The 56,137-nt window shown below is 62.2% G+C and carries 58 protein-coding genes (1 of these 58 cut by a window edge); 27 read left to right on the forward strand and 31 right to left on the reverse strand.

Translation table 11 applies throughout. The features are described 5' to 3' along the window. The 4 genes from FQV27_RS16345 to FQV27_RS16360 all read right to left on the reverse strand — a co-directional run. A partial coding sequence (locus FQV27_RS16345; protein WP_147100630.1) for a TIM barrel protein occupies positions 1–257 on the reverse strand: 257 nt, incomplete at its 3' end. A 68-nt stretch (positions 258–325) separates the two neighbouring features. Next, positions 326–1,144: an ATP-binding cassette domain-containing protein gene (locus FQV27_RS16350; protein WP_147100632.1), complete on the reverse strand. Its 819-nt coding sequence runs from the start codon at positions 1,142–1,144 to the stop codon at positions 326–328. 1 nt (position 1,145) lies between these two features. Further along, the gene (locus FQV27_RS16355) at positions 1,146–2,153 is read right to left on the reverse strand and encodes an ABC transporter permease (RefSeq protein WP_147100634.1); all 1,008 of its coding nucleotides are present in this window, start codon (positions 2,151–2,153) and stop codon (positions 1,146–1,148) included. A 113-nt stretch (positions 2,154–2,266) separates the two neighbouring features. Then, complete coding sequence (locus FQV27_RS16360) at positions 2,267–3,241, reverse strand: substrate-binding domain-containing protein (protein ID WP_147100637.1); 975 nt, start codon at positions 3,239–3,241, stop codon at positions 2,267–2,269. A gap of 275 nt (positions 3,242–3,516) precedes the next feature. Here FQV27_RS16360 and FQV27_RS16365 point away from each other — a divergent pair, with 275 nt between their 5' ends. The 5 genes from FQV27_RS16365 to FQV27_RS16385 all read left to right on the forward strand — a co-directional run bounded on the left by FQV27_RS16365 (position 3,517) and on the right by FQV27_RS16385 (position 7,832). Further along, entirely contained in the window at positions 3,517–4,569 is a 1,053-nt protein-coding gene (locus FQV27_RS16365) for a LacI family DNA-binding transcriptional regulator (RefSeq protein ID WP_465263283.1), read from the forward strand. Between the two features lie 90 nt (positions 4,570–4,659). Beyond that, on the forward strand, positions 4,660–5,682 hold the full coding sequence (locus tag FQV27_RS16370; RefSeq protein WP_147100641.1) for a Gfo/Idh/MocA family protein: 1,023 nt from the start codon (positions 4,660–4,662) through the stop codon (positions 5,680–5,682). 146 nt (positions 5,683–5,828) lie between these two features. Then, entirely contained in the window at positions 5,829–6,593 is a 765-nt protein-coding gene (locus FQV27_RS16375) for a DeoR/GlpR family DNA-binding transcription regulator (protein ID WP_147100643.1), read from the forward strand. Positions 6,594–6,597: 4 nt separating this feature from the next. Beyond that, a complete protein-coding gene (locus FQV27_RS16380) occupies positions 6,598–7,359 on the forward strand; it encodes a triose-phosphate isomerase (protein ID WP_147100645.1) in 762 nt (253 codons plus the stop codon). Between the two features lie 11 nt (positions 7,360–7,370). Further along, positions 7,371–7,832 (forward strand): RpiB/LacA/LacB family sugar-phosphate isomerase, encoded by a 462-nt coding sequence (locus FQV27_RS16385; RefSeq protein ID WP_147100647.1) that lies wholly within the window; start codon positions 7,371–7,373, stop codon positions 7,830–7,832. Between the two features lie 112 nt (positions 7,833–7,944). On the opposite strand, the gene FQV27_RS16390 is transcribed toward FQV27_RS16385, so the two are convergent. The 4 genes from FQV27_RS16390 to FQV27_RS16405 are packed head-to-tail and all read right to left on the reverse strand — an operon-like array spanning position 7,945 to position 12,970. Then, positions 7,945–8,901 carry a sugar-binding transcriptional regulator gene (locus FQV27_RS16390; protein WP_147100649.1) on the reverse strand — a complete coding sequence of 319 codons (957 nt, stop codon included), beginning with the start codon at positions 8,899–8,901 and terminating at the stop codon, positions 7,945–7,947. 24 nt (positions 8,902–8,925) lie between these two features. After that, positions 8,926–9,858, reverse strand: a complete 933-nt coding sequence (locus FQV27_RS16395; RefSeq protein WP_147100651.1) for a sugar phosphate isomerase/epimerase family protein — start codon at positions 9,856–9,858, stop codon at positions 8,926–8,928. A 9-nt stretch (positions 9,859–9,867) separates the two neighbouring features. Next, a complete protein-coding gene (locus FQV27_RS16400) occupies positions 9,868–11,397 on the reverse strand; it encodes a glycerol-3-phosphate dehydrogenase (protein WP_147100654.1) in 1,530 nt (509 codons plus the stop codon). A gap of 1 nt (position 11,398) precedes the next feature. Beyond that, positions 11,399–12,970, reverse strand: coding sequence for an FGGY-family carbohydrate kinase (locus FQV27_RS16405; RefSeq protein ID WP_147100656.1), 1,572 nt, complete (start codon positions 12,968–12,970; stop codon positions 11,399–11,401). Positions 12,971–13,451: 481 nt separating this feature from the next. Here FQV27_RS16405 and FQV27_RS16410 point away from each other — a divergent pair, with 481 nt between their 5' ends. From FQV27_RS16410 to FQV27_RS19190, 5 genes are all read left to right on the forward strand, one after another. After that, complete coding sequence (locus tag FQV27_RS16410; protein ID WP_147100658.1) at positions 13,452–14,117, forward strand: DUF2291 family protein; 666 nt, start codon at positions 13,452–13,454, stop codon at positions 14,115–14,117. Beyond that, positions 14,114–15,658 carry a sugar ABC transporter ATP-binding protein gene (locus FQV27_RS16415; RefSeq protein WP_147100660.1) on the forward strand — a complete coding sequence of 515 codons (1,545 nt, stop codon included), beginning with the start codon at positions 14,114–14,116 and terminating at the stop codon, positions 15,656–15,658. The genes FQV27_RS16410 and FQV27_RS16415 overlap by 4 nt, the downstream gene beginning before the upstream one ends. Positions 15,659–15,684: 26 nt before the next feature. Next, on the forward strand, positions 15,685–16,722 hold the full coding sequence (locus FQV27_RS16420) for an ABC transporter permease (RefSeq protein ID WP_147100662.1): 1,038 nt from the start codon (positions 15,685–15,687) through the stop codon (positions 16,720–16,722). Positions 16,723–16,827: 105 nt separating this feature from the next. Continuing rightward, positions 16,828–17,766: a D-ribose ABC transporter substrate-binding protein gene (locus tag FQV27_RS16425; RefSeq protein ID WP_246133143.1), complete on the forward strand. Its 939-nt coding sequence runs from the start codon at positions 16,828–16,830 to the stop codon at positions 17,764–17,766. A 344-nt stretch (positions 17,767–18,110) separates the two neighbouring features. Further along, the gene (locus tag FQV27_RS19190; protein WP_377769018.1) at positions 18,111–18,239 is read left to right on the forward strand and encodes a hypothetical protein; all 129 of its coding nucleotides are present in this window, start codon (positions 18,111–18,113) and stop codon (positions 18,237–18,239) included. Here FQV27_RS19190 and FQV27_RS16430 read toward each other — a convergent pair. From FQV27_RS16430 to FQV27_RS16490, 13 genes are all read right to left on the reverse strand, one after another. Beyond that, on the reverse strand, positions 18,226–19,215 hold the full coding sequence (locus FQV27_RS16430) for a carbohydrate kinase family protein (protein ID WP_147100666.1): 990 nt from the start codon (positions 19,213–19,215) through the stop codon (positions 18,226–18,228). The two genes, FQV27_RS19190 and FQV27_RS16430, sit on opposite strands and share 14 nt — an antisense overlap. Then, positions 19,212–19,883, reverse strand: coding sequence for a D-lyxose/D-mannose family sugar isomerase (locus FQV27_RS16435; RefSeq protein WP_147100668.1), 672 nt, complete (start codon positions 19,881–19,883; stop codon positions 19,212–19,214). The genes FQV27_RS16430 and FQV27_RS16435 overlap by 4 nt, the downstream gene beginning before the upstream one ends. Continuing rightward, complete coding sequence (locus tag FQV27_RS16440; RefSeq protein WP_222611720.1) at positions 19,880–21,025, reverse strand: Gfo/Idh/MocA family protein; 1,146 nt, start codon at positions 21,023–21,025, stop codon at positions 19,880–19,882. The genes FQV27_RS16435 and FQV27_RS16440 overlap by 4 nt, the downstream gene beginning before the upstream one ends. Beyond that, the gene (locus FQV27_RS16445; RefSeq protein WP_147100672.1) at positions 21,025–21,849 is read right to left on the reverse strand and encodes a class I fructose-bisphosphate aldolase; all 825 of its coding nucleotides are present in this window, start codon (positions 21,847–21,849) and stop codon (positions 21,025–21,027) included. The genes FQV27_RS16440 and FQV27_RS16445 overlap by 1 nt, the downstream gene beginning before the upstream one ends. 15 nt (positions 21,850–21,864) lie before the next feature. Continuing rightward, on the reverse strand, positions 21,865–22,593 hold the full coding sequence (locus FQV27_RS16450) for an SDR family oxidoreductase (RefSeq protein WP_147100674.1): 729 nt from the start codon (positions 22,591–22,593) through the stop codon (positions 21,865–21,867). Between the two features lie 36 nt (positions 22,594–22,629). Further along, the gene (locus FQV27_RS16455; protein ID WP_147100677.1) at positions 22,630–23,187 is read right to left on the reverse strand and encodes an AAA family ATPase; all 558 of its coding nucleotides are present in this window, start codon (positions 23,185–23,187) and stop codon (positions 22,630–22,632) included. Then, positions 23,184–24,083 (reverse strand): ROK family protein, encoded by a 900-nt coding sequence (locus FQV27_RS16460; protein WP_186827339.1) that lies wholly within the window; start codon positions 24,081–24,083, stop codon positions 23,184–23,186. Before FQV27_RS16460 ends, FQV27_RS16455 begins: the two co-directional genes overlap by 4 nt. Continuing rightward, a complete protein-coding gene (locus FQV27_RS16465; RefSeq protein ID WP_246133144.1) occupies positions 24,067–24,960 on the reverse strand; it encodes a tagatose-bisphosphate aldolase in 894 nt (297 codons plus the stop codon). Before FQV27_RS16465 ends, FQV27_RS16460 begins: the two co-directional genes overlap by 17 nt. Positions 24,961–25,087: 127 nt before the next feature. Further along, positions 25,088–26,032 carry a sugar-binding transcriptional regulator gene (locus FQV27_RS16470; RefSeq protein ID WP_147100682.1) on the reverse strand — a complete coding sequence of 315 codons (945 nt, stop codon included), beginning with the start codon at positions 26,030–26,032 and terminating at the stop codon, positions 25,088–25,090. Positions 26,033–26,109: 77 nt separating this feature from the next. Further along, complete coding sequence (locus FQV27_RS16475) at positions 26,110–27,150, reverse strand: LacI family DNA-binding transcriptional regulator (RefSeq protein WP_186827340.1); 1,041 nt, start codon at positions 27,148–27,150, stop codon at positions 26,110–26,112. Between the two features lie 10 nt (positions 27,151–27,160). After that, positions 27,161–28,438: an FGGY family carbohydrate kinase gene (locus FQV27_RS16480; RefSeq protein ID WP_147100685.1), complete on the reverse strand. Its 1,278-nt coding sequence runs from the start codon at positions 28,436–28,438 to the stop codon at positions 27,161–27,163. Beyond that, on the reverse strand, positions 28,425–29,486 hold the full coding sequence (locus tag FQV27_RS16485; RefSeq protein WP_147100687.1) for a class II aldolase/adducin family protein: 1,062 nt from the start codon (positions 29,484–29,486) through the stop codon (positions 28,425–28,427). The genes FQV27_RS16480 and FQV27_RS16485 overlap by 14 nt, the downstream gene beginning before the upstream one ends. A gap of 5 nt (positions 29,487–29,491) precedes the next feature. Continuing rightward, complete coding sequence (locus FQV27_RS16490) at positions 29,492–30,265, reverse strand: SDR family NAD(P)-dependent oxidoreductase (protein WP_147100689.1); 774 nt, start codon at positions 30,263–30,265, stop codon at positions 29,492–29,494. 266 nt (positions 30,266–30,531) lie between these two features. Between FQV27_RS16490 and FQV27_RS16495 the strand changes: the two genes are divergently transcribed. The 5 genes from FQV27_RS16495 (at position 30,532) to dhaL (ending at position 36,067) form a co-directional block, all read left to right on the forward strand. Further along, positions 30,532–31,257 carry an SDR family oxidoreductase gene (locus FQV27_RS16495; RefSeq protein ID WP_147100691.1) on the forward strand — a complete coding sequence of 242 codons (726 nt, stop codon included), beginning with the start codon at positions 30,532–30,534 and terminating at the stop codon, positions 31,255–31,257. Between the two features lie 100 nt (positions 31,258–31,357). Continuing rightward, the gene (locus FQV27_RS16500) at positions 31,358–32,332 is read left to right on the forward strand and encodes an ABC transporter substrate-binding protein (protein WP_147100693.1); all 975 of its coding nucleotides are present in this window, start codon (positions 31,358–31,360) and stop codon (positions 32,330–32,332) included. Positions 32,333–32,334: 2 nt separating this feature from the next. Further along, entirely contained in the window at positions 32,335–33,342 is a 1,008-nt protein-coding gene (locus FQV27_RS16505; protein ID WP_246133145.1) for an ABC transporter permease, read from the forward strand. Next, complete coding sequence (locus FQV27_RS16510; RefSeq protein ID WP_147100695.1) at positions 33,339–34,079, forward strand: ATP-binding cassette domain-containing protein; 741 nt, start codon at positions 33,339–33,341, stop codon at positions 34,077–34,079. Before FQV27_RS16505 ends, FQV27_RS16510 begins: the two co-directional genes overlap by 4 nt. A 227-nt stretch (positions 34,080–34,306) precedes the next feature. After that, positions 34,307–36,067 carry a dihydroxyacetone kinase subunit DhaL gene (gene dhaL, locus FQV27_RS16515; protein ID WP_147100697.1) on the forward strand — a complete coding sequence of 587 codons (1,761 nt, stop codon included), beginning with the start codon at positions 34,307–34,309 and terminating at the stop codon, positions 36,065–36,067. A gap of 99 nt (positions 36,068–36,166) precedes the next feature. Here dhaL and FQV27_RS16520 read toward each other — a convergent pair whose 3' ends face one another. After that, a complete protein-coding gene (locus FQV27_RS16520; RefSeq protein WP_147100699.1) occupies positions 36,167–37,162 on the reverse strand; it encodes an aldo/keto reductase in 996 nt (331 codons plus the stop codon). A gap of 112 nt (positions 37,163–37,274) precedes the next feature. On the opposite strand from FQV27_RS16520, the gene FQV27_RS16525 reads away from it, so the two are divergent. Next, positions 37,275–38,168 carry a LysR family transcriptional regulator gene (locus tag FQV27_RS16525; protein WP_147100701.1) on the forward strand — a complete coding sequence of 298 codons (894 nt, stop codon included), beginning with the start codon at positions 37,275–37,277 and terminating at the stop codon, positions 38,166–38,168. Between the two features lie 30 nt (positions 38,169–38,198). On the opposite strand, the gene FQV27_RS16530 is transcribed toward FQV27_RS16525, so the two are convergent. Both FQV27_RS16530 and FQV27_RS16535 read right to left on the reverse strand, forming a co-directional pair. Further along, positions 38,199–39,359 carry an aldo/keto reductase gene (locus tag FQV27_RS16530; protein ID WP_147100703.1) on the reverse strand — a complete coding sequence of 387 codons (1,161 nt, stop codon included), beginning with the start codon at positions 39,357–39,359 and terminating at the stop codon, positions 38,199–38,201. A 16-nt stretch (positions 39,360–39,375) separates the two neighbouring features. Continuing rightward, entirely contained in the window at positions 39,376–40,428 is a 1,053-nt protein-coding gene (locus FQV27_RS16535) for an alpha/beta hydrolase (RefSeq protein WP_147100705.1), read from the reverse strand. 231 nt (positions 40,429–40,659) lie between these two features. On the opposite strand from FQV27_RS16535, the gene FQV27_RS16540 reads away from it, so the two are divergent. The 11 genes from FQV27_RS16540 to FQV27_RS16590 all read left to right on the forward strand — a co-directional run bounded on the left by FQV27_RS16540 (position 40,660) and on the right by FQV27_RS16590 (position 49,322). Next, positions 40,660–41,229 carry a flavodoxin gene (locus FQV27_RS16540; protein WP_147100707.1) on the forward strand — a complete coding sequence of 190 codons (570 nt, stop codon included), beginning with the start codon at positions 40,660–40,662 and terminating at the stop codon, positions 41,227–41,229. Positions 41,230–41,243: 14 nt separating this feature from the next. Beyond that, a complete protein-coding gene (locus FQV27_RS16545) occupies positions 41,244–41,993 on the forward strand; it encodes an SDR family oxidoreductase (RefSeq protein ID WP_147100709.1) in 750 nt (249 codons plus the stop codon). 106 nt (positions 41,994–42,099) lie between these two features. Continuing rightward, positions 42,100–42,555, forward strand: coding sequence for a cytochrome P460 family protein (locus tag FQV27_RS16550; RefSeq protein WP_147100712.1), 456 nt, complete (start codon positions 42,100–42,102; stop codon positions 42,553–42,555). Beyond that, complete coding sequence (locus FQV27_RS16555; RefSeq protein ID WP_147100714.1) at positions 42,552–43,256, forward strand: DUF4405 domain-containing protein; 705 nt, start codon at positions 42,552–42,554, stop codon at positions 43,254–43,256. Before FQV27_RS16550 ends, FQV27_RS16555 begins: the two co-directional genes overlap by 4 nt. Before the next feature lie 148 nt (positions 43,257–43,404). Next, entirely contained in the window at positions 43,405–44,313 is a 909-nt protein-coding gene (locus FQV27_RS16560) for an alpha/beta hydrolase (protein ID WP_186827342.1), read from the forward strand. Between the two features lie 195 nt (positions 44,314–44,508). Continuing rightward, a complete protein-coding gene (locus FQV27_RS16565; protein WP_147100718.1) occupies positions 44,509–45,120 on the forward strand; it encodes a hypothetical protein in 612 nt (203 codons plus the stop codon). Further along, on the forward strand, positions 45,110–45,763 hold the full coding sequence (alkB, locus tag FQV27_RS16570; protein WP_147100720.1) for a DNA oxidative demethylase AlkB: 654 nt from the start codon (positions 45,110–45,112) through the stop codon (positions 45,761–45,763). Before FQV27_RS16565 ends, alkB begins: the two co-directional genes overlap by 11 nt. 122 nt (positions 45,764–45,885) lie before the next feature. Beyond that, positions 45,886–46,635 carry an SDR family oxidoreductase gene (locus FQV27_RS16575; protein ID WP_147100723.1) on the forward strand — a complete coding sequence of 250 codons (750 nt, stop codon included), beginning with the start codon at positions 45,886–45,888 and terminating at the stop codon, positions 46,633–46,635. Positions 46,636–46,830: 195 nt separating this feature from the next. Next, positions 46,831–47,895, forward strand: coding sequence for a bifunctional DNA-binding transcriptional regulator/O6-methylguanine-DNA methyltransferase Ada (ada, locus tag FQV27_RS16580; protein ID WP_147100726.1), 1,065 nt, complete (start codon positions 46,831–46,833; stop codon positions 47,893–47,895). After that, entirely contained in the window at positions 47,892–48,641 is a 750-nt protein-coding gene (locus tag FQV27_RS16585; protein WP_147100728.1) for a 2OG-Fe(II) oxygenase, read from the forward strand. Before ada ends, FQV27_RS16585 begins: the two co-directional genes overlap by 4 nt. A gap of 162 nt (positions 48,642–48,803) precedes the next feature. Beyond that, complete coding sequence (locus FQV27_RS16590; RefSeq protein ID WP_147100730.1) at positions 48,804–49,322, forward strand: methylated-DNA--[protein]-cysteine S-methyltransferase; 519 nt, start codon at positions 48,804–48,806, stop codon at positions 49,320–49,322. Positions 49,323–49,555: 233 nt separating this feature from the next. Here FQV27_RS16590 and FQV27_RS16595 read toward each other — a convergent pair whose 3' ends face one another. From FQV27_RS16595 to FQV27_RS16625, 7 genes are all read right to left on the reverse strand, one after another. Then, complete coding sequence (locus FQV27_RS16595; protein ID WP_147100732.1) at positions 49,556–51,115, reverse strand: tannase/feruloyl esterase family alpha/beta hydrolase; 1,560 nt, start codon at positions 51,113–51,115, stop codon at positions 49,556–49,558. A 24-nt stretch (positions 51,116–51,139) separates the two neighbouring features. Beyond that, complete coding sequence (locus FQV27_RS16600; RefSeq protein ID WP_147100734.1) at positions 51,140–52,432, reverse strand: TRAP transporter large permease; 1,293 nt, start codon at positions 52,430–52,432, stop codon at positions 51,140–51,142. Next, positions 52,425–52,943 carry a TRAP transporter small permease gene (locus FQV27_RS16605; protein ID WP_246133146.1) on the reverse strand — a complete coding sequence of 173 codons (519 nt, stop codon included), beginning with the start codon at positions 52,941–52,943 and terminating at the stop codon, positions 52,425–52,427. The genes FQV27_RS16600 and FQV27_RS16605 overlap by 8 nt, the downstream gene beginning before the upstream one ends. Positions 52,944–53,007: 64 nt before the next feature. Next, a complete protein-coding gene (locus FQV27_RS16610; protein WP_147100737.1) occupies positions 53,008–54,024 on the reverse strand; it encodes a TRAP transporter substrate-binding protein in 1,017 nt (338 codons plus the stop codon). A gap of 24 nt (positions 54,025–54,048) precedes the next feature. Further along, positions 54,049–54,948: an SDR family NAD(P)-dependent oxidoreductase gene (locus FQV27_RS16615; protein ID WP_246133147.1), complete on the reverse strand. Its 900-nt coding sequence runs from the start codon at positions 54,946–54,948 to the stop codon at positions 54,049–54,051. Positions 54,949–54,953: 5 nt separating this feature from the next. Continuing rightward, on the reverse strand, positions 54,954–55,772 hold the full coding sequence (locus tag FQV27_RS16620) for an enoyl-CoA hydratase/isomerase family protein (RefSeq protein ID WP_147100739.1): 819 nt from the start codon (positions 55,770–55,772) through the stop codon (positions 54,954–54,956). Beyond that, positions 55,769–56,137: the 3' end of an AMP-binding protein gene (locus FQV27_RS16625; protein ID WP_147100742.1), read on the reverse strand. Its footprint extends 1,320 nt past the window's final position; the window shows 369 of its 1,689 coding nt (coding positions 1,321–1,689); its start codon lies off the right edge, out of view — the gene reads right to left on this strand; it ends in the stop codon at positions 55,769–55,771. The genes FQV27_RS16620 and FQV27_RS16625 overlap by 4 nt, the downstream gene beginning before the upstream one ends.

Here is a 56,137-nt window from a genome sequence, read left to right on the forward strand (position 1 = left end):
GCCGCTTGCCGTTCCGCCTCGTCATTGCTGGCCCAGCGATACATGGGCAGCAGCGTGGCGATGCCGACATTGGCGTCGGACAGCGCCTTTTTGAAGCTTTTCACCCGGTCGGGGAACACGCGCGGCGCCTTGAACCATTCCAGAAAGTCGGCGCGGGGGGAAAGTTCGATCCACTCATAGCCCAGTTCCGCGACCTTGGACGGCAGCTGTTCCAGCGCCAGATGGCGGTGCATGAAGGGGTCGAGCGCGATTTTCATGGGATCACCTTGAGATAAAGATTGGTTGGTCCGGTTGGGGCGCAGCGCGGGCCGCGCCCCGGCTTGGATCAGTGCTTGGCCGGCGGGGCATGGCCGTCATGGCTGGCCATATATTCCTCGACCTCTTCGCCCAGATCGGCCAGCGCCTCGCCACCGGCCATCAGATCGGTGATCTCCTCGCGGGACTTTTCGCCCTTGCGGAAATCCGCGGCCAGAGCGCCCTTGATAAGCACCCCGAAATGGTCGCCCACGGTCATTGCGTGCATGACCTGGTGGGTGATGAAAATCACGGCCAAACCGCGCTTGCGGGCTTCCAGAACGATCCGCAGCACGTGGGACGCCTGTTTGACGCCAAGCGCGGCGGTCGGCTCGTCCAGGATCAGCACGCGGGCGCCGAAATGGACGGCGCGGGCGATGGCCAGCGACTGACGCTCGCCCCCAGACAGACCCCCGATCAGGCGGTCGCCGTCGTCGATGCGGGTGATGCCGAAATCCTGCACGGCCTTGACCGCGATCTCATTGGCTTTCTTGCGGTCATAGCGCTTGAACGGACCCCAGCCCTTTGTCGGCTCGACCCCCACGAAGAAGGAGCGGCCGATCGACATCAGGGGAAAGGTGCCGCCGAACTGGTGCACCGTGGCGATGCCCATTTCCTGCGCCTCTTTCGGGCTGGAGAACTCGACCGGCTTGCCGTCGAATTTCACCGTGCCGGAGGTCGGCTTGTGAACACCTGCCAGCGTCTTGATCAGCGTGGACTTCCCGGCGCCGTTATCGCCCAGAAGGCACAGGACCTCGCCGGCATGGACGCGCAGATTGATGTTGTGCAGCACGTCAATGGGGCCAAAGGATTTATCGACATTTTCAAGTTCGATGATGGGGGTAGCCATGTCACTCTGCTCCCTTCTTTTTCTTCGGGCTGTAGTTCAGCGCCATTTTCCGGAAGGTGTTGTTCATCAGAACCGCCAGCAGCAGCATGATGCCGATGATCAGCGACGACCAGTTGCGGTCGAAATCGGTAAAGTAGATGCCCTGATTGACGATGGCGAAGGTGATCGTCCCGAAGAAGATCCCGATGATCGACCCGAACCCGCCGGTCAGCAGCACACCACCCACAACGACCGAGATGATGCAGTTGAAGATGAAGATCATCCCGCCCGAAACCTGGGCCGAGTTGAACAGGATCGCCTGACACATCCCCACGAAGGATGCGCTGGTGGCCGACAGAACGAACAGGATGATCGTCAGCCGGTCGGTCGGAATGCCCGCGTTGCGCGCACTGACCTTGTCGCCGCCCATCGCAAAGATCCAGTTGCCGAAGGGCGAGTAGTGGATAAAGAACACATAAATCGCCGTGATCGCCAGCCACCACAGGATGATAACCTGGAAGGAATTGGCGATGAACTGACCGAACAGGAACTTGGCCCAATCCGGCGCACTGAGCGCGACCGAGGTCGTCCCCGTCAGCAGCACCGAAAAGCCCAGCGTCAGGCCCTGCACCGCAAACAGCATCCCCAGCGTCACGATCAGCGAGGGCACGGCGGTTCGCACCACCAGAAGCCCGTTGATGATGCCGACGCAGATGCCCACCGCGATAGAGCCAAGCATTCCGATCCAGATCGGCAGTTCGTAATGGCCCGACAGGATTGCGACGGTCATCGACCCTGCCGGGATCATCGCGCCGATGGAAATGTCCAGCTCGCCCGCGATCATCAGCAACCCGATGGGCAGCGCGACGATACCAAGGTTCGCGGCGACGTTCAGCCAGCTTGCGGTGCCGGCCGGTTTCAGGAAATCGATACCACCAAAGACGACAAAGAAGATCAGAACGGCCAGAAGGCCAAGCAGCGCGCCCGCCTCGGGCCGGCGCAGAATATTGCCGAAATCAAGATTATTCATGTCAGGGTCCTCGTTTCGTGCCATGCGGTTCCGGTCGCCGCGCAACAGGCGCGCGGCGGCGATGAGCCGATCCGCGGAACACAGCCCGCGAACCGGTCAGAACATCCCTGTTGTCAGCGTGCGCCCTTCTCGACGCCTGCAAGCGTGGATTCGATGTTCGAGGCATCGACGATGCTTGGCCCGGTCAAAACCGGAGCGGTCGGAAGATCGGTTCCGAAATCGACATGCGCGGCTAGAAGCTGCACCGCCAGAAGCGATTGCAGATAGGGCTGCTGGTCAATGGCAAAGGTCTGGGTGCCATCCTGAATGCGCTGCAGACCGGCGGCATTGATGTCGAAGCTGCCATGCATGACGGTGCCCTGCTTGCCCGACTGCATGATGCCGCTGGCGGCCGCATCGGCATCGGTGGCGCTGATATTGATGACCCCGTTGATGTCGGGGTTCTGCAGCAGCGTCGCCTTGACCGCTTCGGCAATGGCGGTCTGATCGCCAAACGAGGATGCGGGCAGCGGAAGCTGTTCCGCAGTGCCGCCGCCCTTGGTCACGCCTTCGATGACGCCGCCGCAGCGGGCCTCCAGGTTTGCGGCACCCGGTACGGTGTTCACGCAGATCACATTGGTCGCGCCATTCTCGACGAAATATTCGCCGCCTGCGACACCCGCCACAAATTCGTCCGAGCCGACATAGTTGATCGCACCCAGTTCTTCAGCCTTCTCGGCATTGCCGGCATTCATCAGGATCACCGCGATGCCCTGATCTATGGCAGACTTGATCGCGTCATCCTCGGCCTCGGGCACCCAGTTCGGCACGACGATTCCATCGGCGCCCTGGCTGATGGCGGTGCGGACCAACTGCGCCGCGTCCGGGCCCAGATTGTCATAGCTTTGCAATTGCAGATAGTTGACGGTGCCGCCATTGGCCTCGATCACGTGGCGGGCATCGTCGATGCCCTTCTTGACGCGGTTCCAGAATTCCTCATCGGCGCGACCACCAACTACGGCGATATCGGCTGCCATGGTGGCGGTGGTCGCGGCAGCGATGGCGGCGGTCGCCAGCAATGCGCGCATGCGCAATCCGTTCAGTTTCATCGGTATCCTCCCATTGGGCCGTCCGGCTCGGCCCCTGTCCATGTGCCGGAACACCCTGCCTGACCGGCCGGCGCCTTTCATCTGCATCCCCGTCCGGGCGGCTCCTCGCCCGGCCCGGCTATGGTGGCGCATCGGGTCTTGAACATGGCTGGACTGGTGAAAAACAATCGGAGCCCGATGCGTCCCTGCCCGATCAGTCATAGCAAACTGACGCTGCGAAAGAAACAATTCTTGCGCTTTAATGATATTTATGTATCTTTTAATTTCATTCTAGATTGAGACTCATCATGCCCGACAAACGCCCGACAATCGCCGATCTTGCCGATGCCGCCGGTGTCAGCGTGGCCACGGTCAACCGGATCATCGGCGGCAATGCGTCGGTCCGGCCCGCCACGATCAACCGCGTCCATGATGCGGCGGAACAGATCGGTTTCTACGGCCTTGGCGTGATCGAGGCCCGCAAGGCGGACGCCAAGCCCCAGTATCGCTTCGGCTTTCTGCTTCAGCAGTCCACGCGAGAGCTGTATCGGATGTTCGGCGATCAGATCGTCGAGGCGACCACGCGGCGTCGCGATGAAAGGGTCGAGCCGGTGGTCGATTTCGTTGACCGGCTCGACCCGATGAACATCGCCGAGCGTCTGGATGCGCTTGGCCGCGACTGCGATGCCGTGGCGATCATCGCGGGCGACCACCCGCTTATCAGCCAGCAGATCACCACACTTCGCGAACGGAATGTGCCGGTCGTCACCTATATCACCGATCTCTCCGCCCCGAATCGCGCCGGATATGTCGGTCTCGATAACTGGAAGCTTGGCCGCACCGCTGCATGGTTCATCGCCCAGACCACCCACGCGCCGGGACGGGTGGCGCTGTTCATCGGCAATCACCGCTATCAGTGTCAGGATGTGTCGGATGCCAGCTTCCGGTCATATATGCGCGAACACGCCACGCATCTGCAGGTCGAGGACAGTCGCCCGACGCATGAAGAACCCGATCAGGCCTATCAGATGGTGCACGAATTGCTGGAAACCGGCGACGATCTGCGCGGCATCTATATTGCGGGCGGTGGCATCTCTGGCGTGTTGCGGGCGCTGCGCGAGGCATCCCCCGAACGGCGCGGACAGGTGCGCATCGTCTGCCGCGACATCGGCCCCGAGACCCGCAAGGGTCTGACCGAGGGACTTATCACCGCTGCCCTGTGCCACCCTCTGCGCCAGACCTCGGACGAGTTGATCGACACGATGATCGCGGCGCTGAATACGCGCGGCGCGGTTTCGGTCCGTCAACGGATCGTGCCGTTGGAGATTATCACGCCGGAAAGCGTGTGACCCGCTTCCCCCGGCTCGCGGCGATATGACAAGCGCCGGGCCCACAGTTGAAACCATTCGCGCGAGAACGCGCCAGAAGGAGGAAATCTTATGAAAATCGGAGTTGTCGGATACGGGACCGGCGGGCGTCATTTCCACGCGCCCTTCATCAAGGCGGCCGACGGCGTGGAACTGGCGGGCATCGTCGCCCGCGCGCCCGCGACCATCGCACGGGTGCAGGCGGACTATCCCGGCCTGCCGATCTACGCCAGCCTTGGTGACATGCTTGCATCGGGCGTCGATGCCGTGACCATCACCACCCCGCCCCAGACACGCCGCGATCTGGTGCTGGAGGCCATCGCCGCCGGCGTCCATGTCATCGCGGACAAGCCCTTTGCGCCCTCGGCCGAAGTCGGGCGCGAGATGGAGCAGGCCGCCCGCGACAAGGGCGTGACGCTTGGGGTGTTCCATAACCGGCGCTTCGACACCGATGTGCAGACGCTGAAGAAAGTGCTGGACAGTGGGCGGTTAGGCAAGCTGTGGCGCATTCATGCGCGGATGGAACAGGACGATCCCGCGACGCTGGAGGCCGGGCCGCAGGGCGGTCTGCTGCGCGATCTGGGCAGCCATATGGTCGATCAGATCCTGTGGCTGCTTGGCCCCGCCGTTTCCGTTCACGCCCATCTGGACATGATCGACCTGCCCGAAGGTCCGACAGATGCGGGTTTCGTGATCTCGATCCGGCATCAGGGCGGCACGTTTTCGCAGCTTGTTTCCAGCAAGATCAACCATATCGACGCCAAGGAATTCGTCGTCTATGGCGATCAGGGCAGCTATCGCTCGGCCCAGACCGATGTTCAGGCGCAGGCGATCTTTGCCGACAAGCGCCCGGTCGATGATCCGGACGGCTGGGGCTACGAGGCCGAAGAACGCTGGGGCATTCTGGCCACCGCATCAGGCGCGGAGCGCGTGCCATCCGAACAGGGCCGCTATCACGACTACTACACCGGTTTCGCCCGGGCGGTCCAGGGCGGCACCCTGCCGCCGGTCACGCCAGCCGATGCCATCGCCGTGCTGCAGGTGCTGGACGCCGCACGCCAAAGCGCCGCAGAGGGTCGCGAGATAGCGTTGTAAGTGAATGGGTCGGCGGCTGGTATCGCGGCTGACTCAAACCCGAATATAACAACATTAAATCACAAAATCACATAAATTATGTTGATATAAATACCTGTTGCGTTACAAAACCGCATTATGAGCGCTGATTCTGATCGGAGGGGCGAATGAAACGCGAGGAACGCAGGCAGTCGATCATGGATCTGCTGGTCGCGTCGCGTGCCGCCGATCTGGATGATCTGGCCGAGCGCTTCGCCGTCTCGAAAATGACCATCCATCGCGATCTGGACGATCTTGAACAGGCCGGCCTGTTGCGGAAGGTGCGCGGCGGCGCGACGATCGAGGCAGGAACGCAGTTTGAAAGCGATTTCCGCTTTCGCGAATTGCAGGACGGTGACGCCAAGTCGCGCATGGCCCGCGCCGCGCTGAACCTGGTCGAGCCGGGAATGACCGTAATGGTCAATGATGGCTCGATGGCGGCGCTTCTGGGCGCGAACCTTGCGGAAAAGGCGCCGCTGACTGTCATCACCAACAATGCGGCAGTCATCGACCGGCTGAAGGATGCCCCGCGCGTGACGCTGATCGCGCTTGGCGGCGTGTATAATGCCAAATTCAGCGGATTTTTCGGCGTCGTGACCGAACAGACGCTGGCACGTCTGCGGGCCGATCTGGCCTTTATTTCGACACCCGCGATTGCCGGGGTGCAGGCCTTTCACATGGATGACGCAGTTGTCGGCTCTAAACGCGCGATGATGGCGTCGTCGGGGCGGAATGTGCTGCTGGTCAATCACAGCCGGTTTGGCCGCACGGCGCTGCACGTGCTGGCGGATCTGGCAGAGTTTGATGCGATCATCACCGATGCAACGCCCGCCGCGGAAACATGCGCCGAACTCGACCGTGCACAGATCACGCTGACCATAGCCGAGGAGTAGAAGGATGCCCGATATCTGGATCGGCACAAGCTGGAAGATGAACAAGACGCTGGCGCAGGCCCGCAGCTTCGCCGAGACGCTGGCCGCTTCGGACGCTACCCGCGATCCGCGCATACAGCGTTTTGTGATCCCCCCCTTTACGGCCACACGCGAGGTCAAGGACATCCTGTCCGACACCAGCGTAAAGGTTGGCGCGCAGAACATGCATTGGGCGGATCAAGGTGCATGGACGGGCGAAATCAGCCCGGTCATGCTGGCCGATTGCGGGCTGGACATCGTGGAGCTGGGTCACAGCGAACGGCGCGAGAATTTCGGCGAGACCGATGAAACCGTTGGCCTGAAAACCGAAGCTGCAGTGCGGCACGGGTTGATCCCGCTGATCTGCATTGGCGAGACACTGACCGAACGCGAAGCAGGTCGTGCACAGGAGGTGCTGAAGACGCAGGTCTGCGGCGCGCTTGCCAAGCTGTCGGGCGACCAGAAGGACGCGCAGATCCTGCTGGCCTATGAACCGGTCTGGGCAATCGGGGAAAACGGCATTCCGGCAACGTCGGATTACGCCGACGCGCGCCACGCCGAAATCATCGCCGTGGCGCAGGATGTGCTGGGGCGACCAGTCCCCTGCCTTTATGGCGGCTCGGTCAATCCTGACAACTGCGAAGAACTGATCGCCTGCCCGCATATCGACGGGCTGTTTATCGGCCGCTCTGCCTGGAAGGTCGAGGGTTATCTGGACATTCTGGCGCGCTGCGCCGCAACCATCTGAAGGAGGAAGACATGAAACTGGCAATCGCAGGTGACAGCGCGGGTGAAGGTCTTGCCAAGGTGCTGGCCGACTACCTGAAGGACAAACACGACGTGGCCGAAATCAGCCGCACGGATGCGGGCCCCGATGCGTTCTATGCGAACCTGTCGGATCGCGTCTCGAACGAGGTTCTGAACGGCACCTATGACCGCGCCATCTTGGTCTGCGGCACCGGCATCGGTGTCTGCATCGCCGCGAACAAGGTACCCGGCATACGTGCGGCGCTGACCCATGACACCTATTCGGCAGAGCGCGCGGCGCTGTCGAACAACGCCCAGATCATCACCATGGGCGCCCGCGTGATCGGTGCCGAGGTCGCAAAGACCATCGCCGATGCGTGGTTGGCTGAAACCGAAAATTTCGACGCAGGCGGCAAGTCGGCGGGCAACGTGAATGCCATCGACGAGGTCGGTGCGAAATACAGTAAAGGCTAGGTCCACGCACTGGCGACGCTTAAACTGCCGAATGACTCCCGCGACGGAAAATGCTTCGCGAATGCGGCCCCTGCCGCTGGTCAGTATGGCAATGGCTACGCCACGTGACCGATCAGGACGGCGCGGCCAGCACCCGCGCCGTCGCCTCATCCGTGATCAGTCCGGCCAGACGCCCGCTGTTCAGGACAGCGCGGATCGCTGCATATTTCTCGGGACCGCCGGCAATGGCGACAAGGCGGCTGCCCTCTGGCCCGTCCAGATCGGCGGAGAGCGTTCGCGCACTCAGCGTGGTTTCCATCACGTTCCCGTCTGGATCAAAGAAATGGCCAAGCACCTCGCCCACCGCGCCCACGGCCTTGATCTCGGCAATTTCATGCTGCTCGATCATCCCCGACGCCACCAGTTGCGCGCCGTGCCATACCGATCCGATGCCGGCGATTTTCAGTCCTGCGTTATTGGCCATTTCGACGATCTCGCGCACGCCCGGCTGCTCCAGCAGGATCGCGCGGTCAGCTTCGGCATTGGCAAAGAAAGGCACGGGAAGAACCAGCGCCTGCGCGCCCGTCCTGGCGGCCAGGTCCTGCATCACATCATGCGGGTTGGCCGAATAGCTGCGTGTCAGCGCCCCCAGCAGCGAAACAAACCGAGTGCCTAACGCGTCGATGCGCGGCAGCTGATTCACCGCAGCCGCCATGGTGCGCCCGTGGCCAAGGCCGATCACCCGGTGATCGCCGCTTTCAATGGCCCGCCGCAGCAGGCCCGCCCCAGCCATGCCAAGGGCGCGCAGCGGCAGGTCTTCTTCACCCAGGTTTGGCGCAACCTCGCAGAATTCCAGGCCGTATTTGAGGCAAAGCCGGTTCTCCAGTTCGATACATTCGACAATCTCGCCATCGATCGAGACCTTGACCATCCCCTCGGCCACCGCCCGTGCGATCAGGCGGTGCGCCTTGACCGATGGCAGGCCAAGTCGCTTGGCGACCGCAGCTTGCGTCATGCCCCCGACGTAATGCAGCCATGCCGCGCGCGTCGCCAGGCTCTGTTCGGGGTCAGGAACGGTTCGTCGCGACATTCGGGCGTCCTTTCAGCGTCGCCGCTAGATATTCAGCTTATCGGCCCCGGTGTCGATATGCGGTGCCCAGAAAGCCACACTTTCCGCGATCTGCGGGATCACCTGACGGTCATTCGGCTCTCGCTCCTTGAAGCTGAGCTCAAGACAGATCTCGTTATCAACCGCGCCACCTGCGGCAAAGGCCGCCAGCAACGGTTCGGGCTGAATTCGCCCGCGCGCGTTGAACTCGGCTGTGAAGGGTCGGTGGCCACCCTTATCCATCAGCGACTGCTTGATATGGATGATCGGGCTGACCTTCGGGACGGCGCGCGCCCAGGCATAGGGATCATAGTCATCGGGGTTGTCGCTGGTCACATCCCCGTGGTCGATATCGGCCATCATCCACATCGGAATGGCCATGTCCGCTGCCGTCAGCCGGTCTTGCAGCGCCATGCATTCCGCGATGGTTTCGCCGAACTCGCGCCCCACGCTCATCGGTTCCCAGAACACGTAATCCAGACCTGCCGCCTTGCCGTGTTCGGCGACCTCTGCCCAGCAATCGATGGCGATCTGGATCAGTTCCTCGCGACGAGCAGGATCGTCATAATCCTGATAGGTAAAGATCGCGAACTGAGTTCCGACCGATGTGCCGCCAAGATCGGCGGTGATGTCGGCGAATGTCTTGAACCAGTCGATATAGTAGCGTCGCACGTCCGGATCGGGATGCCCGAAATGGTTCAGCCGCCCATAAGGCCCGGTCATGCCGCTGGTTACACGAACCCCGGTGCGGTTCAGTGCCGCACCCATTTGCCGCGTCATGCGACGGATGACCGGTGCGGGCCAACTGGGGTTGATAAATTCATGCGTCAGTTGCAGATCGCGCAGCCGCAGATCCCGCGCGACAGTGTCGATCAGATCGTCCGGATCGGCAAAACGATTGACCAGCGGATTGGTGTTCAGCGAAAGCGTAAGTGGCATGGCGGTTCCTTACGCGGCATTGGCCAGATCGGACTGATAGAACCAGTCCGCAAAAGCCTTGCGCTGATCTTCGGTGAGGTGCAGATAATGCTTGGTCCGGCGCCACAGAATGTCTTCGGGGCGTTGCGCCCATTCCCTGGCGACAAGATAGCGGACCTCGGCTTCGTAAAGCTGACCGCCGAAATGCTTGCCCAGCCCCTCGATGCTGGTGGCGTCGCCGACCAGATCCTTGGTTCGCGCGCCATAAAGACGCCCATAGTGGTGCACCAGCTTGCGCGGCATCCACGAATAGGTCTCGCGCAGCGTTTCCACAAAGCTTTCATAATCAGCATTCGGAATCTCACCCCCGGGCAGCGGCGCTGTTTCGGTCCAGTCGGCCCCCATATCCGGGAATATCCCCTTCAGCTTGTGCATCCCGCGTTCCGCCAACTCGCGGAATGTGGTGATCTTGCCGCCGAAGACATTAAGCAGCGGCGCGCCGCCGCTTTCGTCCAGATCGAACACATAATCCCGCGTGACCGCCGATGGGTTGCCCTTGCCGTCATCGAACAGGGGACGCACGCCGGAAAAGGTGGTTATCACATCGTCGCGGCGCAGCTTTTCCTTGAAATAGCGGTTCACGACGCCCAGCAGATAGTCGATCTCGGATTCGTCGGCCTTCACATCCTCGGCCTTTCCGTCATAGGCAATGTCGGTTGTGCCGATCAGTGCCTTGTCGCCCTCATACGGGTTGATGAAGATGACGCGCTTGTCCTTGTTCTGCACGAGATAAGCGTTATTGCCCGACCAGAATTTCGGCACGATGATATGGCTGCCCTTGACCAGCCGCACCTTGCGCGCAGAATTTGCCCCGGCAACGCGGGTGATGAAGTCGCTGACCCATGGACCGGCGCAATTGACCAGACAGCGGGCGCGGAAATAGCGGGTCTCGCCGGTATTTTCGTCGCGGGTTTCGACCGTCCACGCACCATCCTCGCGCCGCGCGCTGATGCAAGGGCTGCGGGTCAGGACCTCGGCCCCGCGTTCGGCGGCATCAAGGGCATTCAGCACTACGAGTCGCGCGTCGTCGACCCAGCAATCCGAATATTCGAAACCCTTGGTATATTTATCCAGCAGCGGCGCACCTTCAGGGTCGCGTCGCAGATCAAGGCTGCGCGTACCGGGCAGCTTCCTGCGACCGCCCAGATGGTCATAAAGGAACAGCCCGAGCCGCACCAGCCAGGCGGGCCGGTCCTCGGGGCTGTGGGGCAGCACAAAACGCATGGGCCAGATGATATGCGGCGCGGATTTCAGCAGCACCTCACGTTCGATCAGCGCCTCGCGGACCAGCCGGAATTCGTAATATTCCAGATAGCGCAAGCCGCCATGCACCAGCTTGCCGGATCGCGAGGACGTGCCCTCGGCCAGATCGTCCTTTTCACACAGCACGACCTTCAGGCCACGCCCTGCGGCATCCCGCGCCACCCCGGCACCATTGATGCCACCGCCGATGACGAAAAGGTCGATCATCTCGGGATCGGTTCTGGTTTCACTGTTCATCTCACTGTCCTTTCGGGAAAGCGGCGCGGGCGGCGGCAAGCGCGTCCCAGGTGGGCGGCAACGCCTGCCGCGCGGCCGAGAATGCGGGAAACAGCCGTTCATAAGCTGCAACAAGTTCGGGATCGGGATGCTCTGGCTGACCAAGCAGCGGCGTGACCCATTCGGCGATGCAGCATTGCATGTCGGGATAGGCGCCAATGGCGACTGCGGCCATCATCGCGGCACCAGCGGCGCCGGCCTCGTCGCGGTCGGACACGCGGACGGGCGCGTTCATGCTGGCCGACAGAATGCCGCGTAACCCGGAGGAGCGCGCGGCCCCACCGGTCAGGCGCAGCTCACCCGGCAACGGTCCCATCGCGGCGTAGCAATCGCGCATCGCCATCCCCAGCCCCTCGGATACGGCGCGCACCAGATCGGGATAGCGGTGTCCCGCCGACAAGCCGGCAAATCCTGCGCGGGCATCGGCATTCACGAAGGGACCACGCTCGCCTGCATCCGAAATATAGGGCAGATAGACGATCTGACCGGGGCGCGACTGCGCCAGCCAGCCTTCGACATGGGCGATCAGATCGCGATTTGTTACCGATTGGCCGACATCGGACAGAATGCCTGCGGCGATGCTCAGCACCCAGTCAAGGTTCAGCGTCGCGGCCATGTTGGTCTGAACCTGCGTCACGATATCGGGGATCGGCAGGCAGATGACATAGCCTGTGCCCTGCTCGTTCAGCCGGACATCGCCCGAGGCAACCGCGCGCATATGCACCCCGGTCGATCCGATCGTGGAGCACGCGATATCGCCGTCTGCAGGCTCATAGACGCCAGCGCCGAGCGCGGTCATGACCATATCAACGTAGCCAAGGCTGACCGGCGTTCCGGCGCGCAGACCCGTCTGGCGGGCAGCCTCTTCGGTCAGCGGATGAGTGACCTGCGTGCCATCAATGATTTCGGGCAGAAGCGCGCGGCGATGCGTCAGGCCAAGTGCGTCGATCACCGCATCATCATATTGGCGGTCGCGGAAATTGCCGAAGGTGAAGCTCGCCTCGGAGGGGTCGGTCGCACGTATCCCCGTGAGGTTCAGATATAGCCAGTCCTTGCAATGCAACGCCACCTGCGCCCCATCCAGCAATTCGGGCGCATGGCTATCCATATGCGCCATTTGTGTGCCCTGCTGGCAGGTATTCAGCCCGGTCCCAGTCGCCTCGAACCTTGCACGGTTCGCAGCTTGCGCGGCAAGGCGTTCGACGGTCGGTGCGGCGCGGGCGTCCAGCCACAGCCAGGCATCGCCGACCGGGCCATCGCGCCCCACCAGCCATGTGCCATCGCCCTGCGCGGTAACGGAGAGCGCGGCCGTGCGCCCAGCCAGGTCGGGTATCTTTTTACCCAGGTCTCGCAACGCGGTCGCGCAGTCATCCCATGTGCGACGCAAGGGCTGCGTGGCCGATCCGTCCTTGCCCGAATCGTAACGGTTGGGGACCGAAGCCGCGCCGAGCTGACGCCCCGACAGATCAAATGCCACCGCCTTGACGACCGAGGTGCCCGCGTCGATTCCGATAATGATATCAGCGCTTGCCATCACGCCATCTCCCCGCGCGCCGAGCCGTGATCCGTTGCGTTGTGACGGTGAAACATCGTCTCCTCCCTTCGCAGCCGGAGGGCCATTTTCAGGCTTCCTGACCGCGATACCGCTGCCCGCATGCAGGCTTCGGCGAAACTCCTCGCTATTTTCATAACTCAAAAACCTGTCGTCGTGAATGAATTTTTTTACAGACACAGTAAAATATTTCAGTTATGTTGACATCAGCAGGATGGAATCGCAGAGGGAGGCGGCGCCGTCCGTACAGCATGATCGCGCCGGAACGTCAGGATGATCCGGCCGCATAACCAGCCAGAGGAGGGGCCGGAAATGCACAAGATCCACGCCAGGGCTCTATCCCCAAGACAGCGCATAGAAAGCGTCGATAGACCCAGCATCGGGGCGCGTCGCCCCTTCGCGTAACGTCCGCGCATGACATCCGCGCCGCCCAAGCCCGTCCATTCAGATCTGAAGGCTCAGCATGGCCCAAAGCACCACAACGACCAATCCAGCGCCCCAGGCTCCGGCCGCGTCCCGGCGCGGCCTGTTCATCAGCGTCGCGCTTGCCGCTGCCGTCCTGGTCGGCATCGCACTCGATACGACGGTTGTTCCCATCGGCTCGGACGCAGATGTGCGCCAGCAGGCATTTTCCCCTGATACCTATGGCGAAACAGAATTTCCGCGCATCCAGAGCTTTGTGAAGGAAAAGGCCGTGGATGCCGCGACGCTGGCACCGGCTGTTCTGGCAGATAAGGATGCAGCCGCTGAGCAGTATGGCACTGCCTCGTCCACCGGCGCGATCATGTTCGTTACGCTGACCGGCACGGTGGGCGAGGCCAAGTCGGGCGTATATGAACTGGCTGCCGAAGGCGTGCCCGAAGACATCACGGTCCGCGTGCAGACCGGCCCCGCAATCAACGGCACCGATCTGCGCGACGCGCCGGGCGATATCGCCTTTGGCCAGTTCAAGAACCAGATCGAGTATCAGGATGCCGGTTCGGGCATCAACCGCGCGATGAAGACCGCTGTTCTGGACAGCATCGACACCAGCAGCCTGACCGGCCAGACAATCACCGTCACAGGCGCGTTTCGCATGATTAACCCGAAGAACTGGATGATTACACCGGTCGAGGTAGCCGTCCAATGAGCGATCAAAGCCCTGTCCCCGACGGCGCACCCGACGCGCGAAAGGTCGTTCTCGCCGCCCGCAACGTTGCCAAGGCCTATGGCAATGTGCATGCGCTGAAAGGCGTGAACTTCGATATTCGCCGTGGGCAGGTCACGACACTGTTCGGCGAAAACGGCGCTGGAAAATCGACCCTGATGAAAATCCTGTCGGGTGTGATCCAGCCCACCAGCGGTGAGATCATCCTGGACGGCAACCCGGTCGCCTTCAACAACTCGACCGAGGCGCGCGACCGCGGCATATCGATCATCCACCAAGAGCTCAGCCTCGCGCCTAATCTGTCCGTGCGCGACAATATCTTCATGGGCCGCGAGATCATGACGCCAACCGGCGTCGATTTCGCCGAGGAAGAGCGTCAGACCCGGCAGCTGATGAAGGAACTCGAGGAAGACATCGATCCGCTGACCCCGGTCGAAGAACTTCGCCTTGGCCAGCAGCAGATCGTGGAGATTGCGCGGGCGCTGTCGGTCGACAGCCGAATCCTGATTATGGACGAGCCGACCAGCGCCCTGTCGGCCAGCGAGGTCGAGGTGCTGTTCAAGGTCATCCGTGACCTGACCGAGGCAGGCGTCAGCATCGTCTATATCTCGCATCATCTGGAAGAGGCGCTGACGATTACCGACCACGCCGTCGTGCTGCGCGACGGGAACATGACCGCCTATGCGCCGCGCGCCGAGATCGATCTGGAATGGATCGTCCGCAACATGGTGGGCGACAATTACGACCTGGGCAGCCCGCCACAAACCGATATGGGCGCACCCGCTCTGTCGATACGCAACCTGACCCTGCCGGATCCGGCGGGTGGCTTCAATCTGGTTGACGGGTTGTCGCTGGATGTCCGTGCGGGTGAGATCGTCTGCATTTATGGCCTGATGGGCGCGGGTCGCACCGAATTGCTGGAAACCTGCGCAGGCCGTCTGCGGGCAAGCGCGGGCGAGATCGTGCTGGAGGGCAAAGAGGTATCGCATCTGTCCATCGCCGAACGCATCGCGCGCGGCCTCGCGCTGGTACCCGAAGATCGTCAGCGCGACGGTCTGGTCCAGACGATGAGCGTCGGCGAAAACCTGTCGCTGGCCTCGATCTCCAGTTTTACCAAGGGATTGTTCACGCAGAAAAAGGCCGAACGCAGCCTGATCGATGACAGCATCCGCGAAGTCACCGTCAAGACGTCCGGCCCCTCCGCAGCCATCGGATCACTGTCCGGTGGCAATCAGCAGAAGGTAGTGATCGGCAAGATGCTGGCCACCAAGCCCCGCGTCATCATGCTGGACGAGCCGTCGCGCGGCATCGATATCGGCGCCAAAGCCGAGGTGTTCCGCCTGCTGTCCGAGGAAGCAAAGCACGGACTGGCCGTACTTTATTCGACCTCGGAAGTCAGCGAATGCCTGTCCATCGCGCACCGGATCATCGTCATGCACAAGGGCCGGATCTCGGCCGAATTCGATTCGACCGCCACCAAGGAAAAGATCATGGCCGCCTCGGGCGAATCCGTGGCCGCCTGAGTGGCGAGAGCAAAGGAACCGTTTCCATGTCCACCGCAACGACCGATATCGACAGGAAGAAATCCAACTTCAGCATTGGCAGAATGCTGTTGGAAGGGCGCGCCTTCTTTGCCCTGATAGTGATCATTGCCGTCTTTTCCTTCATGTCGCCGAACTATCTGACCGTCAGCAATCTGCTGATCATGTCCAGCCACGTGGCGATCTATGGCCTTTTGGCCATCGGCATGTTGCTGGTGATCCTGAATGGCGGCATCGACCTGTCCGTCGGCTCGACCCTTGCCCTGGCGGGTGTCTGCGCCGGGGCGATGATGCAGGGTCTCGAATTCCAGGCTTTAGGTGCGATCTACTATTTGCCGGTATGGGCCGTCGTCGTCGTCACATGCGCGGTCGGCGCGCTGGTGGGTCTGGTGAACGGCGTCCTGATCGCGATCTTCAAGGTGCCGGCCTTCGTCGCCACGCTTGGCGTCATGTATGTGGCCCGCGGAATTGCGCTGCTGATGACCAACGGCTTGACCTATAATAACCTGTCGGGCCGTCCGGAACTGGGCAATACCGGCTTTGACTGGCTGGGCTTCAACCGCATCGCCGGCATCCCGATCTCGGTCATCATCTTGGCGGTTGTCGCCGTGCTCGCGTGGCTGATGCTGTCGCGCTCGGCCTTTGGGCGCTGGCTTTACGCCTCGGGCGGGAATGAGCGTGCGGCGGAACTGTCGGGGGTGCCGACGCGTCGGGTCAAGATCACCGTCTATACTTTGTCGGGGATTCTTGCCGCGATTGCGGGTCTGGTCCTCAGTTCGCAGCTTACCTCGGCTGGCCCGACGGCAGGTACCACCTATGAGCTGACGGCAATCGCCGCCGTCGTGATCGGTGGTGCCGCGCTGACAGGTGGTCGTGGCACCGTGGGCGGCACGATGCTTGGCGCATTCGTGATCGGCTTCCTGTCGGATGGGCTCGTGATCATCGGTGTCTCGTCCTACTGGCAGACCGTCTTTACCGGCGCCGTGATCGTTCTGGCCGTTCTGCTGAACTCGCTTCAATACGGACGCACAGGCCGAAAGGGCTGAGGCATCCTTCGTACTTCACCGCCCGACCCGCATATGGGACGGGCGGAAAGACTGCGCCGGAAGGCGCAGGTTCGTTAACCAAGGGAGAGAAGACCAATGATTAAGATGACACGCCGTATGCTTCTGGCCGCCGCTGCCGCCGCGCCATTGATGGCCGGGGCCGCGCAGGCCGAGGGGCTGATGACGATCATCGTGAACGACCCTGCGAACCCCTATTGGTTCACCGAGGGCGAGGTCGCGAAAGCCACCGCCGAGGAGTTGGGCTATACCGCCAATGTCGCGGCGCATAAGGGTGACACGAACACCGAAAGCACCCTGATCGATACAGCCATAACCAACCAGTCCGTCGCGATCATTCTCGACCCGGCCAATGCCGATGGCTCGGTCGGCGCGGTGAAAAAGGCCGTTGATGCAGGCATCCCTGTGTTTCTGGTCAATGCCGAGATCAACCAGGAAGGTCTGGCGAAGGCACAGCTGGTGTCGAACAACGCACAGGGCGCGGCCGTTGGCGCAATGGCATGGGTCGAGGCCGTGGGCGATACCGGCCAATATGTCGAACTGTTCGGAAACCCGTCGGATAACAACGCCCAGACCCGCTCAAACGGGTTCGAAACGGTGCTGACCCAATATCCGGACCTTGAGAAGGTGGGTCAGGAAGTCGCGAACTGGGACCGCACGCAGGGCTATCAGAAAACCCAGTCGCTGCTGCAGGCAAACCCCGACGTGATCGGCGTCATCTCGGGCAATGACGAAATGGCCCTGGGCGCGATTGCCGCCTTGAAAGAGGCCGGCAAGCTGGAGCAGGTCAAGGTCGGTGGCTTTGACGGCTCACCCGATGCGGTCGACGCCGTGAAGGCCGGAGAGATGCAGTACACGGTTCTGCAACCCGTCGCCGTCTTTTCGGAAGAAGCCGTGCGGCAGGCCGATAATTTCATCAAAAACGGGGAAACCGGCGTCGATACAGAAAAGCAACTGTTCGATTGCCTGCTGATCACGGCCGATAACGCCGATCAGTACAGCGCGCCCTTCGTGCTGGATCAGTAAGAAACGATCCGGGGCGCGCGTCACCAATCGCGTCCCGGACATGATCTGACCATTGCGGATCAGGTTCGCCGCCGTGATACAATCGAGCGTTGCCGGCGCGGAGACACAGGACTTGAAGCCCGGCATTCTTCGAATGCGCCTCTTGGTCATGCGCTGATCTTGCTCGACGTTGCCAAGGTATCTGGTCCGCACCGTTCCGATCGGACTCGGTCATCCAAACTCCGCAGCATGCGGTTGACCGCGCTGATTCCAGCAGCGTTCGCTCCGCTGCGGTCCATGACCCGCGCGCACCCGTGAGCTGCCATTGCGTTCATTCAGGAACACAGGAACGAGGCGGAGTGTTGATGTCGTTCAAGTGTGCGCAGTTTCCGATGCATCTGATCCTGTTCGCCGTGTTTTTCTATGCCCGCTACACGATGTCGTTTCGCGGCCTTGAAGACTTCATGGCAGAGCGCGGCTTCAAGATCCGCTAAGCAGTTCCGGCCCGAGTCCGCCGGTCGCGGTCTGCGTGCCAAGGCAGGCGGCGGCAGCACGAAAGCCCAGTTCTACGGCAGCCTCTCGCGTCCATCCCATATGCAGCCCGTGGATGATGCCAGTGGCAAGAGCATCGCCTGCGCCGACCGAACTGACGATCTTTTCCGGCGGCAGCGGCGCGGGAGCAAAAACCTGCGCCACGCCATGCTCCAGCCAGATCGTGCGCGCGGGAGAATGCAGGATAACGGCACGCAGGACGCCGCCTTCGGAGAGGGCGCGGGCGGCGGCGATCATGCCAGGCTCATCCTCGGGCGCGTCGACGCGCAGGCCGGTGGCGCGGGCGGCCTCAGTCTCATTCAGGAACAGATAGTCGATCTCGGGCAGGCAACCAAAGACGGTATCGCGGAAACCCGAGCTTTGCGACGAAACCAGATCGACGCAGGTGATCATCCCGCGCGACCGTGCATCGCCCAGTACGGAAGCGGCGCGCGGGCGGCCATCCGGACCCGGCGCGTCAAGCGTCGCCAACAGGTTCAGATAACCAAGATAGAATATCTTCAGCCCCATCCCGGCCAACCCGGCCACGTCGATCATCTGCGCATCCAGCAGGTCATTCGCGCCGGTGTGATGAAAGAAGGTCCGGCTGTCGCCCGGCACGTTCATGACATGGGTCTGCGAAGTCGTCGCCGCCGAGGTCCGCCCGATCCGCGCCGTGTCCAGCCCGGCCTCTTGCGTCAGCGCCAGCATCTCGTCGCCAAGCGAGCGCGCGCCGACCAGGCCGACCGGCACCACCGGATAGTTTGCCCCCATCGCCATCAACCCCGAGGCGACATTTGCAGGCCCACCGCCCAAGCCACTGACCTGCTTGGTGATCTGCACGAGGTCGGATTTCGCGGGCCAGGCCGGAATGTCATGGACGATATCGAGGATCCAGTTCCCGGCGCAGGCAATCCCGCGCCGTTCGCCCGCGCTCATTTCCCGCCCCCTTCGTTCCACAGCGGGCGATAGGCGGCCTCATCTTCCTCAACGTCCGAGAAGCGACCAATGGGTTCAAGGAAGAAATTGTCGTTGCGGTCATCATTGCACTGGCTGACCTCGGCCAGGAAGACCGGCGCATCCTCACCCCAGAAACGATGCTGCATCCCGCGCGGCACGGTGATGCCCTGCCCCGCGTGCAACCTGTGGACGCGGCCATAAGCGGGAACTTCCTCGCCGTCGATGCGGATGATATCCCCGACCGGCTCGCCGCTAAGCGGGGTTTGAGCACCCTCGGGCGTGAATTCGACGCAGAGCGTGCCGCCGCCCCGGACGATGATATCCTCCAGCTTCATGCGGTGGGCGTGGAAGGGCGTTTCCTGCCCGACCTCGACGAAAAGCAGCTTCTCGGCATAGGGCCGCTCGCCCTGACCGTCGAAAATGCCATTGCGCGTGCAGAACAGGACCAGCCCCCGCCGCGCGAATTCGCCCGAGCCGAAATCGGTCACATCCCAGCCGATCTGGCGATCGCGCAGCCATTCGCTGCGGGCTGCATGGGCCTTGTGGTCATCGGTGGACCAGCTTGCGAAATCGGGCATGGCCCAGCTGTGCTGCGCCAGCGTCTTTTCGGCCCTGCGAATGGCGGAGTTGATTTCGGATCGCTTCATTGCGGATACTCCACCTCGGTCACGCGGCCCTCTACCCCCGAGATCAGCGCAGCGGTCAGAATGGCATGATGGGCGGCGGCCTCATCCGGCGTGGCGCAATGGAAGCCATTCGCATCCCCGCCCACCAGTTCGTCTACGAATGCCGCCCACATCTGCTGGATCGCATCTGCGAACCCGAATTCGAAAATCCCGCCGGTAATCGCCGGGAAAAGCGATTGATAGCCCAGATCCTCAACCTGCCATGCCTGCGCCCCGCCGGGTTCATAGCGCATGAAGCGCCACTGGCGGGGGTTCTTGGTCGAGAATTCGGCCGAACCGCGCATCCCAAGAACCCGGATCGACCAGGTATTCGATTCCCCCGGCGCGATCCGCCAGGTCTTGAGGACCAGTGGGAATGCATCCGGCCCTTCGCCCACCATGCCGGTGATGGTGGCATTGTCCCATGTCTCGCAAGGCACACGCCCACCCTTGCCATCGGGCCGCGTGGTCACCCGCTTAACAAGGTTCGCATTGACCGTTTTCGGCCGCCAGCCCATGCGCAGGGGCACATGGCAGACATGCATCCCCAGATCGCCCATGCAGCCATATGCGCCATTCACATCGACCATGCGCTTCCAGTTGATCACTTTGTCGGGGTTGATGTCAGAGCTGTGCAGAAACGCGCACTCGACCTCCAGAATATCGCCCAAGGCCCCTGACTTGATGAAGTCGATCACCCTTTGCGCGCCGGGATAGAAGGGCATTTCGGACGAACAGCGCACCAATTGTCCCGGCCCTTCCTTCAGCGCCGCCATGATCGTGGCGTTCTGGGCGCGGTCCATGCCGAACGGCTTTTCGCCAAGAAGCGCTTTGCCCGAGGCGATGATTTCGGGATACATATCGGCGTGCAGCACATGCGGCACGGCGCAATAGATCGCCGCGATTTCGGGATTGGCCAGCAATTCGCGGTAATCCGCCGTCTTCTGGGCGACCGAGGGCAGATGATCGGAATACCAGTCCATCAACGCGGCGTTGGTGTCACAGACCGCCACGATCTCGGGCCGGGCCTTCATATCTGTCAGATGCATCCAGCGCGCGGCAGCAGAGGCGAATTCGCGCCCCATCAATCCGCAGCCGATGATGCCGAACCTGATGACGCGCATCACCCCAGCCTTTCCAGGGCCTGATCCGCAGTAGCGCCGTCATGAACAATCGCCATCAGTGCGGCCGTCATGCCGGCAGGATTGTCGTGATGGATCACGTTGCGGCCATAAACGATACCACGCGCCCCCTGTTCCATCAGCACCTTTGTGCGCTCCAGGATCTCGCGATCCGACACCTTGCCACCGCCACGCACCAGCACCGGCACCCCCTGGGCGATCTCGATCACGCGGTGATATTCTGTCGCGTCGTCGCAGGGATCGGCCTTGATGATATCGGCGCCGAGTTCGACCGCCTGGCGGACCAGCGGCATGATCTTGTCGAGATTGCCGTCGACCATGTAGCCACCCTTGGCATTGTCCTGCATCACCAGTGGCTCGACCATCAGGGGCATTCCGGCATCGTCGCAGGCAAGTTTCAGGCGATTCACGTTGCGCACGCAGGCTGCATAGACCTCTGGCTCATCGGGCAGCATCAGCAGGTTCACGACGGCACAGGCGGCATCCAGACGGACGGCCTGATCGACGGCGCGCTCGATCACTTCGGAAAACAGCGTGCGCGGCAGGGGCGTGCCATAGACATTGGCGATATCCGTACGCAGCACCAAAGCCGGGCGATCCTTGCCGGGTCGCGATTGCAGGATCGGCGCGGTGCCGGGCGGAAGCTGGATCGCATCGGGTTTCGCGCTTGCCACAACGTCGATCGCGTGGCGCATATCCTCGATCCCGCCGAGAAAGCTTTTCTCGTTGAACATGCCGTGGTCGATCGCCACGTCGAAGCAGTTCCCCGATACGCCGAAAAGGCGGTTCATCCGTGCTTGTTTCATAATTTCCTCCGACGTTCAGACTGCGGTGAAGCCGCCATCAATGGGCAGCGAAACGCCCGAGATCATCGAGGCACCATCGGACAAAAGAAAGGCGATGGGCGCGGCGATTTCGGCCTCGGTCGCCCAACGGCCAAGCGGCATCTGGCTGAGGAACGGGCCTTCGATTTCCGGCCGGCCCCAATACCAGGCCGACATCGGTGTCATCACCACGGTCGGATGCACGCCATTGACGCGTATGCCGTATTGTCCCAGTTCCAGCGCCGAAACGCGCGTAATGTTATCCAGCGCCGCCTTGGACGAGCCATAGCTGATATGGCCCTTCAACGCGACCAGTGAGGCCTGACTGGAGACATTCACGATCGCGCCCCCCTGCCCGAGCCGGATCATGCTGGCCGCGGCGTATTTCGTCACCAGAAGCGCGCCGCGCGCGTTTGTGGCGATGACCTTGTCGAAAACGTCGATGTCAGTGTCCATCGGGGTGGCGATCTCACCGCCGAAGCCGCCGCAATTGACCACGCCCCAAAGATCCAGACCATCCAGCGCAGCCTTCACACTGTCCTCGCTGGTCAGATCGAAAGGCAGCGCCCGGCAGCCGGTTTCGGCGGCCAGTTCTGCCAGTTTCGCCTCGTTCTGACCCGATGCAATGACATCCGCACCACGTTCGACCAGCAAGCGCACGGTCGCGCCGCCGATCCCGCCGCTGGCCCCGGTCACTAGGATTGCGCCCTTGTCATAATCCGCCATGACTTCCCTCCTCCTTGATATTCGGCCCGGACCCGATCAGGTCGATTCCAGGATCTGCAACTCCTCCCTGACCCGGCGGGCCAGATCGTCCGGCGCGCCAATCGAGCCGTCCACCTTGATGACTGTCCCCAATGCGAGCGGTCGCGCCCGGCCCGCAAGCGCAAACAGTTCATCGGCATAGCTGGCAGGCAGATGCCCCACATGTCGGCTATCCGCACGGGCGCGGTAACGCCGCGCGGCTTCCTCAGGCGGGATCGCAACCCAAACCTCGACCAAGTGCTGGATGCCGGCACGTGCCAGGTGGTCGCGCAGCACACTTTCAGGCTGAAAGCCGTGCCAGGCGTCTATCACCGGCAGGAAGTTGCCCGGCATCTCGGCAATGAGGTTGAAGATCGCATGATAGCTGGCCCGTCCGAGCTTTCGGTTATATTCGCGGTCACCAGTGCCGATCTGGGCAAACAGGCCCTCTTTCACGGTATCGAGGCAAAACGGCATGGCAGCGATGCCCTGCGCCTCCAGTCCGCGGGTCAGCTGGCGCGTCACCGTCGATTTGCCACTGGCGGGCACGCCGTTGACCAGCACCGCGCGCGTCATGACACCCCCGCATGATCTTCGCGTGCGGGCATGACCGCCAAGCCGGCCCCGATAACGCCTGCATCGTCGCCGAGCTGCGCCGCGGCAATCGGCAATCCGAACCAGCTATTTCCCTTGGGCAGTCGCGCAAGTGCTGCCGCCATTTCCGCGCCAAGCCCGCCGCCGATCACGATCAGTTTCGGGTCCGCCACGGCAACCAGCGTTTCCAGCGCCCGGCGCATCGGTTCGGCCCAATCGGCAAGGATTGCCGCCGGCACCGCCTCTCCGTTTGCGGCCCGGGCCAGAAGGTCGCCAGCCTGCGTATCTGCAGGCAGATCCTCGCCCACAATCAGTCGGCCGAGAGCGGTTCCCGAACTTTGCGTTTCGACGCATCCGCGCCGCCCGCAATTACACTCAGGTCCATCAGGCGTCACTACGATATGACCGAACTGCCCGGCTATCCCACCGCCTTGCCACGGCCGGCCATCCATCACTGCCGCCCCGCCAATCCCTGTCCCGATAGTCACCATCAAGATAAGGCCGCTTTTTTCGTCATGGCCGATTGCCGCTTCTGCGATAAGGGCCATTGTCGCGTCATTCGCGACCGTCACTGGCAGACCCGCCTGCGCCTCAACCTGCGCACGCAAGTCCATCCCTGCTATATCCAGATAACCGGCAGACAGAATGCGCTGCGTCCCCGCCTCGATCCGACCAGGTATGCCGATCCCAATTGCCGTCGTCCCGGCATCGCGTAAGTCATTGATCAGCCGTAAGACCTGCGCCAGAAAACCATCTCGGTCGGGCGTCACCCGCTCAATCACGCGGGCATGTATGCGGCCATCCGCCGAAATCCGCGCCGCGCGGATCTTGGTGCCGCCCACATCCAGGCCAAGCGTGTTTTCAGGCCCTTCCCGCATATTGGTCCAATACGCCCTGAATTTCCCGCAGCCGCCCGCTGGCGACATTTTCCAGCTTGTCCCGCCGGACCTCCTGATCCAGCGAAATGCAGTCCTTCCACAATGCACGGCCCGCGATGACACCGGAAGCCCCGTTTTGCATCGCCGTTTCGACCTGGCCGATGAACGTCGAATGATCGACGCCGGCAGACAGCACGGCCCAAGGGATGTCGCCGCAGATGGCCGTGATCTCGGCGCAGGCTTCGGCCGTGCCAGGATAAGGCAACTTCAGCACCTTCGCGCCCAATTCAACCGAGATACGGGCGCTTTCCACGATCAGGCCGGGGAAGGCCGCGCGGTAATCCGCGTCGCTTTCGCCCGGCAATTGATAGGTCAGTATCTCGACCACCAGCAGCAGATCCTCCCCCGCGAAGTCGGCGATGCAGTCGCGGATTATGCCCAGGTTGACCGTGTTCGCATCGGGTGTATCGGGGCGAAGATAAACCATCAGCTTCGCGCCCGTCCCGCCCAGTTCGCGAACCCGCCGCGCATCAATACCCGGCACCAGTTTCGAGATCTGATAGCCATTGGCATCGGTATCCCAGCCCGAGGCATCCAGCCCGATCAGCAGCCCGGTATCGCGGGCCAGCACGCCGTCATCGACCACTTGCGGCACGGCGCAAACCGCATCCAGCAGCACGCAGGATGCCTTGTTCGCGAGATGCTGCACGATGCCCGCCTTGACGATGCCAAGCGTGGGCTCGTCGATGGCCTTCTGCGCCTCGGGCGTATCTGCCAGCACCTTGCGCATCCCGCCTCGCTGATCACAGGCGACGACCATCATCAGTCCATTCTCGCCGCAGATCTGTTGATAGCCGCGCCGCTCTGCGGTGGTCATGCCCGAAGTCATCGCCTGCCTTCCCCTGTCGGAATTCCCCCAGCGGCCCTGTCGCGGCCAGCCATTGCCAGACCACGGCTAACGCCGGTTTCGCAGCATATCAACAATATTTTTCAGAAATATATTTCTAATAACTCCGGGATGGGGCCTCCAGCAAATCCGCCATATCCTGAGCGGCACGGATATCGGTCACGAGCATATTGATGAGACCTGAACGCGCCGCCCCGAGAATCGCGCACGCCTTGTCGCGCCCGGTGGCCAGGCCGATCGACATCGGCACGCGGCGCAGCTGTTCGGCAGAGATCGACATCTGCCCCTGCTGGCCTTGCCACAGGATCTGACGGCCTTCGAAGTCGAAATAATGGCGTGCGACATCCCCGACGACGCGACCCACATCCTCTGGTGCGAAACGCGGCGCAGCATGGCCAGACACCGCCGGAAACTGCCCGATCCCAAGCAGCGCCACATCCGCCCTGTCCCAGAGCCCGGTCAGCGCGGCAACACCCGGATCGCGGTCGAGAACCGCGCGCAGTTCCGCCGAAACTGTTGAAGGCGCGTGCAGGAACCGCGCCCCCGCACCCATCTGCTCCGCCGCGAGTCGCACGAATTCGTTGATCTGGAAATGCGCGGCCGTTTCGTCCATGCCCCCGATCACCGGGATTACCGTTCCGCCCGGCAGAGGCGGCAGACCGGTCGCGATCACCGCCTGAACCATCCGCCCCCAGCCAAGCGCCAGCACCGGGCGGCGCGGCAGGCGCGCTTCCTTCAGCAGGGACGCGAGATGGATGCTGACGGCGGCGGCGCGATCGCTTTCGACAACCCGCACCGCCTTCAGCCCAAGCCGCGCGGCCAGATCCTCGCCCAGATTGTCGGCTTCATCGGGGTCCGAAACCTGGATACGGACGATCCCTTCGTCGCGCGCCAGTGACAGCAGTCGTGAGACCGTCGCCGTCGAGACCTCCATCCGCTCGGCAACCTCGACTTGTGAATGGCCGTCAAGATAGTGCAGCCGCGCAGCCATATGCATCATGCTGCGGGTCAGCAGCTTGCCGCCGCGGGGTCGTCTGTTCATGAGGTCGCGCCGGGATGATGTGTCATGCTCACCATTCCTGCCCGAAATCCGCCCGCCCGGCAATCTGGCAGCGTCGGTTACGCCGATTCGCGAAGAACCAGGCGCGCCGGTATGCGGCGGGAATCATGCGGCTCGTCCGGACGGCGCGGACGCTCGATCCGGCCAAGCAGGATGTCCACCGCCTCGCGCGCGATGCGCGGCACGTCCTGTTCGACCGTGGTCAGGCCGGGATGCAAGAACCTGGTCAAGGCGTCGTTGTCATGGCCCGCCAACCGGAAATCGCCGGCCTTGCCCTGCGGGAACAGGCCGAATTCATGCGCCGCCTTCAGCGCCCCAAGCGCCACCCGGTCATTCGCGCACAGGACACAGGCGCGGGTATGGCGCCCGGCAGCGAATTCGGCGCGCATCACCGACAGGCCGTGCGCTTCGAAATCCCAGCTATGCCCGGCAATATCGGCCGCGATGACGTGGGCCGGGCGGCCATGACGGACCATCGCGGCGCGATAGGCCTCGGTCCGTTCGACAGCGTTGATATTGACCTGCGGCATGGACAGAAAGACCGGGTCATGGCCCGAACGGATCAGGTAATCGACCATAAGCCCGACGCTGTGTTCATTGTCATTGCCGACGAAATCGAACCCGTCCGCACTGCCCATTGCGCGCGAATCAATCAGCACCAGCGGCACATGCGCCTCTGCCCGGCGCAGCATCTCGCTATCGGAGGCGATCCCCAGAGGCGCGATCAGAATGCCGTCGACATTCATCGAGCGCAGCCTCTCAATGGCCCCGGCCTCGCGCAACGGCTCGTTATCCGAATTCTGAATGATGATCCGATAGTCACTTTGGCCGGCGGCGGCGTCGACGGCATTGATAAGGCTGGTCTGGAAGATATCATTGAGATGCGGCACGACAACGCCGATCAGCCGCGTCCGCTTGCGGTTCAGGTTGCGGGCGAAGAAATTCGGAACGTAATCGACGGCGCGCAGGCGTTCTTCGATCTTCAGGCGGGTGCCGCTGCGCACGCTGGCCGGGTCGTGGAAATAGCGCGACAGCGTCGGGCGCGAGATCTCGATCTCGGTGGCCAGTTCTTCCATCGTGCGGATGGTCTTCCTGCTCATTCCAGTCTCATCATGATACTGGCCGGTCTTCCGGCCCGTCCAGCAAAGCGGCGACCTGATCGACGATGCTCTGTGCATATGTGCTCGACCGGGCCGGGAAGCGCCAGCCCTGACGCAGCGCCGCCATAAAGACCGGGTTTTTCGCAAAGGGACCTGTGACATGCAGCGGCCCGCTTGCGCCTATGGCATAAAGCCCGGCAAGCGCGTCGCGCGCCAGCAATCGGTCGACGGCGTCGGCAGCGCTTTCATCCGGACGCGTGGCCAGCCGCGCAGGAAGACAGTCACTGTCATGCAGCCCGAAGCGGCCGGTTTTGTCCTGATAAAGCGCCAATTCATCGGCCGGCCGGGCGGGCAGGTCTGTCCGCGAATGCCCGTCCAGCAAATCGGCGCGCGCCTTGCCGGCCATGATGCGGAAGTTCGGCACCAGCCGACCAAAAATATCAAGGCTTGCCATAATCCCCGGCCCCGGCGCCGGCATCTTTTCGACACCGATTGCGAAGCCGGCAAGCCATGTCCCCGTCGACATTGCCACCGAAGGCGCGCGCCTGCCCGACCCGGCATGCGGCACAAGCGCGAGGCTGCTGTCATGGGCGCCGACATGCACGCTGATCCCGTCGGGCAGACCGTAAGCGGCGGCAAGCGCGGGGCGGATCGTTCCGGCAATGGCCGCGGCAGGCGCAATCGGCGGAAACAGACCCGACATGATCCGCGACATCGCCCCAACAGCCGGCTGCCCGGTCCGCAGCGACCACAGATCGCTGTGGCTGGTGGCGTAGGAAATCTCGCTGAATGCATGCCCGGTCAGATACCACGTCCAGTATTGCGGCCAGAACAGCGCATGACGCGCCCGCGACAGTTCCTGCGCGTGGTGACGGGCCAGCCAGAAAAGCTGCGCGCCAAGGTTCAGCCCGCCGGGCATGCGCGGCGCGCCGGTTTCGGCGAAATCGGGGCGCTGGCGGTCATATTCCGCCGCCAGATCGTCCGGGCCGGCGTATTCGTAATCCATAACCGGCAAAGCCAACCCGACATCATCGACAACGGCCATGGTCGCGCCGTGGCCGATGATCAGGACCCGCAGCGCCGGTCGAACCCGCGCAAAATCGGCAAGCGCGCGCAGGATGAAATCGGCTATTCGGTCTGTGTCCAGATGCGGATAGGGAGGGCCGGGCAGCACGCGGTTTTCCATCGCCCTAATGTCCATCTCTTGCCGGGTGACAAGATCGGCAAGAATCGCGCGGCTGTTGGTCTTGCCGATATCGATGATGGCGATACGCTCAGCCTGTTCCATCTGGCCCCCGGTTCATCGCCTGACGGTATTTCTCGGCATCCCAATTCAGCAATTCGGCGATCTCGGCCGGATCGAGGCGCCGCATCGGACCGCCGCCATTCATCACATGTCGCTTCAGCACGTGCACAAAGCCCGAAAGCAGTTCCTCTGTCCCGCGCATCGCGTCCGCGCGGATCAACGCGCCGAGGCCTTCGACCAGAACGATGGCATTCTGTGGCAGCTGTGCTTCCGCCAGCGCGCAAAGCCGTCGGGGCAGGTCGGGGCCGGGCGTCAGGATCGGGATAGATGGCCCGAAGAAAACGACGAAGTCCGGCGCGATGACACAATTCCCGGCATGCGCGCGCAGTTCGGGCCAGAACATAAGATCATTGCCGTCCGGTACCCGCGCGACCGAATAGCCGGTGCCGGCAAGCGACGGCCATGCGCCCCCGGGCGCAGCACGCCGCGAAGGGACTGGCCCGCCAAGCCGCTCTCGAACCTGCGAGAGCAGCGCCTCGGCTGCGGCAGGTGTATCGGCCTGCGCTATCAGACCATGATTGCCAAGAACGATAAGATCGGCCTCTGCCGCGCCGCTGTCGCGCAGGGCATTTGTCAGCGGAACACCCGGCTTCACATAGGGCTGCCAACGCCAGTTCAGCCCGGCCAGCCTGTCGTGCAACAGGTCGGCTGCATCGACGCGGATCGCCGCAGCGATGGTATCGACACAGTGAACATGCAGCACGCAACGCCCCGGCAACAGCGCATGAAACGGCGTCTCGACGGAAGCCCGCATCCCCGCAGGCCCGCCCGACAGCGTCGTTGCGGCGATATCGGTCTCGGCCAGTTCGCTGGCCATGACGCGCTCGCGCAGCGCCGCCAGATCGACCGGCACCATGATCGGGTGCGTATCCGCAGCGGCCAGCCAGTTGCCCGAGGCCTTGATCCACATGATCCGGCCATCTTTCAGCGAACTGTTTCCACCCGCCCCCTGAACCAGACCGATATCCAGCCCGATCCGCGCCGATACCGTCAGAAATTCCTGCCAAAGCGGGCCTTCGGGTTGCGTCATATCTGTCACCAGCAGGTATAACCCGCGTCGGCCGAGACGATGGCCCCGGTCATCAGGCTGGACGCGTCGGACGCCAGAAACAGCACGACCGAGGCGATTTCGTCCGGCCGACCCAGCCGGTGCATCGGCGTCATGTCCAGCCAGATCCGCTCCATCTCGGGGATGTCCTTCAGCACCCGACTGACCAGTTCCGTCTCGATCACCGTTGGCGCGACCGCGTTGACCCGCACCCCGCGCCCGCCCCATTCGGCGGCCAGCGATTTCGTCAGATGATGCACCCCGGCCTTCGAGGCGTTGTAAAAGCTTTGTTCCTGCGGCTTGTTGACGATAATCCCCGACATCGAGCCCATATTGACGATCGACCCGCACCCGCGCTCCAGCATCCGCCGTCCGAAACTGCGCGCGCAGAAGAAGACCCCGTCCAGATTGACCGCCATATGCCGCCGCCAGTGATCGTCGGAGCAGGTTTCGGCGGGTGTGTTCGACTGCACGATTCCGGCATTGTTGACCAGGATATCGACGCCGCCCTCTGCTTCCAGCGATTCGGCAAGCGCCTCGACATCGGAGCTGTCCGTCACGTCCAGTCGGCGGGACATGGCCTTGCCGCCAGCCGATATAATAGCCGCCACCTTCTGTTCGGCCGCAGGCAGATCCAGATCGGCGATCACCACCGTCGCGCCCGCCTCGGACAGGGCATCAGCACAGGCCGCTCCGATTCCCTGCGCCGCGCCGGTAACAACCGCCAGCCGCCCCGTCAGGTCGAGTTTCTGCAAATACATCAAGCACCTCCCGATACTTCTCGCCAGCTTGCCGGCAGCCTCCACGTCGTCCGACACTCCTTCTTTTTCTTTACACGCGTTAATTCTTGGATGGCAATGCTGCCGTTATCAGTGCCGGAGATCTGCGGCAAATCGCCCAAACAATAAATTTCTGTAAAATTTTTCTTTACGTGCGTAATGATTGATGCCAGCCTCTCATGCAAGGAAGGTCGGCGCGCGCTTTCTGGGCGTCGCACCGGTTCAGCGGATGAACCTTGGGAGGGGTCATGTCCGAGATCAGAGACAAGGTCGCGCTGATCACCGGCGCGAGTTCCGGGATCGGCCTTGCCACGGCCAAGGCGCTTGCCGCCACCGGCGCGAAGGTCGCCTTGGTTGCGCGCTCTGCCGACAAGCTGGAAGCGGCGGCGAAGGGGATCGGTCCCAGTGCCGTGGCGATCACCGCCGATCTGACCACACCCGGTGCCTCGTCCGAGTTGCTGGACAAGGTCGCGCGAAAACTTGGCCCGGTTGACATTCTGATGGCGAATGCCGGGATCTATCTGGCCGGCGATCTGGTCGAAAACGATCCTGAGGATATCGACCGCGTGTTGCAGACGAATATCGGGGCCGTCTTCCAGATCGTGCGCGCCGCCCTGCCCGGCATGATCGAACGCGGCAGCGGCGATATACTGATCACCAGCTCGGTCGCAGGCCATCAGGCGATCCCGTGGGAACCGGTCTATTCGGCATCCAAACATGCCGTGCAGTCCTTCGCGCATGGGTTACGCCAGCAGGTCGGCGCGCAGAATATCCGCGTTCAGGCCATTGCGCCCGGTATCGTGCTCAACGACCTCTGGGGCATATCCGATCCGGCCGAAATCGACGCCAAGGCAGCGACCGGCGAGGGGCTTCGCTCAGAAGACGTGGCCGATGCCGCGATGTTCATGCTTACCCGCCCGCGGAACGTGACAATTCGCGATCTGGTCATCTTGCCACGCGCGCAACCTATCTGAACCCGGCGCCATGCCCGGACGCAGAATGATCGCCGCCGGAGGAGTGAGCGGCGATTGACCGAAGGCTCAAACCGAGCCGCCAGACAGGAGGAGAATATACATGAAGAAGATCATCGCGAGCATTGCCCTCGCAGCGGCCATCGGCAGCGGTTCTGCGGCCCTTGCGCAAGACGAGGATATCACCATTGCGCTGGTTCCCGGCCTGACCACTGATGCGTTCTATATCACCATGAACCGGGGCGCGCAGGTCGCCGCCGAAGCGCTCGGCATCACGGTCGAGTTTCAAGGGGCCGAGGAATTCGACCCGGTCCTGCAGACCCCGGTCCTTGACGCGGTGATCGCGCGCGGACCCGACGCGATCCTGGTCGCGCCGACCGACAGCACACAGATGATCGAGCCGCTGCGCCGTGCCTCGGATGCCGGAATTCCGATCATTACCGTCGACACCTTCATCGACGACGGCAGCTATCAGGACGGCTCAGGCGATGGCGATTTCCCGCTGGCCTATATCGCGTCTGACAATATCGGCGGCGGACGCATGGCGGCCCGCGCCATGGCCGAGGCGATCGGGGGTGAAGGCGCGGTCTATGTGTCAAACCTGCGCCCCGGTATCTCAACCACGGATCAGCGCGAGGAAGGCTTCAAGGCCGAAATGGCCGAGAATTTCCCCGACATTCAGGTGCTCGATACCCAGTATAACGAAAACGACGCCTCGCTTGCCGCATCGCAGTTCCAGGCGGTCCTGGCGCGCAACCCCGAAGTGAAGGGTGTCTTCGGGGCCAATCTGTTCTCTGCGCTCGGCGCCGGCAATGGCGTCGAAAGCGCCGGCAAATCCGAAGATGTGACCGTGATCGCCTTCGATGCGCCCGGCTCTATCGTGAACAACATCTCTTCGGGTCTTGTCGATGCGGCCATCGCGCAGCATCCTGCCGAGATCGGCTATTTCGGCGTCATGGCCGCCTATGCTCATCTTAAAGGCGAATCCATTCCGACCACCATCGGCACCGGCTTCACCGTGATCGACGCCGAAAATGTCGATGACGAAGCCACGCAGAAATTCATCTATTCGGAATGACCATGGAAAACGTGGCACAGAACAAGGGGACTTCATTCGTGAAGTCCCTGCTGAACGCCTGGTCCTGGCTGTTCCTGATCCTGATTCTGGGCTTTTTCGAAATCTACGCCCAGATCGAAACCGGCAACACCTTCCTGTTCCGGGTCTATAACCTTCAATCCATCGCCGTTGCCGCCTCGCAGATATTGCTGCTGGCACTTGGGTTAACGCTGGTCATCGTGGCCGGACATATCGACCTGTCCATCGCGTTCTCATCCGGGCTGGCATCGGTCGTGATCGCGCTTGTGATCAGGGCTGCGGGGCCGGATGCGGGCTGGATGATCGTGCTGTTGGCGACCGTCGCGGGGCTGTTGTCGGCGGCGCTTGTCGGCATCGTCAATGGCTGGCTGGTCGCCTATCTCAGCGTGCCCAGCTTCATCGGCACGCTTGGCACTTACGGGGTCGCGCGCGGTGTCGCGCTGATCATCGCGGGCGGGGCGGTCGTGTCGATCCGCAACAGCTATGCGCGGGATCTGGGCAACAGCAATATCCTGGGCTTTCCGATCCCGCTTGTCGCCGCCATGGTGCTGGCACTGGTGTGCCACTACGTGCTGAAACACACGCGTTTCGGCGCCCACACCTATGCACTCGGCGCCAACCCCGCCTCGGTCGAGCGGGCTGGCGTCGATGTGAAACGCCACCTGATCATTCTTTTCGTGATATCCGCACTGACCGCCGGGATGGGCGGTTTGATCTATACCTTCCGCTTTTCCGCCGGGGCCGCCAACTCGGGCGAGCCGATCCTGCTTTACGCTGTGGCCGCTGTCTTCATTGGCGGCGCGTCGCTGACGGGTGGGCAAGGCACGATCACCGGCACCGTGATCGGCGCCTTCATCATCGCTGTGATCCAGTTCGGCTTGGTCTTCTCGGGCCTGCCGCCATATTGGCAATTCGTCGCCGTGGGTCTGGTCATTATCATCGCGGTTCTGGTGGATCAGTCAAAGGATCGCATCGTGGGGGGCAAGGCATGACGGCACTTCTGAAAGTCGACGGTCTCAAGAAGCGCTTCGGCGGGAACGAGGCGGTGAAGAATGTCACCTTCACCCTGAACGAAGGCGAGTGCGTCGTGCTGGCCGGCGATAACGGCGCGGGAAAGTCCACCGTCATCAAGATGATCTCGGGCGTCTATCAGCCGACCGAGGGCGCCGTCTATCTGCGCGACGAAAAGCTGACCGGCAGAAGCCCCGAGGCCGTTCGCAGCGCCGGGATAGAGACGATCTATCAGGACCTCGCCTTGGCCGATAATCTCGATCCGGGGCTGAACCTGTATCTCGGGCGCGAACGGGTGGTGAAGAGATTGGGCCTGCCCTTCCTCGACCGCAAGACCATGCGCAATGATGCCGTCGAGGTAATGAAAAGCCTGGGTATTGTCGTGCCCGACCCTGCAGCGCCAGTGCGAGAGATGTCGGGCGGGCAGCGTCAGGCGATCGCTATTGCCCGTGCAATTCACTGGCAGGCCCGGCTGGTCATCATGGACGAGCCGACCGCTGCGCTTGGCGTACCCGAGCAGCGAGAGGTCATGGCGCTGATCCACAGGCTGAAGGCAAAAGGGGTCGGGATCATCCTGATCTCGCATAACCTGCCCGATATCTTTGCCGCCGCCGACCGCATCATCGTGCTGGCCCGCGGGGTGGTCGCCGGCGAACGCCGCCCGGCCGAGACCAATGACGAGGAAATCGTTCGCATGATGATGGGCGCGACGCTTTAGCGCCTGTCTCTCGCCATGTGCAAAAGGGATTTGTCGTAAACTTCTGCGCCAGGGACAATCAGCCGGGCCACGACACGGTCTGTCCAACCACAGAAGTTTGCGACGGAACCCGCGCTTGCCGCAATCGGCCATTTGATACGACGACACCGCATGCGACTTGCGTGATGCGGAATTGGCAAATCAGGCCCATTACAGCAAGATCGCACTGACAAGCGAAAGGATCTGCCATGGCCCGGACGAAGAAACTGATCAACCATCCCGATGATGTCATCAGCGATCTTGTCGCGGGCCTGATCGCCGCGCATTCCGGTGAACTGCAGGTGTCGGGCGATACGGGCCGGGCAATTGTTGCGACAAATGGGCCGCGCGCGGGCAAGGTCGGTGTCGTCATAGGCGGCGGTTCAGGGCATGAGCCTGCCTTTGTCGGCTATGTCGGGCGCGGACTGGCAGACGCCGTGGCAATCGGGAATGTCTTCGCCTCGCCCGCGCCGAACCAGATTGCCGACGCCGCGCGCGCGGCCAATGGCGGGGCTGGCGTCATTTTTCTTTACGGAAATTATACTGGCGATGTGATGAATTTCACCATGGCCGCCGAGATGCTGGAGGCCGAGGGTGTGCCGATCCGTCAGGTTCAGGTGACGGACGATGTGCTGTCCGCCCCCATCGACAAGCGATCCGAAAGGCGTGGCATTGCCGGTGATGTCTTTGTCTTCAAGGTCGCGGGCGCCGCCGCAGATCAGGGCCATTCGCTTGACCGCGTCGAGGCGCTGACGCGCAAGGCCAATGCGGCAATCTTTTCCGCAGCCGTCGCGCTTGGTCCCTGCTCGTTGCCGCAAACCGGCAAGCCGAATTTCCAGCTCGGCGATGACGAGATGGAAATCGGCATGGGCCTGCATGGCGAACCAGGTGTTCGGCGCGAAAAGCTGGCGAATGCCGATATTGTCGTCGATGACCTGATGGCCAGCATTCTGGCGGATGCGGACCTGACGGCAGGGGATCGCGTGGCCGTCATGGTCAACGGGCTGGGCGCGACCTCGCATCTGGAGCTTTACATCCTGTTCAAGCGCGTCAGCGAAATCCTCTCGGATCAGGGTGTCGAGCTGGTCCGGGCATGGGTCGGAGAATATGCGACCTCGCTTGAAATGGCAGGGGCGTCGATCACGGTGATGGCGCTGGATGACGAACTGGCGGAGCTGCTGTTTCATCCCTGCCATAGTCCTGCGTTTCATGAGGGCGCGCCTGTCGCAGTCACTGGCAGTGCAGCAGGGCCTGTCGTTGCGGCCAGAACCCAGCCTCGACCGACAACTGACGCCCCATCGGAAACTGTCCTGAAATCCGGTGGGCCGATCAGCGCCACGATCTTTCGCGACATGATGCGTCATGCCGGTCTGGCGATTATCGAGAAAGCAGATTGGCTGTCCGATCTGGACGGGCAAATCGGTGACGGCGATCACGGCGTCAGCATGGCACAGGGCTGGCGGGCAGTTCTGCACGCGCTGGATGATGCGCCGACCGATGAAACGATTTCACAGACGTGCGGCAGGATGGGCAGCGCCTTTCTGGATGCGGTCGGCGCGTCCTCCGGGCCGCTTTATGCGACGGCATTCCAGTATGCCGGTCATGCGGTGGCGGACAGACTGGATCTTGATGCTCCGGCGCTGGCAGCGCTTATCGCCGCCGCAGCCGACGGAATTACCACGCGGGGCGGCGCGGTCATCGGCGACAAGACCATGGCAGATGCGTGGATACCGGCAGCCGATGTCGCACGGCAGAATGCCGATACCGACGTCGTCCGGTTGATGCAGGCGGTAGCAAAAGCTGCCGAAGCCGGGATGAATGCAACCGCGGATCTTGAGGCCAGGAAAGGGCGCGCCGCCAAGCTGGGAAAACGCAGTCTTGGCCATGTTGATCCGGGCGCTGCTTCCGCATTTCTTCTGTTGAGCGGAATGAGAACCTATCTGGCGCGCGATCATCTCGGGCTGAAGTGACCTGCCACAGGGTTTTCCGCGTCTGCCCGGACTGACGTGCAGATCATCGGCGCTGTCCTGAGCGTCCTTTCGGATCATTCAGCACAGCGCCAACCCCCTTTACAGGCCGGTCATCTTGAGCGCGGCTTCTGGCAATCGCTCGCCTTCGATCTTGATGCGGGACGCGGCATCATTGATCTGCACGAGCTCTGCGTCCGTAAGCTCCAGATCGACGGCACCCAGATTTTCTTCCAGCCGGTGCAGCTTGGTGGTCGCCGGGATCGGGACGATCCAGGGCTTCTGCGCGAGAAGCCATGCCAGTGCGACCTGCGCGGGCGTGGCGCCCTTAGCCTCTGCAACGTCGCGCACCACGTCGACAAGCGCCATATTTGCGGCGCGGGCCTGGGGCGAAAAGCGCGGGACGTTATTGCGGAAATCGCCGGGCGCGAAGGTCGTGTTCGCGTCTATCTGACCGCTCAGGAACCCAGCGCCCAACGGACTGAAGGGAACAAAGCCGATGCCAAGTTCGTCCAGCAGCGGCAGAGTTTCCGTCTCTGGTCCGCGCCAGAACAGCGAATATTCGCTTTGAACAGCCGCCAGCGGCTGCACGGCGTGGGCGCGACGGATGGTTTCTGGTCCGGCTTCGGACAGGCCCCAATGCAGCACTTTCCCTTCAGCGATCAGCTCTCCGATCGCACCGGCCACATCCTCGATCGCGACGTCCGGATCAACGCGGTGCTGATAGAACAGGTCGATCCGGTCGGTGCGCAGGCGCTTCAATGCGGCCTCCGCCACCGCGCGGACATGCTCGGGCCGGCTGTTAGTGCCGCTGCCGCGCGATCCGTCGGGGTGGATGTCAAAGCCGAATTTGGTGGCGATGACGACGTTGTCGCGGATGGGTGCGACGGCCTCGCCCAGAAACTCCTCGTTGGTGAAGGGGCCATAGGCCTCGGCTGTATCGAACAGGGTAACGCCCAGTTCATTGGCCTTACGGATCAGGTCGATCATATCGCCCCGATCAGGCGCGGGGCCATAGATGTCGCTTGTCATGCTCATGCAGCCAAGCCCAAGGGCCGAGACTTTCGGGCCGTTCTGGCCAAGTTGACGGGTTTTCATTGCAGTTTTCCTTTCGGGAAAGTCTCCTGTTTTCGTTGAAACGGATATAGCCGAGCTTCGTCTATTGGATTAGCCTGCGAAAACCGCATTATCTTATCGTCAGGACCGATCAATGCCGCGACGCGCCTTTAACGACCTTTATGCCTTCACCGCCGTGGCCGAAGAGCGCAGCTTTACCCGCGCCGCCGCACGGCTTGGGATCTCGCAATCGACGCTCAGCCAGACGGTGCGCAATCTGGAGGAAGTGCTGGATGTGCGGCTGCTGACCCGTTCCACCCGCAGCGTGGCGCTGACGGAAGCCGGCGCGCAACTGCTGGAAACGCTGGGGCCGGGTTTTGCGCAGATGGAAAACGCGCTGGATGCGCTTGGCGATCTGACCGACCGGCCACGCGGCACGATCCGCATCAGTGCGGGCGAACACGCTGCGGTGTCCGTTCTACAGCCCGGACTGTCCCGGTTTCTGGCCGAATACCCGGACATTCGTGTCGAAATTGCGGTCAGCAATGCCCTGATCGATATCGTGGCGGATGGGCTCGATGCAGGCGTTCGCATGGGCGACACACTGGCGCAGGACATGATCGCCATGAGGATCAGCCCGGATATCCGGTTCGCAATCGCCGCGTCGCCGGAATATCTTAAGGGCCGGTCTGCGGTTTCGGCGCCACAGGATCTGACCCAGCACCGATGCATCATGACCCGGATGCCGACCCATGGCGATATTCTGGTCTGGGAGCTTGAGCGTGGCACGCAAGAGGCGCGGGTGAAGATCGAAGGGCCGCTTGTCGTCTCGACCATCGCCCTGCGCGTGAATGCAGCTTTGGACGGGGTCGGGATCGTCTTCATGCCCGAAGATCAGCTTGAGCCACATATCAGCGCAGGTCGCCTGAGGCCGGTTCTGAAGGACTGGTGGCCCACTTACGAGGGCTATCACCTTTACTATCCCAGCCGCCGCCAGCCCACGCCCGCCTTCCGGCTGCTTCTGGAGGCATTGCGCTGGCGAGGTTGAAAAAAGGGGCGGTCAGGCCGCCCCTTCCGATCAGGATTTCGGCGGCGTATCGACACCCGAGAGTTGCAGCACGCCTTCAGGCAGGCGCGCGCCCTGAATCTGGACGGCATCGACCTGCGCGGTCAGTTGCGCCAGTTCCTCGGGCGTGAATGTCACGTTGGTCGAGGCGGTGTTTTCGCGCATATGTTCCAGCTTTGTGGTGCCGGGGATCGGCACGACAAAGGGCTTCTGCGCCGACAGCCAGGCAAGTGCGATCTGGGCAGGTGTGACCTGCTTTTCCTGTGCCCATGCCGCTACCACATCGAACAGCGCCATATTGGCGGGCAGCGCGTCAGGGGCAAAGCGAGGGATTGCCGCCAGAATGCCATCCTCAAACCGGCTTTCGGCATTCATCTTGCCACCCAGAAAGCCCATCGCCATCGGCGACCAGCAGACGAATCCGATGCCCAATTCCTCGCAAAGCGGCAGCACGTCGACCTCTGGTCCGCGCCACATCATCGAATATTCGTTCTGAATCGCGGCCAAGGGCTGTGCGGCATGGGCACGGCGGATCGTGTCGATGCCGGGCTCCGACAGACCCCAATGCAACACCTTGCCCTCTGCCATCAGGTCGCTGATGACGCCGGCCACATCCTCGATCGGGACTTCGGGATCGACGCGGTGCTGATAGACGATATCAAGGCGATCGGTGCGCAGGCGCAGCAACATACCTTCGATGGCTGTGCGAACGTGCTCGGGCTTGCTGTTCAACCCGCCAGTGCGTTCGCCTGTGACAGGATCGATATCCCAGCCGAATTTCGATTCCAGAACGACCTGATCGCGGATGCCCTGCAACGCTTCACCGACGACTTCTTCGGAAAGAAACGGCCCGTATGCCTCCGCCGTGTCGATCAGCGTGACGCCCTGATCCACCGCCTCACGGATCATCTGAATAGCCGTTTCGCGCGGGATGCTGCCGCCATATTGGTCGTTCAGGACGGCATCATCGCCGCTTGCCGACCATTGGCAACCCAGCCCGATGGGGTTGACGGCGACGTCGCCCAGCATCCGCTGGCTGGTGGAGGCTGCAGCGGCAGGGGCAGTAGCCTGCGCGAACACACGGCCCGCAGGCAGCATGGCGGCGGCACCCATGGCCGCGCCGGACAGGATCATGCTGCGACGGGTCAGAGATGTGTTTTCAAAACGTGTCATGACAATTCCTCTCGCATTATTGGTTCAGGTTTTTCGCGTCCAGCCAGCCCGCGATGTGATCGGCGATCTGGCCATTGTTCAGGTCCGACATCAGGAAATGCGTGCCGCCGGTGATGCCTTCTTCCGGCAGATGAACCAGTGTCGCATCGCCGCCGCGTTCATTAATTGCATCGACCCAGAGCCGCGCCATATCCAGCCGCACGCGCCAATTGTCCTTGCCGCGTTCCTCGGTCGGTTCATCGGGGATATTGTCGCCGTAATAGATCACGATGGGGATTTCGGTGAGCCGCACGAAATCCTCGGCCGGGATCGGCTCGGCCTCCAGCGTTCCTGCCGCACTGGGCATGGCTTCAGGCATCGCATCTTCGGGGAAGACGAAGCCGCTGCCCGGTTCCAGTGCGACAATCCCCTTCACATCCGGGTTCCGGATCGCGGTCAGCCATCCGGGGCCGCCTGCCTGCGAATGCGTGACCAGCACCGCCGGTCCGATCCGGTCAATCAAGGCCGAGGTCGCATCGGCCAGAATGGCGGGGTCATATGGCCCTGTATTCGGCGTGACCGAACGGAAGAACTGGTTCAGCGTTTCCTCTGACTGATCGACCTGCACGCCCTCGAAATACTCGGGCCATTGACCAAAGCGGAACTGGTCGAAGAACAGCTGGTCGTAGGGCGTCGGCTCGATGCTCGCAGCCTCGGTGCTGTTGCCCGCGCGCCCACGGCGGGCCTGATCGATCACATAGGTCGTGTAGCCCCGGCGCAGGAACATGGTCTGAAACCCCTCGCGCCCGTCCGAGGTCGTCTCCCAACTGCGGCCCGACTGATAGGCGCCGTGCCAGAAGACCAGCGGCAGCGGATTGGCGTCCTGCGGCACCTGATAGAAGGCATAAAGATGATTGCCGTGGAATGTCTGCCCGGCCTCGGTCGGGGCGTTGTTGTCATATTCGCCGGGAGTCTCAATGACCGTGCCGCCTGCGGCAAAGCTGCCCTGATCGACGATGGTCAGCGGCTCAAACGCGGCGGCTGGCAGGGCGAAGGCGGTGGCGAGGGTGAATGCGTAAATGCGATCCATGATCTTCCTCCGGTTGCGGTTGCATTGAAGGTAGCGGCAGGCGTTTTGTTTGATTAGCCGATATCTCCCGATAGGGTTCATTGACGTTTTCGATAAATTAAGACGGGCGATTTATCCGGATAGCCAATGAAGCCAATCGGATATTTGTGCCTAATCAAACAATCTGACGGCGTTATCTTGATCTGCGAAGGGCAGCGAAACTGCTGGCCCATGGATCAAGGGGAGACCGTCATGACCAATGGCATCAACCGCCGCGATACCTTCAAGGCAGCCCTGCTGCCTTTTGTGGCTGCACAACTGGCCGCGAAGCCTGCCGCGGCGCAGACGGGCGGCGGCAGCGTCGTCGTTTACCTGTCCCGCTCGGGCAATACGCGGGTTCTGGCGGGCGCGCTGTCGCGCCGCTTCAACGCCGATCTGTTCGAGCTGCGCCCGCGCGACCCTTGGCCCGCGGATTATGACGAGATGGTTGATTGGGCATCTGCCATGCGAGAACAGGGCAACAATGTGCCGCTGGCCGAAGACCTGCCGGGCATCGACGGCTACGACACCGTGTTCCAGTGCCATCCGATCTGGGGGATGGATCTGCCCGCCGTGACGGCCAGCTTTCTGCAAAGCCATGACCTTTCGGGCAAGACCGTCATCCCGATCATTACCCATGGCGGCTATGGCACCGGCGACGCGGTCGCAACCGCGCAATCGCTGGCCCCGAATGCCAGGTTCACCGAAGCTTTCGTGCTGGAATGCAATCAGGAACGCGACGATATGGCCAGTCTGAACGCCTGGCTGGACGAAAGCCTTTGACGCGAGGATCTACCATGACGTCTGCCAAACCCATCCTGCTGTCTGTCGGCGCGACCGGCAGCATCGGCACCCATGTCATCCGCGCCGCGCAAAAGCACGGCTTCCATGTCCGTGCCCTTGTCCGCAGCCCCAAAACCGCCAAGCTGCCGCCCGAGATCGAGATCGTGGAAGGCGATCTGACCCGGCCCGAAACGCTGAAGGCTGCTGTGGGCGGGGCGGATTACATCACCTTCACCCACGGCACGCATGGCGGCCAGCAGAATGCCGAGGCCGTCGATTATGGTGGCGTGCGCAATATCCTTGCGGCCCTGAACGGTGCCCGACCGCGTGTCTCGCTGATGACCGCCATCGGCACTACCGACCGCAAGGGCGCGCATGACTGGAAGCGCCGGGGCGAGCGGCTGATCCGCGCCAGTGGGCTGGATTACACCATTATCCGCCCCGGCTGGTTCGATTATAACGAGGCCTCACAGCGCAGGCTGGTCATGCCGCAAGGCGACGTGCCGGTCACCGGCGCACCAGCCGATGGGGTGATCGCGCGGGATCAGCTGGGTGACGTGCTGGTGCGCAGCCTTACGTCGGACGCGGCACGCAACAAGACCTTCGCACTGCTGGCCGAAGAGGGCGAGGAGCAGCCTGATCTGGACGTCGTCTTTGCTGGACTTCACCCGGACGTGCCGGGCGAGCCTGACGGTTACGGCGATCCGCACAACATGCCGCTCGATGATGAGCCTGCCGATATCCGCGCCGCGATGAAGGCCTGACATCCCATTCATCGAGAATACCGATAAGCCCAAGCGCTTTTCCCTGACTAATCCGATTGGCCGGGTGGGCTTATCTTGCCGTCAACCGAACAGGAGACGCATTGCCATGAAGATTTTTCAGGCCATTCTGCCAGCTGCCCTGACGCTGGGGCTGACCCATGCCGCATTGGCCGAGCCGAACCGAGTCGAGTTCCCGGACAATCTGGGTGAATTGGCGCTTTATACGACCGTGGCGCGCGGCGACATCTTCGAGAATGTCTATACGTCGCAAGAGGCTCTCGATGCGATCCAGCAGAACGATGAGCCTCCCTATGGCACGCAGATTGTGCTGGAGATTTTCCGCGACGACGCGTTGTGGCGCTATTTCGTCATGCAGAATGGCGAGGGCTGGGGCGACGAATATGACGAAACCACCCGCACCGGCGACTGGCAGTTCCAGTGGTACTGGCCAGATGGCACCATCAACACGGAGGAGAACACCGAACGCTGCCGCGCCTGCCACCAGTCGCGCGAGGGTCGCAGCTACATGTTCACCTATAACGATGCGCGGAGGTTTGAATGACACGACCCTCGCTGAAATCGCCGCTGGCGCGGCTGGTGCTGGATGGTGGCGCAACCGCGCTGCTGGTCCTGGCGTTGGCCTATTGGTGGCTGGGAAACCTGACACATGAAATCGCCGGAACGGCGCTGTTCGTGCTGATTGGGCGGCATCTGGTCAATAACAGCTATTGGTGGCGCAATCTGCGCAAAGGCCGTTATGACCTGCGCCGCCGGGTCGGGCTGGTGCTGAACCTTGGGCTGGCTGCCGCGATGACAGTGTCGCTGATGACCAGTTTTGCCATTTCGCGCGATATCTTTGGCTGGCTGCCTTTGCCCGACAGCTACACCATCAGCGAGATCCACCTGTTCGCCGCCTATTGGGTCATGGCGATTGTCGGGCTGCATATCGGGCTGAACTGGAACCGTGTTTCTGCCTTGCTGCGCAATCTAGGGCTGCGCGCTCCGGTCTGGCGCTGGATCGGTTGGGGGCTTGGCATTGTGCTGGCGGCGCTTGGCCTGCGCAGCGCGGCGGTAATGGATCTTTGGACGCGTCTGCGCTTCGATTACAGCCTCGTCATGTGGGATTTCAACGAACAAGCGACGGCATTCTTCGGCCACTGGTTGGCGATCATCGCGCTGTTCGCATTCGCGATGCATCTTGCGCTGCTGGCCTTGGATCGGCTGCCCCGATTCCGCACCGCGCGGCCGGTCGAAGGCGGCTGATCCGACCGAGGGAAAGGAATGTCAGTATGAACAACCCATTCAACGCAAAACTGCCCAGACGCGCTGCCGTCGCGCTGAATTTCATCGCTGGCACGCTAACCGCTGCTCAACAGCCTTTCGAGCCAGATCGGAGCACAATATGAACGCCATGACCAGCACTACCCCATCTGCGACCCTCATGGGGGAGGACACCATCGCCGACCTGCTGCGGCATCCGGCGCTACAAGGCTTCGCTGAACACCTGCTGCCATGGGCGGATCGGAATTATGACCAATCCATGCCGCTGTCGCAACTTGGTCAGCTGCTGCCCTATCACAGCGAGGTGCGACCGGATGCCTTGCTGAGTGGCATCAACCGCGTCATCGCCGATGCCGGCTCCGGCAAGCCGGTCTTTCATGATATCTATTCCGCCGAGGAACGCCGCGCCAACCCTTCGCTGGAGGAAGTGGGCCTATTCTTCTTTGCCGCTGACCCTGGCGCGCCTTTCGCCATCATCGCGCCAGGCGGCGGCTTCACCTATGTCGGCGCGATCCACGAGGGCTTTCCCTGTGCACAAGAGATCAACGCCAAGGGACTGAACGCTTTCGTCCTGACCTATCGCACCGGCCAGGGCGGTCAGATCGCAACGCAGGATATGGCCCGCGCGGTGGATTATGTGATGGATCATGCAACGGAATTGCAGGTCGCGACCGAGGGATATTCGCTCTGGGGCAGTTCCGCCGGCGCCCGCATGGCGGCCTATATCGGCAGCCATGGACCCGACGCATTCGGCGCCCGCAGCACCGCGCGTCCGGCCGCGGTCATCATCGCCTATACCTCTCACAACGATACCGGTCGAAAAGAGCCGCCGACCTATATCGTCGTCGGTGGCCGAGATGGCATCGCTCCGCCGCGCAATATGCAGGCCCGCGCTGCGCGCTTGCGGGATATGGGGGCAGAGGTCGCGATGACAGTCTTCCCCAATCTCGGCCACGGCTTCGGGACCGGCGCCGGAACGGAGGCTGCGGGGTGGGTTGGAGATGCGGTGAGGTTCTGGAAAGAGCAGGTTGCACAATAGCAAAGCGCACTCACGCACTTCACGAGACACTCGGTCGTCAGCCACACGGGACGCAGCTCGGTTTCTGTCCCCCAGATGGATAGGGGATACACGAACCCAGTCTGTTATTTCTACCTCGTCCGATTGAAGCGCAAGATTCGGAGTGGCGTCTGAGCACCACTGCGCCATTCTTGCGCCTGCAAAAAGGAGCAACGAATGCCGCTGCAAAACCGTGTCACCCCGTTTGGCGAAATTGTCGCCGCGGATGCGCGGGGTATGTTCACGGGCAATCGCGGCATTCTCCACGCACCCCAGGGGCAGCGCTTGGCCAATAGGCGATGGACAAGCAAGGCGTGGCTGATCTGTCGTTGCGATTACAAGGGTCGTCGGCGCGAGGTGATGACAGGCCGAAAATGGACTGAGTTGTTCTTTCTGGATGAGGCGACCGCGCTTGCGGCGGGTCATCGCCCCTGTTTCCGGTGCCGCAGAGACGCCGCCCTGCGATACCGCTACAGTTGGCAGAACGCACCTTCGGCCAAGGCGATGGATACCGCCCTGCACTCACAGCGATTGCACGGACGCGACAAACGGTTGCATCCTCTGCCATCGGGGTCACTGCCTGTCGGCGTGATGGCGGCTGCCGGGCCTACGGCGTGGCTCTGGGCCGGACACTGGCTGAAATGGTCGCATACCGGATACATGGCGGGAAAGCCGCCCGGACTTGACGGACTGCTGACACCGCCGTCAAGCTACGACGCGCTGAAAGCCGGGTATCGTCCGACGCTCCACCCATCCGCAGTTGTGAAAGGGACCAGCAATGACCAGTGATCTTTTCGCCGGGCTCGAGCCGAAGCAAAGCGCGCAGGAGAATATGGCAAAGGGCGCTATCCTTCTGCGCGGGCAGGCCGTGGCGCGGGCGGATGACCTTCTGGCCGCGATTGGTAAGGTTTCGGCGGCCTCGCCGTTTCGCAATATGGTGACGCCCGGCGGGCATGTGATGTCGGTCGCGATGACCAATTGCGGACAGGCCGGCTGGGTTACGGACCGCAGCGGCTATCGCTATGACGGCATCGACCCGCAGACCGGGCAGCTCTTGCCCGAGATGCCCGAAAGCCTCCTGACGGTCGCGACCGAAGCCGCGACGAAGGCGGGCTATCCCGATTTTCGTCCCGATGCCTGCCTGATCAACCGCTATGAACCGGGCGCGCGGCTGTCGCTGCATCAAGACAGAAATGAGCGGGACATGGCCAATCCGATTGTGTCGGTTTCGCTTGGCCTGCCCGCGACATTCCAGTTCGGCGGGCTGAAGCGGAACGATCCGGTGAAGAAATACGCGCTGCTGCATGGCGATGTCGCGGTCTGGGGCGGGCCGTCGCGACTTTGCTATCATGGGGTGATGATGCTGAAGGATGGTGAGCATCCTGTGGTCGGGCGCATGCGGCTGAACCTGACCTTTCGCGGTGCCTTGTGAAATCGCCAATATTTGAGGGCAAGGATCGGAGTGTTCCGCTGCACGATTGCTGACACTTCAAGAGGCGGCAATGCGCGAAACATCAGGCGCTGCCGCAACTGAAAGTATGACAGAGGTGTCAAATGGGTATTCTTGAAAACAAGGTCGCAATCGTCACAGGAGCGTCGTCAGGTATAGGCAGGGAAATCGCGCGTTTGTTCGCGTCGGAAGGTGCGGCGGTCGTGGTGACGGCACGCCGCGAGAAGGAACTCGGCAAACTTGTCAATGAGCTTTCCCAACAGGGTGGAAAGGCAGCTTTCGTCGCAGGTGATGTGACTGATGAAACACTGCATCAGCGGGTGGTCGAGATGGCACTTGCAGAGTTCGGCGGGCTGGACATCGCCGTAAACAACGCTGGGACCGTGGGTCCATACAAAGCGCTGGCGGAGGTGACCCTGCAAGAATGGCAAGAGCCTTTGTCCGTCAACCTCACGGGTGCGTTTCTTGGCGCGAGGCATCAGATCCCGGCGATGTTGCCGCGCGGCGGTGGGGCCATCGTGTTCACGTCGAGCTTCGTCGGCAACAGCGCGGGTCTGCCGGGGATGGCTGCATATGGTGCCTCTAAGGCCGGTCTGATGGGGCTCGTGCGGGGAATCGCCGCCGACTACGCAGCTGACGGAATTCGCGCCAATGCCTTGATGCCGGGCGGGACCGATACAGATGCGGCAGGCGACGATGCTCAGAAGGAATGGGCCGCAGGGCTTCATGCGATGAAGCGTATTGCTGATCCTCAGGAAATCGCAAAGGCCGCGCTTTTCCTTGCCAGCCCGATGGCGAGTTTTGTGACGGGAACCGCATTGTTTGCCGATGGCGGCAACTCTGCGACAAAATAGACGGCACATTGTCCGAGCATGCAGCAGACCGGGTTGCCGGTCTGCCGACGTCAAAGTGCGTCGGCAGATCGACAGACCTCTTTTAGTGCGTATGGGCATCCACTTGCCGCCGAGAATTTGAAAGCAAGGCGCGGAGTGAGGCGCGGCGAAAGCGCCCTATATTGAGCTCAACAGCCAACGAACCGAGTAACCACGATGACCAAGAATGAAACCCAGACCGAACAGGACCCGCGCTGGCAAAGCGTGGTGGAGCGGGATACGGGCGCGGATGGCAGCTTTGTCTTTGCCGTCAAAACCACCGGCATCTATTGCCGTCCGTCCTGCCCCTCGCGCCGTGCCAAGCCGGCCAATGTCGCCTTCTATGACGCACCGAAGGATGCGGAGGCTGCCGGTTTCCGCCCCTGCATGCGCTGCAATCCCAAGGGGCAATCGGCCGCACAAGCCAATGCCGAAATCATTGCCGAGGCCTGCCGGATCATCGTGGCCTCGGACGACATGCCAAAGCTGGATGATCTCGCCGCAAAGGTGGGCTTCAGCAGCCATTACTTTCACCGCCAGTTCAAGGCGATCACCGGGCTGACCCCCCGCGAATGGGGCGCTGCGCATCGCGCGCAGAAGGTCCGCGCTGAACTGCAGGATAAGGAAAATACCGTGACCGAAGCGATTTACGACGCCGGGTTCAACGCGAACAGCCGGTTTTACGCGATATCGAACAAGGTGCTGGGCATGACGCCCACGGCCTTCCGTCAGGGTGGCAAGGATACCGATATCCGCTTTGCCCTAGGCAAAAGCGCGCTCGGCGCGATCCTTGTGGCCGAGAGCGACAAGGGCATCTGTGCCATTGCATTGGGGGACGATCCCGAAACCCTGGTCAACGAGTTGCAGGACCGCTTTCCGAAGGCCAATCTGATCGGCGGCGATGCGGCGTTCGATGCCCGCGTCGCGCAGGTTGTCGGCTTTGTTGAGGCCCCGCAGATCGGGCTGGACCTTCCCCTGGACATTCGCGGCACGGCGTTCCAGCAACGCGTTTGGCAGGCTTTGCGCGACATCCCCGTGGGAGAGACTGTCAGCTATACCGAGATCGCCCGCCAGATCGGCGCGCCGAAATCGGTCCGCGCCGTGGCCGGGGCCTGCGCTGCCAACAAGCTCGCCGTGGCGATCCCGTGTCACCGCGTCGTGCGCGCCGATGGCGATCTGTCCGGCTATCGCTGGGGGATCGAACGCAAACGCGCCCTGCTGGAAAAGGAGGCCGCAGCATGAATGCCGTCACTGATTTCATCCCCGCCGCGCAGGTCGTGAAATCGGCAGAGCAGCGCCTTGCCGGATATGACTGGGCCGCCTTCGCCGATGAAATGAACTGCTTCGGCTGCGCCACCCTGAAAGGCGTTCTGTCACCGGAGGAGTGCCGCGATCTCGCGGCGCTTTACCCGCAAGAGAAGCATTTCCGCAGCCATATCCACATGGCGCGGCACGGTTTCGGAAAGGGCGAATACCGCTATTTCAAATACCCGCTGCCGGACCTGCTGGGCGGTTTGCGCACAGCGCTCTGGCCGAAACTGGCCGGGGTCGCGAACAGCTGGAACGAACGGATGGGGATCGATCAGCGCTATCCCGAGGCGCATGCCGATTTCCTGCGCCAATGCCACGAGGCCGGGCAGAAACGCCCAACGCCCTTGCTGCTGCAATATGTCACAGGCGACTTCAACTGCCTGCATCAGGACCTTTACGGCGATCTTGCCTTTCCGATCCAGGTTGCGTTCCTGCTGTCCGAACCGGGCCGCGATTTCACCGGCGGTGAGTTCGTCCTGACCGAACAACGCCCCCGCATGCAAAGCCGCGCCGAGGTCGTGCCGCTGAAGCAAGGCGATGCCGTCGCCTTCGCGGTCCATAACCGCCCGGTTCAGGGCAGCCGCGGCAATTACCGCGTCAACCTGCGCCACGGCGTCAGCCGCGTCCGCAGCGGTCAGCGCCACACCGTCGGGATCATCTTTCACGACGCAAAGTGATCCGCGGATCATCCGAAGCCCGGCGCGCGCGGTCGATTGATCGCGGGCGCCGGGCGTTTTGATTCTTGTCTGGGGCAATGTCCGAATTTGAAAGCAAGGCGCGGAGCGTCACAAACGAAGACACGGACTATGTTCAAGGTAACTGAAAAAGGAGCGGAGATCATGTCCGAACAAATCTCATACGCATGGGGCGAAAGCTCGCTTGGCGGGTTCATCGTGGTCTCGTCGTCAGCCGGTATCGTCGCCTTCGAATTCGCGGACAATCGCAAAGCAATATTGGACGCCCTCATGCAAAGGCTTCCCAATGCTCGCTTGAAAGAGGATCAAAGCGGTCTCGCTGATCTCATCGAGAAGCTTTCAGACGTCGTCGATCATCCGGAGTCTGGCGCGTACATACCTCTTGACCCGCAGGGCTCTGACTATGAGCGCCAAGTCTGGCAGATGCTACGTGACATTCCCGCCGGTGAGACGACGAATTACGGCGCAATCGCAGCCCAGCTGGGCACAAGGGACGCACGCGACGTTACAGCAGCCATCGCCGCGAACGGTATCGCCATCCTGATCCCCTGCCATCGCGTGATCAAGAAAGACGGTAAGATTTCCGGGTATCGCTGGGGATATCGGCGCAAGCGGACATTGCTGGAAAGGGAAAAGCTGGCGGAACCGGACCAATCGATTTGAGATACCTCGCAGAGATCTGCCTCGCGAGCATACGCTACCAGTCAAATTTCGGTTCCCGGTCCCAGCATGCGCGCGGCTGTCGGGGCGGTCAGGCTCGGCGTTCAGCGTCGGCAGGCGCGCCGCAGCACTGACGATGCGATTTCCTGCAATCGACAGGCGGATTTCGGTTCGTCGCCGGTGTCCCCTCGCCGGATTACTGGCCGGCGAAGGTCGTGGCTAGAAAAGTCGGCCCACTATTCCGCGCAGATGAAGCTCTGCCCGCTGGCATCCGGCTGCGCATAGGCTGGAAAGGCGCAAAGCGGGCGTTCCGTGTCCTCGCCGCCATCCGGAATAGAGGCCGGGACAATCTCTGGCGCGGTGCCGTTCTCCACCCACTCGACCAGAGGTGCCAGGCCGTCAAAGCTGACCGGACCGGCGCCGCCGCTGCAATGATGCATCCCCGGCACCAGAAAAACGCGCGAAAATTCTTCTGCCTCCGCGTTCGCCTGCGTGAACGGACCCTGATACCAGTTCAGGAAATGCCTCACCGAAAATGCCGGATCGGCATTGCCATGCCACCAAAGGATCTTACCGCCGTTATCGCGGAACGCCTGATAATCGGTGCTGGTCGCAGCAAAGACCGGCGCGTTTTCCATCAGGAAATCGCGGTCATCGATATCGAAACTCATAGCATCGAAGTCCGGGCGCGGCGGGGTAGCCCCCACGGTCCGCATCCAGCCCTGAGAGAAGCTGAAGCCACGCGCGTTCGGTTCTGCTCCGGTCGCGTCGCCCAGCATCCAGGCACGCATACCGTCTGGCCCGTCCATATTCGCCAGCGGCCAGCCGGTATAGATGACCTCTCCGCTGCTGTCGCTTGGACCGGCCTGGATCTTCTGCAGTGCGGTGACCTGTTCCGGGCTGAGGCAGCTGTCGGTTTCCTCGGCTTCGCATTGAAGGATTGCGGGGTCGAAATTGCAATCGACGGGGCGAAAGATATTTCCGTCCTCTGCCCCGTCATCGGCATCGCAGGCGGCAAGTGCCGCTTCTGTCACCAGTTTAAGCTCGGCATCGCTGAAGGCTTGCGAAACGATAGGGTTGCCTGCCGCGTCAGCCGGGGCGGCATCCATTAGTGCGCGGGTGTTCCAGTTCCAGGCAATGATCGAGGGCGTCAGATCGAACGCCGGGGCACCGGACAATACACCGTCGAATTCCATCGGCGTACGGAGCGCCGCAACCATGCCCTGCCTGCCACCGTTGGAGCAGCCCATGAAATAGGAATGATGCGGGTCCTGTCCGTAGTAGCGCGCCAACAGCGATTTGGCACGTTCGGTCACCAGCCGGACAGAATTATATCCGTTATCCTCGCGCGCCTTCATGTCGATCCCAAACCAGCCATCGGTCGCGGAATCGCCGCTGTGGCCTGCATCGGTCGCCACCACCGCAAAGCCGCGCGCGAGCGCTGTATCACCGGGCTTCGTACGGTCGATGATTCCCTCTGCCGGGCGTATCGACCCATCCCATCCGCCGCCGCCCTGAAACAAAAAGCGGCCGGACCAGTTGGCCGGCATCCGCAGTTCAAATCCCGTGCCATAAGTTCGCTGACCCGCCCCAACGCGAGGCTCAATCACGCCCTGAACAAGACAGTAAGCGGGCTGACCGTCGGAGGCCGGCATATCCTCGGCGCGTGACACGATCGTATCGAAGGCCGCAACCCCGGCCAGATCGGCGCAGGCACTGGCGGGCGGAATATCCTGCGCAAGTGCTGGTGCCATCGCAAGCGCGATAAAGGCCGCGCCAAGATAGTAACTCTGCATCTTAAACCCTCCCTTTAAGAAACTTCATCCCATCGTCCGGGGCAGCCACAGCGTCAGTGCCGGCAGCGCCACAAGGACGACCAGTCGGACGATATCCGCCACGACAAAGGGCATGACGCCCCTGAAAATAGTTGTCAGCTTCGCGTCCCGGATTACCGCGTTGATCACAAAAACATTCATGCCGATCGGCGGCGTGATCAGGCCCAACTCAACCGTCATCACCACGATTATGCCGAACCAGATCGGGTCGAAACCAAGCTGGGTGACGACCGGAAACACAATGGGCACCAGAAGGATGATCATCGCCATCGCATCCAGGATACAGCCCATCGCAAGAAAGAAGATCAGGATCAGCGCCAGCGTCGGGTAAGCGCCCAGGTCAAGCCCCGTCAGCCAGGCGGTGATCTTCTGCGGGGCCTGGGTGACAGCGAGAAAATAGCTGAACAGCATCGCTCCGATGAGGATCGTGTAGATCGCAACGGCTGTGCGCAGCGCCTCGACCAGCGAGGCGCGGGTTTCACGCCATCCCAGCCGTCCGCGCAGCGCACCAATCAGCCAGGTCAGGAAAGCGCCGGCTGCCGCAGCCTCGGTCGGGGTGACGACCCCAATGTAAATGCCGCCGATAATGGCGATGAACAGCAGCATCACCGGCCAGATGCCACGCAGCGCGCGCATCCTTTCGGCGATACCGATCTTTTCGCCGGGGGAGGCATCGCGCGCCATGAACATCACGACGCCCATATATATCAACACCGCAATCAGTCCGGGGACGACGCCCGCGATGAAAAGTTGTCCGACATCCTGTTCGGTAATATAGGCGTAGATCGCCAATACCACCGATGGCGGGATCAGGATACCAAGCGTGCCGCCCCCCGCAATCACGCCCGTGGCCAGCGTGTCGGGATATCCCGCCTTGCGCATTTCCGGCAGAGCAACCTTGCTCATCGTGGCGGCGGTGGCGACGGATGATCCCGAAATCGCGGCAAAGCCCGAGCAAGCGGCGATGGTGGCAAGTGCCAACCCGCCCCGCAAATGCCCGAGCCAGGCGCGCCCTGCGCCGAACAGCTCGGACGAGATGCCTGACCGGGTCGCGAAAACCCCCATCAGGATGAACATCGGGATCAGTGAGGTGTTGTAGTCGGTGATCGTGCGCAGGGGCGAAATGGCAAGCTGGTTCAGCGCCGGGCCCCAGCCGGTTATCTGGGCGAAGCCCGCGATGCCGACGATGCCCATGGCGATGCCCACCGGCACACGAATGGCCATCAGTCCGAAAAGCGCAACAAAGCCAGCGATGGCGACGAGATCGGATTCACTCATAGACGTCGTCCTCGGGGTCATTGCGCTGAAGGGGGCCGCCGCTGATCATCAGGATCAGCCCGGCCAGCGTCGTCAGCACGGCTGCCGCGACACCCAGCCAGATACCGCCGATAAAGGGCCAGACAGGAAAGCGAAGATCCGACGTCGCCTCGGTCGAGTTGTACGCGCTGATCACCCTGTCAAACAGCTTCCATGCGAGGGCGAACGTGAATATCAGCAGGATGGCCTGAGCAATCACTTCCAGCGCGCGGCGCGGACGCTCGGGCAGTGCCTCGACAAGCAGGTCAACGCAGATATGGCCGCCCCGATAGCCGAGCACCGCATACCCCCAAGCAATCGCAAGCCCCAGAAGAAGGCGCGAAATATCAAATGCGTCAGGGATCGGCGCAGAAAACAGATAGCGCCCGAGTGCCGACACGAAAATCAGGATTGTCACCACCGCAAGGCAGATCGCAGCGACGGTTTCGACAATACTCGCAAAGCGTCGTAGCAACTGATTCAAGCCTGACATGACTACATTCCTTTGCTTGAAAACAGCGCGTCATGCGGAACATGCCCGCCTGACGCGCGAGCGCTCAGTTCTCAAACAGCGCGCCGGCGGCCGACATATGATCGACAAAGCTCTGTTCGATAGCCGCGGGATCCGCGCCTTTGGCGCTCACCTGCTGCCGCCATTGATCCATCAGCGGCGCGGTGGCATCCTGCCAGGCCGTGATATCCTCTGGCGTCGGCTCATAGACGGTATGGCTGGAATCGCTCAGCATCTTCTCGCGACCGGATTCTTCCCGTTCGGCCCAGCCAGAAGCAAGCCTTTCCGCCCATTCCGAGGTGCAATGCGCGTCGATCACTGCACGCTCGTCCTCGGGCATGCCGTCATAGCGGGCCTGATTCATCGCCATTACGAACACCGTGGTATAGAGAGGGAAGTCTATGTGATATTTCGTCTCGGCATCGATCCCGAACAGATAGATACTGTCCCAAGGAAAAATGATGCCCTCAGCCGCGCCGCGTGCAATCACCTCACGCGCTTCCGGGGCCGGCACCTGAACACTGGCGCCACCCAACATCGCAACCATCGACGCCATCGTCGCCTGAGCGGGCCTGATATTCTTCCCGTTGAGATCGCCGGGCAGCCGGACTTCTTCAACCGTATGGAGCGTGCCGGGGTCTTGCATGAAGGCCATGCAGACCTTCACATCGGGCATCTCTTCCGCGGCATATTGCTGATACCAGTCGTTGAACGCGGCAGAACCCGATTTGGCCTGTGTTACCTTGAAGGGATGTTCGGCCAGCGAGATGATCGGGAAACGACCCGGCTGATAGCTGGGCGCGACATAGGTCACGTCGGCAATGCCGTCGCGGGCGATGTCATAGTGATCGGTGGCAGAGCCAAGCTGCTGCGCCGGGAATATCTGGAAGGTGATCTTGCCATCCGAGGCCTCACCAATCGATTCGATCCAGGGCTCGAAGCCGGTCGTCTGCAAGGCGTGCTGAGGCGGCAACCAATGGGAAAGTCGCAATTCGGTGTCGGCTTGTGCGGCCCCCGCTGCCAGCGACAACGCGATGATCGGGGTCAGTTTGCTGATATTCATAAGTTCTCCTCCCTGAGAATGGGTCTAGGTTTTCAGGTCGATCCCCACGCTTTGGCGAAGGGATTCAAAGCTGTCAGTCCAAGTTCGGGCGATCCCTTCGGCGCTCCACCCGCCGTCGGAATGCCGGATGTCGATTTCCTGCGGATGCGACCAGATCGACAGTCGATCACCACCTATACCCAGGCATTGCCCTGTGATCGCGCGCCCTTCGTCCGAGGCCAGGAACACCGCAAGCGGCGCCACATCCTCCGGCGCACCAAGCCCCAGTTCATGCCGGAGTCGGTGCGGGATCGGCTCGCCGCGTTCGGCAGCCTCGACTGCCTCGCCAAGGCCGGGAATGGTGGCGACCATGCGGGTCAGCGCGGTCGGCACAATGGCATTGACGCTGACATCCGCGCGGGCAAGTTCCATTGACCAGGTTCGCGCGAGTGCCGCCACGCCTGCCTTGGCGGCTGCATAGGCGGTCTGACCGACATTTCCCCGCTGTCCGGCCACAGAGGACACCAGAACGATAGCCCCGCCATGTCCCGCCTGCCGGAAATATCGTGCGGCGGCCCGACCACAGGTCATGGCACCGCGCAGATGGGTGCGGATGACCAGATCGAAATCGTCGTCCTCGACCTTCCACAGAATTGCATCCCGCAGCACGCCGGCATTGGCGACGAACGTGTCCATCCGCCCGAATTCGCGGATCGCGGTATCGACGCAAAGCTGGGCCGACGTGTCGTCCCCGATGGCGGCAACGGCTGCGGCTGCACTGCCGCCTGCGGCACGGATATCCGACAATACCGCGCCCGCGACATCTTCCGAGACATCGTTCACCACCACCGCCGCGCCTGCCTGCGCCATATCAAGCGCAATCGCCCGCCCGATCCCGCGGCCTGCGCCAGTGACGACAACGACCTGCTCTTTCAACGAAATCACCACGCTCACTTTCCCCTGAACACGGCCGGACGCTTTTCCATGAAGGCACGAGGCCCTTCGCGCGCGTCCTCTGAGGCCATCACACGCGCCTTCGCCGCATCTTCCAGCGCATAGCCCTCCTGCAAGGTTCGCCCACTGGCGGCGAGCACGGTTTTCTTCACCTCCTGAACCGCAATCGGGCCGTTCGCGGCGATTTTGCGGGCCAGGTCCCACGCCGTATCCATCAGCGCGTCCTGCGGCACGATGCGATTGATCAGCCCGGCCTCGCGCGCTGCTTCTGCCGAGAGCGGCTGGCCGACCAGAAGCATCTCCATCGCCAGGCAATAGGGCACCTGACGCGGAAGCCGAACAAGTGCGCCTGCGAATGGGATCAGCCCACGCCGGACCTCTGGAAGCGCAAAGGTCGCATGCTCAGCTGCGATGCGGATATCGGTCGCGAGCACTGTTTCCATGCCTCCTGCCATGCAGTGACCGTTGATCGCCGCGATAATCGGCTTGTTCAGTTCAAAGTCCCGCAGAGCCGAACGCGACATGATCTCGGGATCATCCAGCAGCCGCCGGTCCCATTGATCCTGCGGCGCCCTGGCCCCCGTCATCAGCGGCAATGTCAGTGCAAGATCGCCGCCCGAACAGAAGGCCTTGTCGCCGGTGCCCGTCAGGATCGCGACGCGCAGGGCATCGTCATCCGCGAAATCTGTCAGCGCATCGGCCAGTCGACAGGCGACCTCGGGACTGATGGCATTCCGCGCGTCAGGGCGGTTGATGCGCAGCAATGCCACGCCATCGTGTTTTTCATAGATCAGCGGCAGGTCAGACGCGTTCATCCCCCCTCCTTCGCCATTTCGGCGGCCATGTCGCGCAGTGCGAATTTCTGGATCTTGCCATTCGCGGTCATCGGGAAAGCTTCGACGATGCGGACATATTTGGGCATCTTGTGACGCGCGATGTTGGCGCGGCAGTAATCCTGCAATTCTTTCTGGGTCAGGTTTGCGCCATCCTTCGGCAGTACGAATGCAAAGACCTCTTCACCCAGATCGGCATCGGGAACGCCAACCACCTGCGCCTGCGAAACCGCGTCATGCGTCAGCAGAAAATCTTCGACCTCGACAGGAAAGACATTCTCGCCCCCGCGAATGATCATATCCTTCAGGCGCCCGACAACGGACAGATGCCCTTGTCGGTCGAGCAC

Origin of the sequence: Paracoccus aurantiacus (genome assembly GCF_007993065.1) — a bacterium.
In the GTDB taxonomy this organism is placed as follows: Bacteria; Pseudomonadota; Alphaproteobacteria; order Rhodobacterales; family Rhodobacteraceae; genus Paracoccus; species Paracoccus aurantiacus.

Bases quoted from the DNA above. Each gene is read 5' to 3' on its own strand.
- FQV27_RS16610 (WP_147100737.1), bottom strand. From the start codon at position 54,024: ATGAATATCAGCAAACTGACCCCGATCATCGCGTTGTCGCTGGCAGCG.
- FQV27_RS16520 (WP_147100699.1), bottom strand. From the start codon at position 37,162: ATGAAAACCCGTCAACTTGGCCAGAACGGCCCGAAAGTCTCGGCCCTT.
- FQV27_RS16415 (WP_147100660.1), top strand. From the start codon at position 14,114: ATGAGCGATCAAAGCCCTGTCCCCGACGGCGCACCCGACGCGCGAAAG.
- FQV27_RS16350 (WP_147100632.1), bottom strand. From the start codon at position 1,144: ATGGCTACCCCCATCATCGAACTTGAAAATGTCGATAAATCCTTTGGC.
- FQV27_RS16440 (WP_222611720.1), bottom strand. From the start codon at position 21,025: ATGCGCGTCATCAGGTTCGGCATCATCGGCTGCGGATTGATGGGGCGC.
- FQV27_RS16525 (WP_147100701.1), top strand. From the start codon at position 37,275: ATGCCGCGACGCGCCTTTAACGACCTTTATGCCTTCACCGCCGTGGCC.
- FQV27_RS16620 (WP_147100739.1), bottom strand. From the start codon at position 55,772: ATGAACGCGTCTGACCTGCCGCTGATCTATGAAAAACACGATGGCGTG.
- FQV27_RS16505 (WP_246133145.1), top strand. From the start codon at position 32,335: ATGGAAAACGTGGCACAGAACAAGGGGACTTCATTCGTGAAGTCCCTG.
- FQV27_RS16475 (WP_186827340.1), bottom strand. From the start codon at position 27,150: ATGAGCAGGAAGACCATCCGCACGATGGAAGAACTGGCCACCGAGATC.
- FQV27_RS16450 (WP_147100674.1), bottom strand. From the start codon at position 22,593: ATGGCGGATTATGACAAGGGCGCAATCCTAGTGACCGGGGCCAGCGGC.
- FQV27_RS16595 (WP_147100732.1), bottom strand. From the start codon at position 51,115: ATGCAGAGTTACTATCTTGGCGCGGCCTTTATCGCGCTTGCGATGGCA.
- FQV27_RS16455 (WP_147100677.1), bottom strand. From the start codon at position 23,187: ATGACGCGCGCGGTGCTGGTCAACGGCGTGCCCGCCAGTGGCAAATCG.
- FQV27_RS16565 (WP_147100718.1), top strand. From the start codon at position 44,509: ATGCCGCTGCAAAACCGTGTCACCCCGTTTGGCGAAATTGTCGCCGCG.
- FQV27_RS16420 (WP_147100662.1), top strand. From the start codon at position 15,685: ATGTCCACCGCAACGACCGATATCGACAGGAAGAAATCCAACTTCAGC.
- FQV27_RS16495 (WP_147100691.1), top strand. From the start codon at position 30,532: ATGTCCGAGATCAGAGACAAGGTCGCGCTGATCACCGGCGCGAGTTCC.
- FQV27_RS16425 (WP_246133143.1), top strand. From the start codon at position 16,828: ATGACACGCCGTATGCTTCTGGCCGCCGCTGCCGCCGCGCCATTGATG.
- FQV27_RS16465 (WP_246133144.1), bottom strand. From the start codon at position 24,960: ATGACCACCGCAGAGCGGCGCGGCTATCAACAGATCTGCGGCGAGAAT.
- ada (WP_147100726.1), top strand. From the start codon at position 46,831: ATGACCAAGAATGAAACCCAGACCGAACAGGACCCGCGCTGGCAAAGC.
- FQV27_RS16395 (WP_147100651.1), bottom strand. From the start codon at position 9,858: ATGCCACTTACGCTTTCGCTGAACACCAATCCGCTGGTCAATCGTTTT.
- FQV27_RS19190 (WP_377769018.1), top strand. From the start codon at position 18,111: ATGTCGTTCAAGTGTGCGCAGTTTCCGATGCATCTGATCCTGTTCGCC.
- FQV27_RS16435 (WP_147100668.1), bottom strand. From the start codon at position 19,883: ATGAAGCGATCCGAAATCAACTCCGCCATTCGCAGGGCCGAAAAGACG.
- FQV27_RS16600 (WP_147100734.1), bottom strand. From the start codon at position 52,432: ATGAGTGAATCCGATCTCGTCGCCATCGCTGGCTTTGTTGCGCTTTTC.
- FQV27_RS16445 (WP_147100672.1), bottom strand. From the start codon at position 21,849: ATGAAACAAGCACGGATGAACCGCCTTTTCGGCGTATCGGGGAACTGC.
- FQV27_RS16485 (WP_147100687.1), bottom strand. From the start codon at position 29,486: ATGACGCAACCCGAAGGCCCGCTTTGGCAGGAATTTCTGACGGTATCG.
- FQV27_RS16500 (WP_147100693.1), top strand. From the start codon at position 31,358: ATGAAGAAGATCATCGCGAGCATTGCCCTCGCAGCGGCCATCGGCAGC.
- FQV27_RS16550 (WP_147100712.1), top strand. From the start codon at position 42,100: ATGAAGATTTTTCAGGCCATTCTGCCAGCTGCCCTGACGCTGGGGCTG.
- FQV27_RS16355 (WP_147100634.1), bottom strand. From the start codon at position 2,153: ATGAATAATCTTGATTTCGGCAATATTCTGCGCCGGCCCGAGGCGGGC.
- FQV27_RS16360 (WP_147100637.1), bottom strand. From the start codon at position 3,241: ATGAAACTGAACGGATTGCGCATGCGCGCATTGCTGGCGACCGCCGCC.
- FQV27_RS16430 (WP_147100666.1), bottom strand. From the start codon at position 19,215: ATGAGCGCGGGCGAACGGCGCGGGATTGCCTGCGCCGGGAACTGGATC.
- FQV27_RS16545 (WP_147100709.1), top strand. From the start codon at position 41,244: ATGACGTCTGCCAAACCCATCCTGCTGTCTGTCGGCGCGACCGGCAGC.
- FQV27_RS16460 (WP_186827339.1), bottom strand. From the start codon at position 24,083: ATGCGGGAAGGGCCTGAAAACACGCTTGGCCTGGATGTGGGCGGCACC.
- FQV27_RS16480 (WP_147100685.1), bottom strand. From the start codon at position 28,438: ATGGAACAGGCTGAGCGTATCGCCATCATCGATATCGGCAAGACCAAC.
- FQV27_RS16390 (WP_147100649.1), bottom strand. From the start codon at position 8,901: ATGTCGCGACGAACCGTTCCTGACCCCGAACAGAGCCTGGCGACGCGC.
- FQV27_RS16575 (WP_147100723.1), top strand. From the start codon at position 45,886: ATGGGTATTCTTGAAAACAAGGTCGCAATCGTCACAGGAGCGTCGTCA.
- FQV27_RS16590 (WP_147100730.1), top strand. From the start codon at position 48,804: ATGTCCGAACAAATCTCATACGCATGGGGCGAAAGCTCGCTTGGCGGG.
- alkB (WP_147100720.1), top strand. From the start codon at position 45,110: ATGACCAGTGATCTTTTCGCCGGGCTCGAGCCGAAGCAAAGCGCGCAG.
- FQV27_RS16405 (WP_147100656.1), bottom strand. From the start codon at position 12,970: ATGGCAAGCGCTGATATCATTATCGGAATCGACGCGGGCACCTCGGTC.
- FQV27_RS16555 (WP_147100714.1), top strand. From the start codon at position 42,552: ATGACACGACCCTCGCTGAAATCGCCGCTGGCGCGGCTGGTGCTGGAT.
- FQV27_RS16510 (WP_147100695.1), top strand. From the start codon at position 33,339: ATGACGGCACTTCTGAAAGTCGACGGTCTCAAGAAGCGCTTCGGCGGG.
- FQV27_RS16370 (WP_147100641.1), top strand. From the start codon at position 4,660: ATGAAAATCGGAGTTGTCGGATACGGGACCGGCGGGCGTCATTTCCAC.
- FQV27_RS16410 (WP_147100658.1), top strand. From the start codon at position 13,452: ATGGCCCAAAGCACCACAACGACCAATCCAGCGCCCCAGGCTCCGGCC.
- FQV27_RS16560 (WP_186827342.1), top strand. From the start codon at position 43,405: ATGACCAGCACTACCCCATCTGCGACCCTCATGGGGGAGGACACCATC.
- FQV27_RS16490 (WP_147100689.1), bottom strand. From the start codon at position 30,265: ATGTATTTGCAGAAACTCGACCTGACGGGGCGGCTGGCGGTTGTTACC.
- FQV27_RS16385 (WP_147100647.1), top strand. From the start codon at position 7,371: ATGAAACTGGCAATCGCAGGTGACAGCGCGGGTGAAGGTCTTGCCAAG.
- dhaL (WP_147100697.1), top strand. From the start codon at position 34,307: ATGGCCCGGACGAAGAAACTGATCAACCATCCCGATGATGTCATCAGC.
- FQV27_RS16540 (WP_147100707.1), top strand. From the start codon at position 40,660: ATGACCAATGGCATCAACCGCCGCGATACCTTCAAGGCAGCCCTGCTG.
- FQV27_RS16535 (WP_147100705.1), bottom strand. From the start codon at position 40,428: ATGGATCGCATTTACGCATTCACCCTCGCCACCGCCTTCGCCCTGCCA.
- FQV27_RS16530 (WP_147100703.1), bottom strand. From the start codon at position 39,359: ATGACACGTTTTGAAAACACATCTCTGACCCGTCGCAGCATGATCCTG.
- FQV27_RS16380 (WP_147100645.1), top strand. From the start codon at position 6,598: ATGCCCGATATCTGGATCGGCACAAGCTGGAAGATGAACAAGACGCTG.
- FQV27_RS16605 (WP_246133146.1), bottom strand. From the start codon at position 52,943: ATGTCAGGCTTGAATCAGTTGCTACGACGCTTTGCGAGTATTGTCGAA.
- FQV27_RS16470 (WP_147100682.1), bottom strand. From the start codon at position 26,032: ATGAACAGACGACCCCGCGGCGGCAAGCTGCTGACCCGCAGCATGATG.
- FQV27_RS16375 (WP_147100643.1), top strand. From the start codon at position 5,829: ATGAAACGCGAGGAACGCAGGCAGTCGATCATGGATCTGCTGGTCGCG.
- FQV27_RS16400 (WP_147100654.1), bottom strand. From the start codon at position 11,397: ATGAACAGTGAAACCAGAACCGATCCCGAGATGATCGACCTTTTCGTC.
- FQV27_RS16585 (WP_147100728.1), top strand. From the start codon at position 47,892: ATGAATGCCGTCACTGATTTCATCCCCGCCGCGCAGGTCGTGAAATCG.